Source organism: Paenilisteria riparia FSL S10-1204, assembly GCF_000525995.1.
Taxonomy (GTDB): domain Bacteria; phylum Bacillota; class Bacilli; order Lactobacillales; family Listeriaceae; genus Listeria_A; species Listeria_A riparia.
On the sequence record NZ_AODL01000012.1, the window covers coordinates 1 to 57,671 of the forward strand.

Here is a 57,671-nt window from a genome sequence, read left to right on the forward strand (position 1 = left end):
ATGTATTATATACTCATGGAGGCGATCACAATGCTGATAAAAAGCTTTCCTCGGATTTGCTTCGAGGACACACAGATACCATTATTTTGAAGTTATTAATGAGCGGCGATAAATACGGTTACGATATTTTAAAGTTGATTCAGACAAATTCAAACGGGGAATATGAACTGAAGGAAGCAACGATGTATTCGAGTTTGAAGCGTTTAGAAAAAGAGGACTACATTACCTCTTATTGGGGCGATGCAACGCAAGGCGGTCGTCGAAAATACTACAAGTTAACAGAAAAAGGCGAAGAATTGTACGCTGAAAATAAGAAGCAATGGGAGTCTGCTAAGCGCATTCTCGACCAGTTGCTATAAGGAAAGAGGTTAAAAGTGATGAAAGAGAAGTTGACTCTACACATTGATGAAGTGTTCGCCGGATACGAGCTAACGGATGAAATACATGAATTGAAAGAAGAACTGGTCCACGATTTACAAGAGAAGTTCAATGATTTGAAAGAGCAAGGTTACGAAGACGAAGAAGCGTATGAAATGACCATCCATTCACTAGGCGATGTTTCCGAGATTATCGAAAGCATCGGCGGGCAAAAGCTAGAAGATACCACTCCAATGGAATTCGGGACTGGTGGTATGAAAGGCATGCATGTTCATGACGGCAAATTCAAAAACAGTACACTACAGGGTGCTGATTTCACAGGCTCGAACTTGACGGGCAGTAGCTTTGAAGGTAGCAATATGAATGCCGCGCGTTTCGATGGCTCTGATTTACGCGAAGCCAAACTAACAAATGCGACATTGAAAAATGCTAGTTTCACGAATAGTACGCTGGATAATGTGAACTTTAAATATTCGAATTTGTCGGGTATTAATTTCGACCATCAAACAATTTCTGAAGGTACGTTTGATTACGCGAATGTTACCGATGCCTCGTTCGAAGACGTTGATTTTCACGGCGTTAGCTTCAAAGGAATTTACGCGAAAAAAAGCGATGGACTGCCAAGCTTCAAAGGCTCTAGCTTATCCAATACGAATTTTTCAATCGTTACACTAAAAGGCGCGAATTTCAGTTACGCGAACTTGAGCAACTGTACATTCAATGCTTCTGAGCTCACTGGAGCCTCATTTGAAGGTGCTGATTTAACATTTGCGGAGCTGAAAAAATCAGCAATACGCAAATCCAATTTCAAAAATGCGATTATGGATCAAGCGGATTTCACGCATTCTGATCTATCTGGCGTGAACTTCGACGGCGAGATTTTCCGTGGCACGAACTTCAGAGGTACGGGACTTATCGACGCTTCCTTCCAAAACGCGATTTTTGAAAATGTTTCTTTCAAAGGCAGTTATGTAAAACGAGCAAATTTCGACGGCGCCATCATGGACGCTGCGTCTTATGAAAGTCTAAAAAGTAATCGAAAAGCCGACTTAAGCGGCATTATCCTATCGTAAAAGGAGTGAAAAATCATGCTAGAAACTGTGATTTCAGTAAATAATCTCGAGAAATCTTATAAAAACGTAGATGTCTTGAAAAAAATCAATTTTACCGTTAAAAAAGGATCGATTTTCGCGCTGTTGGGATCCAATGGCGCGGGAAAAACCACAACAATTCGTATTTTGACGACGCTAATCAAGCCAGATCGTGGCGATGCGCAAGTTTGTAGTGCGGATGTGGTGAAACAAGGAAATAAAGTACGCGAAGCAATTAGCTTAACAGGCCAATCCGTAGCAGTGGACGATATTTTGACAGGCCGTGAAAATTTGCGATTAATCGCGAAATTACGCCATTTACCGAACGCGAAAGAAGTTGCAGACGAGTTGTTGGAACGATTTAATCTAACGGATGCAGCGGATCGGGCACTTGCGACCTACTCTGGTGGAATGAGACGCAGGCTTGATCTAGCCATGAGCTTAGTTGGAACACCGAGTGTTATTTTTTTAGATGAACCGACGACTGGGCTGGATCCACAAAGTCGGATGGCGATGTGGAAAATTATTCGTGAGCTTGCGGATGGTGGGACAACGGTATTTTTAACGACACAATATTTAGAAGAAGCAGAACAATTAGCGGACCAAATCGCGATACTAAATGAAGGCACAATCGTTGCAGATGGCACGGTCGCAGAATTGAAACAGCTATTGCCGAATGGGCATTTAGAGTTACGCTTTGCAGAACTGGATGAGGCAAAACAAGCCGAAGTCGCATTAGCAGCTTACACACCAGTTTTGGATGAGGCGGCACAAATTGTAACGGTAACAATGGACGGCACGGTGAAACAAATGATGGCGATTTTAGGAGAACTTGAAGGCGCTAACATACCTGTGTTGGAATTTTCGCAAAAATCACCGACATTAGAAGACGTATTTCTTAAAATTGTGGAACACGGAAAGGAAGGATTATGATGCGGAACAAGTGGAGTGATATGGTAGTCATGCTTGGGCGTAATATGCGTCATGCTTTTCGGAGTGTGGACACAATTATTACAACCATCGCGATGCCATTAATGATGATGTTATTGTTTGTGTATGTATTTGGCGGCTCGATTGATACAGGTTCAGAAGATTATATTAATTATGTCGTACCGGGAATTATGTTTCTATGTATTGCTCTTGGAACGACTTACACAGCGGTTCGGCTCAACAATGACGTCACAAAAGGTATTATTGACCGCTTTCATTCAATGCCAATCGCAAAATCTTCTATTTTGACAGGACATGTCGTAACTTCAATCGTGTTTAACTTAATTTCCACATTATTCATCGTGCTAATCGCATTTATACTCGGATTCCGACCAGAAGCAGGATTTGTCGGCTGGCTCGTTATCATCTTGATCTTACTATTATTTACGCTAGCGATGACATGGATTGCCGTTGTCTCAGGCCTACTTGCAAAATCAGCAGAAGGCTCTGGAACGTTCAGCTACCTCGTATTGATGCTATTATTCGTCAGCTCAGCGTTCACACCGACCGATTCGATGAACAATGTCGTTCGTGCATTTGCAGAAAACCAACCAATGACGCCAATTATCGAAAGTGTCCGCTCACTTCTTGTGGGCAACGTAAATACAGGCGATGTTTGGACAGCAATCGCTTGGTGCGCAGGGATTTTCCTAGTCGCATGGGTTGCTGCGATACAAATTTATAAACACCGCACAGCATAAAAATAAACAAGGCAACCGTCGTAATTTGGATGGTTACCTTGTTTATTTTAGTTTTGTTGTAAAGAACGTTCTAGCTCTAGTCGCTGAATTTTCATCGTCGCCGTACGAGGCATTTCCTCATATTTCATAATAATCGGCTCATTTAGATGCGGCATATCAGAGACCTTTTTCCACCACAAGTCCCAGTTCATTTCTTTACTTTCATTTACCGCGATGATTGGCTGCGGACTACCGTTCTCCCCACGAATAATAACAACTTCATCTAAAAATGTCAGCTCATCAAGAATCGCATCCTCGATAGCAAGTGTACTTTCGATTTTATCGACCAAATCCACTTGGCGGTCAAGCAACGATAGTACGCCAAATCGGCTTTTCACACCGTAATCGCCACTGTCCCACCAAGCCCCATACACATTTTCCTCAAAACGAGGCGTCTCTTTGTAGTACGTCAACGCCCGACCTTTCGAGAACATTTGAATATTACCGCTTACACCAGCTTTGACAGGCGTCCCATTTTGATCCACAATTCGAGCTTTCGTCAGCCGAGGCATCCCGATTCCCATCGCCCGCGCATTCGTATTTTTCAGTGAAGATTTTGTATGGAAGCGCATAATCATCGGCCCGCATTCACTTTGCCCATACACCTGCAAAAACACAGGTTTCCCGTGCTCCGAACAACGCAAAAACGTCGCCATCGTTTCCTTGTTTATCGCATCAAACGTCGAATGATAATACTTCAAACTTTGAAAAACTTCCGGTTTATCCCTAGCGAGCGAGGCCCATTGCACAAAATGATTCGGATGCGTTTCCAAAACCATTGGCTTATAATCCATCAAAACCTTCGTAACATTCTCCCGACTCGGATTGGCAATTGGCAGCAACGGAAAACCTTTCGCCATCAACGACGAAATCCCAATATTAAAACGAGAATGTACAGGCGAAATATGAAAAGCAACAAGCCCACGCTTACGAATCAAGCTCAGAATATTCTTTTGCCATTTCGTCCGCCATCCCATTGAATTCGCCGAGTGAGCGATTAACTTAGGCACACCAGTCGTTCCAGAAGTGTGCGTCATGTAAGAAATCGTATCTAAAGGTAACTTATCTTGAGCGCAAGGCTGTTCAAAAGCAGTCGCAAGAATTTCCTCAACAGCAATCAATTTCTGCTTAGACATGTTCTGAAGAATCTGAGCTTTATGCGCCGTATCTCCATCAAAAATCATCCAAGGATCATCCAGCCGAGAAACAAGAATATCCATCGTTTCAGCAGGAAGATGCGGCGAAATCATAATCGGAACCGCGCAAGATAAGAAACAGCAACAGCCAAGAGATACGTGTCGAATTTCGCAGACTTATAAATAATCACTTTCTCACCCTTTTTAACCCCAAGAGTATGAATTTGCGAAGCCTTCGTGATTAGTGCATCCTTGGCCCCGAGATATGTAGTTTGCAATTGCAGCTCAGGAAAAGCAGTCAACGGCTCATCAAAGTAAATAGCCTGCGTCGGAAATTTCTCAGCAGCCTCGGCGAAATTAGAATAAAGATTTAGCGGTTTGTATTTGTTAAACATGGGTGGATGGTCAACTCCTTTTTAGTTGTGATGGGGTTATTATAGCATTTTGGAAGCGGGATTTACAGGGGTTAGTGAAAAAGTGTGCAAAAATATTTTGGGAAATAGAGGATAATATTTCATTTTTAAATCAGTTTATACATGCGTGAAATCAAACGGTATATTATACTAAAGATACATAAACAAAAAATCAAAGCATTACTAGGAGAGATGATATGACTTCAGAACTGATACAGATAAAAAAAATTTAAAAAAAGCTTCTATCCGAGAAATAAATGCAACATACTTTAACAACTATCCAATAGTGTATATTCTGTATACAAATGCCAAAAAAGAAACGGCATATATAGGGCAAACAGTGCACTTACAAAGAAGAATGCAAAAGCACCTAAGTGATGCTTCAAGAAAAAAACTCGATACAGCTTTATTTATTGGCAATGAGAAGTTTAATCAATCTGCGACTTACAATATAGAAACGAACTTAATTAACTTTTTTATTGCAGATAAAAAATACGAGTTGCAAAACAAAAGTCAAACTATGGATAGCAAAATGCATGACTACTACAATAAAGAATACTATGATCAAACTTTTTTCAAGCATATATGGGAAGAATTAAGGCAACATAAAGTTGTAAGGGAATCTTTGGAAGAGCTGCGGAATAAAGATGTTTTTAAGTTATCACCATATAAAGAACTATCGGCAGAACAAATGGATTTGAAATATCATATAATTGATTACTGCAAAAAGCACATTAATGATGGCCAACACAGTATTTTCTTTATTGAAGGAGATGCTGGTACAGGAAAAAGCGTAGTTTTGAGCTCTACTTTTAATACCATTCAAGATTTTTCATACGACAAATCTTCCAAACTATATGGTACTAAAAACTACCTGTTAGTTAATCACCAAGAAATGCTTAAAACATATAAGGAAATTTCAGAAAGTCTCCCAAATTTAAAAAAGAAGAGCTTTATGAAGCCAACAAGTTTTATAAACCAGCAAACGAAATCGAACGCATCTGTTGCAGATATTGTATTTGTAGACGAGGCCCATCTATTACTTTCAAAAAAAGATAGCTATAATAACTTCAAACAAGATAATCATCTAGAAGAGATTATTAAACAAAGTAAAATCACGATAGTCGTTTTTGATAGAAGACAAGTGCTTAAATTAAAAAGTTACTGGGACTCGAAGATGTTGGATAGTATAAAAAAAAGGCTTGCACAGCGAAGTATTTATGCTGACGAATCAATTTCGAATTCAAGCTGAAGAGCGTGTATTGAATTGGATAGATGCATTTTCAAACAAGAAAGTACTAGATCTACCAGATAATAAAAAGGATAGTTTTGAATTAAAAAATTTTTTTCAGATGCAGATAAAATGTATCAAGAAATTAGAAAGAAAAACGAAGAATATGGTCTGTCTCGGCTTGTTGCGACTTTTGATTATATGCATAAAAAAGATGGTCAAGATTATTTTATTGAAGAGGGAAATTTCAAACTACCATGGAACAGAACACATTATAAAAATACATGGGCTGAACAGGAATCTACAATTGATGAAGTTGGTTCCATTTATACGATTCAGGGCTTCGACTTAAATTATGTAGGTGTGATACTAGGCCCCTCTGTTTCATACAACTTTGAGAAACAAGAGTTAGAGATTATAACAACAAAATACGAAGACCTAGAAGCATTCAGAGGACGAGATGATATTTCTAAGGATAAAATGAGTGAAATAAAACAACAGATTATCTTAAATTCTATTAATGTCTTAATGAAACGAGGAATTAATGGTCTATATATCTATGCTAGTGACCCTAAGCTACAGCAAAAATTGATGTCGTTATATTAATAGTATTAGGAGGTTTTCAAATTGAATCAGAGTATGGACAAGATTAATAAATTCAGGGATGAGCGTGATTGGAGACAATTTCATAATCCAAAAGATTTATCAATTTCAATTTCATTGGAGGCTGCTGAATTACTAGAGAACTTTCAATGGAGAACTAGCGAGGAAGTTTTAGCAGGAGATATGGAAAATGTGAAAGAGGAACTTGCAGATATTTTGATATATTCATTTATGCTAGCTTCGGATTTAGGCTTAGATATAGATGAAATTATTGCAGAAAAGTTACTGAAAAATAATTTGAAATACCCAATCTCAACCAGTAAAGGGAGCAATAAAAAGTATACTGATTTCTAAAGAATAAAGCACTGAGTTTGGCGGAAATCTCAGTGCTTGTTCTTCATATCCTCCTCGGCAACCTAAACACCAACACAAAACAAACCACCAACAACGCAATATTCACGTACATACTCATCTGCAAGCTATCGGAAAACGCGTTAGCCTGCGAATGTGCGGTGGTATTATCTAATGTTCTAAAAAATACTGATCCAACAACGGCAATCCCGAATGATGAACCGATACGTTGCGCCGTGTTAAACATCCCACTCGCACCGCCACGTTCAGGACCGACGACCGTTGAAAGTGTAAAACTGTTAAGTGGCGCAATAATCAAACCACTCCCAATTCCCGCTGTAAATAACGGCAAGGACATCCACCATGCGGAAAATACGCCATCATGTAGATGAAAAACGAGTGAAACGCCAGATAATCCGATAATGACTAACACAACGCCGAGATGTAGTAACTTCCGCCCGATTTTCATGATAAAACGATTACTATTCGCTGCTGCAAGGACACTCCCAATCGCGAATGGCGTAATCGCAAGGCCTGACGAAATCGCGGATTGACCAAAACCTGTTTGCCATGTCACGGATAAAATAAAGAAAATACTCGTAAATGCCGCAAAATAAACAAGTGATAATACCATTCCAGATACAAATGGCTGATTTTTAAGCAAGTTTGGTGAAATTAACGGCTGCTTTCCTTTTTTTGCTTGGCGTGCACTCCACCAATATAACAAAAGAAAAACAGGAATAGATGAAGCCATCCAAATATAATCAACTAGTCTAAAACCGTTGGAACCACGTGAAATCACAGGGTAAAGCAACATCATCAAAGCTAGCGTTAATCCCAAAACACCAGGAATATCAAAGCGTACTTTCTCTTTCGGAGCCTGATGTTTAGGCAAGTAAAGCATTGCTAAAACAAGTGTCACCAGAACAATTGGTACATTCACAAAAAACACTGCGCGCCAACCGTTATCAGCACCAAATAGTTCGATTAATAAACCACCGGCTAATGGTCCAATTGCTGTCCCAACACCAATAACAGACCCTAAAATTCCGAAAATTTTGCCGAGATGTTTGCCACTATACATGTCCATTATTACCGCATTGATTTGTGGAAAGAATAAGCCGGCGCCAAGGCCTTGTATCACCCGAGAAATAATTAGGCTTTCCTCAGATTGCGCGTATCCGGCCGTAATACTCATGATTAAAAATAGCAAAATCCCGAAAATATAAAGATTCTTCCGACCGAAGCGATCGCCTAGCCTTCCAGCCAAGATAAGCACAACACCAAATGCAAGTGCATACCCAGAAATAATCCACTCAATGGACTGGCTAGTAGCATGAAGCGCAACAGTTATATCAGGTAGCGCGACATTTACAATTGTAGTGTCAAGTAATGAAATGAAAGCACCAAGCATGATTGAAATTAGTGCTAATGTTTTTCGTCTGTTTGTTTTTTCCATTTTCCAGCCCCCTCTGTATACAGTTTATTTCCTCCAATTCAGATTTTAAACTGTCCTTCGTTAGTATATGCTATAATCCGCGAGAAATCCATTTTGTAATCGATGAATTTGTGGAGCCGCAATGACGTGAATGTGTGTAAGCATTGCAAAAAGAAGGTAGAGTTGTTATAATGAGATTGAAAAAGAGAGTCATGTTGGTAGCATGACTCTCCTAACAAGATCATGTCAAGAATGGTCGGCTATTTATTTGTTAAATAAACTATCTCTCATAGCCTTGCACGCCAAAGAGTAGTTTATTTTTTTCGATCATTTTTCACGTAAGTTAACAGGGCAAGGGTGTATATCCCAAAAGCAAGCATAATTTCTATTGCCGTCCCAACTTCCATTTTATCACCTCCAATCTCGCTGACTGGGGTGCAAACAATCATAGGCGTCACCCCACTTTCATTCGGAGGTTAGCCAACTACTCATAACATTTACTTGTTAGTATCCATTCTATATGAAAATGTGGTTAAAAACAACTCCCAATGTATTGTTTTTGACACAAAGAAAGGGATGCATCCCAAATCGGCGGTGCACCTCTTTATTATTATTCTCCTAAATCCACGTTATGATAGACTTTCTGCACATCTTCTAAATCTTCTAGTGCATCAAGCATTTTCTCGAATTTCACTAAGTCTTCTTCGCCTAAAGTTACTTCATTCTGTGGAATCATTTCGATTTCGGCAACGGTGAATTCTTCAATACCCGCTGTTTTCAATGCTTCTTGTACGCTATGGAAATCCTCTGGTTCTGCGTAAACAATCGCTTGACCATCTTCGTCTAGCACATCACGAACGTCAATGTCTGCTTCCATCAATAATTCCAATAGTTCATCTGCATCTTTATCGGCAATCCCGAAAATCGCTGTATTATCAAACATATAAGCAACGGAGCCGCTCACGCCCATGTTTCCGCCGTTTTTGCTGTAGGCCGCGCGAACGTCTGATGCAGTGCGGTTAACGTTATTTGTTAAAGCATCTACAATGACCATCGAGCCGTTTGGACCAAAGCCTTCGTAACGTAGTTCGGAATAGTTTTCATCGCCTGTACCTTTTGCTTTTTCGATAGCGCGGTCGATGATGTGTTTTGGTACGTTGTATGTTTTGGCGCGCTCAATAACGAAGCGCAGTTTTTGATTAGAATGTGGGTCTGGATCGCCTTGTTTTGCGGCTACATAGATTTCAACCCCGAACTTTGCGTAAATACGACTGTTATTTGCGTCTTTTGATGCTTTCTTTTCTTTAATATTTGCCCATTTGCGGCCCATATTACCACTCTCTTTCTGATTAGGAGTTCCTTTACTTGTTTCATTATAAATGTATTAGGACGATTTGTTAAGTCTGATGTGAAATTCTTGCAAAAAAACACCAGCCTTCAATTTCCAAAAACTAAAAAATAAAACTGGTTCAAAAGAACTATTTTTTTAATTGCCTAGTATATATAAAGCGCAAAAATTTCACAAATAAAACATAAAAACGGCTAATTGTGGCGAAAATGTGACAAATGTGTACGTGATGTCATGAAAAGGTGAATAATGTTACTAAATCATCATTTTGTGTTTTAGCTCTAGTTTTTAAAATTGTTTAGGTGTAAACTAGCGATATTGAAATGATGAATAAGCGTAGATTCTTTTATTCATGCGGTGTTTGTGTAATATTGATTTAGCTTTGACATGTTTTGGAGAGGGCTTTTTTCATTGGAAGGGGAATCAAGATGAAAAGGTTTTTTAGTCTTTTCGCTGTTCTTCTCTTGATACTACAAATGATTTTACCGCAAATGGTTTTAGCACAAACAACTACGGATACAAAAGAGATAAACGGCGCTGTATTAGTGAATATTATTGTGAATAAAAACACAGATGCGACAAGTAACTATACGATTAGTGGGCAGATGGTAAATCATTCGGATAAAGCGAAGACTGGAACAGTGACGGTTTCTGATAATGTGAAGGTCTCAGCGATTCAGGATGCTGTCGTGCTGGATGCCCAACAACATGTCATTGGCAAATATGATGTGGCAAATAATGCGATTACGTTCCCTATTCCTGAGAATTCGGATACGGTATTTACCCTTCACGTAAATGGTAAATATGTTGGTGATCTTGCGAAGGATCACGTGACTTTTTCGGATGGGGTGCATGTAATTTCAAAGGATGTTGGTAAAATCGTTGAGCCTCAACAAGACGAAATAACGGCAACGGTGCCAGCAAGTCAAACGCAACCTGAGAATGTTACTATTCCAAAACGCGATACGGTTGTAAAAAAAGTGAAGGAAAATAGTCCGCGTAACCTGAAAGATATTTTTGCAGAGCTTGGTTATCCAAGTGAGGAAAGCTCGATTTTGTCGGATATGAAAGTGACGTACAAAGATAAGAATGGTAATGTGATAACAGAGCCAACTGTGAATGATAAAATTGAATTTGCGTTTGACTGGCACATCCCCAATGATGTAGGTGAGTTAGTGAATGCTGGGGATTATTACATATTTGAATTACCTGACAATATAAAAATTCCTAAAAATATGACAATTGAACTTGGCGAATTTGGAACAGCGACGGTAGACACGAATGGGACAGTGATAATTACATTCACCGATGAAGTAAAAAATAATTCAGATGTAAATGGAACGCTTCATTTTGATGCTGGATTTAATGAGAACGTGATTGATGGACCAGGCGATATGTCAATCAAGGTTCCAGACGAAGTTAATTTGCCGAGCACAGAAGTTCCGATTAAGCCTTTTGGTGCGGCGATGATTGATAAGAGTGGCCATTTTGATAAGGTGCAAAATCCGGACCGTATCATTTGGAATGTGGACATTAATAAAGGCTTGAAGACAGTGAATAATGCAAAAGTAACAGAGGCATTTCCTGCTGGTTTGACGTATGAGTCTGTGAAAGTATACCAAATTGGCGTTGACTTACACGGAAAAGTTATTCCTAATAGCGAAAAGCTTATAACGACTGGCTACACGACGGATGCGAACGGAAATGTTACGTTTACCGAACCAATTGATGAAGCATATCGATTGGAATATATAACAAAAATAAATAATGATAAAAAGCCGTTTGCAGGTGGTACGGTTACTTTTAAGAATAATGTGACTTTGACTAGTGATAATTTAGATGATTTAGCAACTTCAGCAACTGTGAGTGCTAAATATGGGAAAGTTGTTGCAAAAGCAGCAACGAATTATGACTCGAAAGATCAAACCTTCAGTTGGACGATAAAATATAATTACGGTGAGAAGCACATTAGCAAAGATGACGCGGTGATCACAGACACTTTTGGCTCGGATAAAATGATTTTGGTAAGTGATTCTGTGCAACTGTACAATATGACATTTGATTCTAGTGGCAAGGAAATCAAAGGTGCGGCGCTAGTTAAAGGCACGGATTATGAACTTCTTCCTACGGCAAACGGTTTTGAAATTCACTTTTTGCATGATGTGAATGGTGCTGTAAAAATCGATTATAAAACGGGCATTTCAGGCACATTAACCGAAAATATTAACATTTCGAACAAAGTTGATATTTCTACGGGACAAAATAGTAATGGTTTAGGAACGATGTATCAACAAAGCCTAGTGAAAAAACTTGCTGATGTGAACTATGATACGAAGACGGCTTCGTGGGTTATCGATGTTAATAAAAATCATTATTTTATGAAAAACTGGGCAATGACTGATGCTTTGAGTCATGGCTTGACGCTAATTCCGGATTCTTTGAAGGTATACGATGTGAACCAAAAACACGAACTTGTAGAGGGAACAGACTATACTTTTGCATATGACAAGGATACAAATATTTTTAAAATGGAGTTCTTGAATAGTTACAAAGATGGTACGGAAAATCAATTCCGAATTTCCTATGATACGAAATACGACATGAATGTGTTACGTGGCAACGACTCCGAGTTGAGTTTCAAAAATGATGTCTCGGCCACTTGGATAGATCAAAATGGAGACCCGAAAACGAGTAAGGACTATGTGATTTTCAAACCAAATGATCCAACGAAATACAATGGTTTCAAAAATGGCTCTTATAACGCGCAAACGAAGTTGATTACATGGGCTATTGGTGTGAACTATGATGATATTGATTTGAAAAATGCAAAAGTAGTAGATCCGATTCTTGGAAATCAGCAATTTGTTTCAGGTTCTGTGAAGATTTACCATTATACGATTCATCATGATGGCTCCATTGTTAAAGGGGAAGAAATTAGTGATTATTCTGATTTCGTGATTGATGAGCCTTCAAATAAGAACGAGGATACGTTGACGGTCAATTTCCCAGATGGCAAAGCAGCGATGTACTTGATTGAGTTCGACACGAGCGTGAAGGGGCAACTTGTTTCGGCGAACTACAAGAACGATGCAGTTTTCCAAAACGATACGTATCCCAATCAGACGCTAAGCGCGGATGTATCTGTGACGAACGGTGGTAAATTTGCGGTGAAATCAGGGATGCAGGATGATGACGGGTATGTGAATTGGTCGGTGACGGTGAATCCGAGCTTGTCGCAGTTGGATGATGTTGTTATGACGGACCACCCATCTACGAATCAGTCGATTGATTTGGATTCGCTAGTTATTTATGGCACGACGGTGAATGCTGACGGGACGCTTGTTGTGAACAAGAATGTGAAGTTGACGAAAGATGTGGACTACACGGCGACGCTCACGACGGATAATGAGACTGGCCAGCAGGAATTGAAAGTGACTTTTGCGAAACAATTGAATACCGCATTCGTGGTGCAGTACCGCACGATGGTGCTCATGACGGGTGACAAGGATAAAGTATCGAACAATGTTAAAATTACAGGGAATCATGAGGAAGAAGTGACTGGTGGCAGTGAAACATCACTAGACGTTGTTGTGTCGAACGGTGGCGGGACGGCGGTTGGAACGAAAGGCAGCATTACTTTCCAAAAAGTCGACCCGAACGATACGATACTACATGGCGCTAAATTTCAGCTTTTAGACAAGAATAACCGCGTCGTAGTACGAGAAGGAACGATAGGTCAAGACGGTAAGCTGACTTTTGGTAATTTGCCGTATGGTACGTATTACTTAAAAGAGGTGAAGGCCCCAGAAGGATTCTCGGTCAGCGATGAGTTAGTAAAAGGTAAAAAAGTAACGATTTCTAAAGACACAACGGATGCTAAAATTGCTGAAAAAATCGTGAACGCGGCGAATAAAGTAACATTTATGAAGCAAAATGAAGCGCATGATGCACTTTCAGGAGCCATTTTCAAATTACAATGGCAAGTTGGCAATGAATGGCTAGAAATTCGCGGAGATGAAACGTTTGAAACGGATTCGGACGGCAGACTTGTCATCGAAGGATTGCTTCCAGCGAATTATCGTTTAGTGGAAACGGTCGCGCCACACGGTTACGTTTTAAATACAGAACCTATTCCGTTCTCAGTAGTGCAAGACAGCAACGGTCAAATTGCAGATGTGGATGTCGTTCCATTTGTGAACTACAAAGGAAGTTTTGAATTTGAAAAACAAGATGATGCAGGAAATGCGCTAAGCGATGCAGCCTTCATTTTGCAAGACCAAACAGGAAAAACAGTTGCTACACTAGCATCCAATTCAGATGGAAAAGTAAGTGCCACGGACTTAGCGCCAGGCGATTACACGATTACGGAAGTTAAAGCACCGACTGGCTACATCCTAAACACGAAACCGATTCATTTTACAATTGCGAATCAGGCAAACGGCAAACCAGCCACAGAAATGCTCGATAATTTTACGAACTATAAAGGGCACGCCTCTCTTAAGAAAACCGGAGAAGATGGCGCAGCTCTGTCAGGCGCTGTATTCCAAGTGACAGACCAAGAAGGCAATATGATACGCGAGAATTTGATAACTAATTCAGATGCGTCGTTGATGTCACTGATTTGGCCCCAGGAACGTACCAGTTTATCGAAACTGCTGCACCGACAGGCTATTTAATTAACGAAACGCCAGTAAAATTCACAATCGCAGACAATGCAAACGGCGAACCAGTAAAAGTCCAAACGCAATTGACGGATTATCAAGGTTCTGTAGTTTTGAAAAAAGTAAATGATAGTGGGCAAACACTCGAAGGAGCGGCATTTGATTTACTAAGCGAAGATGGTACGGTCATTTCAAACTTAGTAACAGACGCAGACGGAAAAATTAGCGCCAGTGGCCTCGCGCCAGGCAATTACTACTTCACAGAAACAGCCGCGCCAGTAGGATATAAACTAGACAGCACGCCAATTCCGTTTACAATCCTCACAACAGCAGTAGACAAACCGGAATTAATTGAGCTCGAATTCACCAACAAGAAATTACCGCCACAAATCCTACCACCAAAACCAGTCGAACCCGAAAAACCAAATCACCCCAGAAAAACCGACAAAACCAGTGACACCAACGCCAAAACCACTCGAAGTAAGACCAGGGGAACAAACAATGCAACCAAAACCAATACCAAAAGCAGAAGTAACGCCAAAACCAGTAATCAAACCCGAAACCAAATTACCGCAAACCGGCGATAACAACGCGGAAACAGTTTTGTTTACACTTCTCGGCACAGCAATGATAGCAGCGTGGTTCAGGTTGTCTCGAAAACAATAAGCATAAATCCGCGCAATTTTTAACCAGTTGCGCGGATTTTTCCGTATTCGATGGAGTTCCAAGTCGGAATGTACTATAATAAGAGTATAAAACCGAATGGAGGAAATTAAATATGGCTGATTTGCCAAAATGTCCAGAATGCAATTCCGAATACACGTACGAAGATAGAGGTCTATTTATTTGCCCAGAATGTGGTCACGAGTGGTCTGCTGATGCTGCAGAGGCAAGCGATGACGTGAAAGTTGTCCGCGATTCTAACGGTAACGTACTGACGGATGGCGATTCTATTACAGTAATTAAAGATTTAAAAGTAAAAGGCAGTTCATCGGTTGTCAAAATCGGAACAAAAGTAAAAAACATCCGTTTAGTAGACGGCGACCATGACATCGACTGCAAAATTGATGGTTTCGGACCAATGAAGTTAAAATCAGAGTTTGTTAAGAAACTGTAGAAAAAATATATTTTCAAACAACGCTGAAAGCTTGCTGAAGCAAGCTTTTTTTATATGAAAGGAGTGGAAAAAATGAGATATATAAAATCACAAATGAAACAATTAGTGCGTGAAAACGAGAGATTGCAACATAAATTACAATCGTTGATGACAGAGCATGATTTAGAGAAGACTTTTGCATTGAAAGCTTTGTACCATGCGGATGTAGCTGATGGTGGGAAGTATCAAGAAGATTATCAAGCATTAGATGATTTATGATAATTTTTTTTGTTGTAAAGTATTGTTGTAGTGGGCTTTTAGCTGTTTTTTAGGTTTTTCCGGTAGCTTATGATGTGACGCATCAGGAATTTGGTGATATGATGATACTTTAAGAGCTTTGGAATGTATCAATTGCAAAGTTTTTAACAATCATGAATTTCTAAGCGAAAGGAAGCGAACAAGGGATGCGGAAAACAACTTCGATTCCACTATATGCATTACTTGTTGTTCTGATCCACATAGTTGCGGTCGTGTTATTACTCATCTATGTCCAGACAACACCAGCATTATTTGCAAGTGCGATTCTTGCATATTCTTATGGGGCAAGGCATGCCTTTGATGCGGACCACATTGTGGCAATTGACAATACGGTGCGTAAATTAGTAAGTAGAAAGACAGACGGAAACGGTGTCGGATTTTTCTTCTCCATGGGACATTCAACGGTAGTCATTTTAATGATTTTCGTGCTTATATGGGTGACTGGGAAATTAACGGGAAAATGGGCTTTTATTACAGATTATGGCCCAGCAATTGGCACGGTTGTAGCGGGTACTTTCCTGATTTTAATTGCAATTTCGAATATCATTTCATTGCGAAAATTAATGGCGGCAGAGCGAAACGGAACTGGCATGGACGACGCATTGGCGTCCCGCGGGTTTATTGTTCGTCTCGTGGAACCGCTCAATAAGTTCGTAACAAAGAGTTGGCATATTTATCCGATTGGCTTTTTGTTTGGTCTTGGCTTTGATACAGCGACAGAGATTGGTCTAATCACACTAAGCGTTCAGTCAAGCGCGACTGTTCCAGCACTTGGCTTATTATGCTTACCCTTATCATTTTTGGCTGGTATGTGCTTATTTGATACATTAGATAGTATCATTATGAGTCAAACATATGGTTGGGCGTATGACAACCATAAACGTCGCTATCGTTATAATGTTATTGTCACAGTGATTTCAGTCGTTTCGGCGGTTGTTGTCGGTGGCACGATATTAATGCAGTTCTTGCTAAGCTATACAAATTTGAACGGAGCGGTTGTGCATTTCATTAATGGTATTGATTTCAATGGTTTTGGAATTACATTGATGTTATCATTCTTATTAATATGGCTTTGTGCAATGCTGGTTTATCGACGTCAAAAAAGATTATAGCGCGAAAACCCCGACTCTACTATTAGAATCGGGGTTTTTACTAAAAAAATATAAAATAATCGTATTTTTTACTAACTATTCCTAGCAAATTGGTCACATAAGCTCTATAATAAAGCTAGTAAATACTTATAAAAGGTGATAAAATGGCGACGATGACTGATATTGCGAAGCTAGCAGGTGTTTCGATAGCAACTGTTTCGCGCGTGTTAAACTACGATGAAACGCTCTCGGCTTCCGGTGAGACGCGGCGGAAGATTTTTGAAATTGCGGAGAGTTTGGATTATACGAAACATAAGCAAAAAGCAACGAAAAAAACAGGTAAAATAGCAATTGTGCAGTGGAATACGGAAGAGGAAGAATTAAATGATATATACTATATGTCAATTAGGATAGGTGCAGAGAACCGGGCGCGGGAACACGGGATTGAGATATCGACATTATACGAACTAGACAAAATCGCGCAGACTACAATTGATGGTATTCTAGCGATTGGAAAGTTTACAATGGAGCAAGTAGAGCAATTAAAGGAGATTCATCCGCATATTTGTTTTGTTGATACGGATTATCGTTTGAATAAGTATGATTCTGTGGTGATTGATTTTGTACAGTCGACGCGCGAGGTCATCGATTATTTTATTGCGGGTGGGCATACGAATATTGGTTTTATCGGTGCTGAGGAGCGTAGTGAAATTGATGGCAGCATGAATGATCCGCGTTCGGTGGCTTATGCAGAGTACATGAAAGAACGCCGGTTGTATGCCAAGCAAAATATGTTTGTCGTTGGGGGCCGTTTCGATGTACCTTCTGGCTATGAGCAAATGAAGCAAGCGATTGAGCAGTTAGGCAATGAACTTCCAACCGCGTTTTTTGTTGCGAATGATCCGATGGCGATTGGTTGTTTACGTGCACTCTCGGAAGCTAGAATTGCTGTTCCAGAACGTGTGAGTATTGTAGGATTTAATGATATTAGCGTGTCACAGTACGTGTCTCCTGCGCTGAGTACGATTCGCGTTTACACCGAGTTTATGGGTGAGGAAGGGATGGATATGCTGATTGAACGCATGAATGGCCGGAAACACGCGAAACGAACGATATTAGAGACGGACTTAATTCTCAGAGAAAGTTCCAAATAGATTAGTGAAACCTTGATAATACATCAGGGTTTTTATTTTTAGTAAATATATAGTAAAAATGATTGACTTTTAACTAAAAAATTGTTATTCTGATGATGAAACAAAACGAAGGAATTCACAAACTAACAAATGTTAGCGATTACAAAAATGGAGGGGTAAAAAATGAAGAAGCGTTTTGTAATACTTTTAATGGTCAGTATGGCTGTTATGCTAGTCGTATCAGGATGTGGAGGAGGAAGCTCAGATAATGTGAATGAAAATAAAAAGGAACTGACTGCTTGGGCTTGGAATGTGAATGTTAAGGCTTTGGAAGGTGCAGCGAAAGAATACGAGAAAGATAACCCAGGCTTCAAACTAAAAGTCGTAGAAATGAGTAACACGGATGCGTATCAAAAAATCACAACGGGCTTACAAGCTGGTGGTAAAGGCTTACCGGACATTTTGCTAATTGAAGATGATCAGGTGCAAGGGTATTTAGACAACTTCCCGAAAGGCTTTATTAACTTGTCTGATAAAGGTTTTGACGATGAAAAAAGTAAATTCCCAGAGTATAAAGTAAGTCTTTTAAGTAAAAATGATAAAATTTACGGATTCCCATTTGATGCCGGACCAGCAGGCGTTTTCTATCGCACAGATATTTTTAAAGAAGCAGGGATTGATCCGAAATCGATTCAGACATGGGATGATTACATTGCAGCAGGTAAAACAATTAAAGCAAAAACAGGTAAAGATATGATTGGTATGGATTACAACAACGATGATGGGCAATACCGCATTATGCTAAACACGCTCGGCACGTTCTATTTTGATGACAAGGGCGATATCGCATTTACTTCTGATGCGTCCGAAAAAGCAATGAGCATGGTACAAAAAATCAAAGATGCGGGCATTTCGAAAAATACGTCTGGCTGGGACCCTTGGGTTAGCGCCTTGGCGAACGGGGAAGTAGTGACAGCACCAACTGGCGCATGGTTCTCTGGCTCGTTAATTCAACAAGCACCAGACTTAGCCGGAAAATGGAGCGTATTCCCGATTCCTGCTTTTAAAGAAGGTGGCAATCATGCAGCAAATAATGGCGGGAGTAACTTCATGATTCCATCAGCAAGCGAGAAATCAGATGAAGCATACAAGTTCTTGAAATATTTCAGCACGTCGAACGACATACAAGAGCTAGCAATGAGTGAGGGCGGCCTATTCCCATCGTTGAATACTGTTTATGCAACCGATACGTTCAAAAATGCGGGTGATTATTTCACACAAGAAAATATTTGGAAGTTATTCGCGAATCAAATGGATGATATTAAGCCAGCGAACTACACAGGAAATTACTCGATTGCAAAAGATGAAGCGGTAAAAGCACAATCTAAAGTTTTGGAAGGTGAAAATGTTAAGAAAGCGCTTCAAGAAGCGAAGAAAAGTTTAGCTAACCGAATCCAACAGTAAAACATCTAACAAGGTGAGGGTGGAAAACAAGGCTTTATTTTTCTGCCTTCCCTGTTCTTGAAAGGAGAATGGATATTTTGAGTAGAAGTAAGACTTTTCCATATGTATTTATTTTACCATCGGTGTTACTGTTTGTTGTGTTTATTCTGTATCCGATTATTTCGTCACTTGTGCTGAGTTTCCAGACGAGCAATGGTGGGGAGACTTCATTTGCTGGGCTTGCGAATTATGAGCGATTGTTGCATGATGAAATCTTTTGGAAAGCTTTGAAGAATACGTTTATTATCTTTATTTTTCAAGTGCCAATTATGCTGTTTTTAGGGCTTGTTTTGGCGACGGTGTTGAATAATAAGTTATTGAAATGGAAAGGCTTTTTCCGGGTTGGTTTTTATTTGCCGGCGGTGACTTCGCTTGTTGCATATTCTTTGCTATTTTCGATTATGTTGCAGGATTCTGGGCTGGTTAATAATTTATTGTCGTACATAGGGATTGGACCGATTCCTTGGCTTTCTTCGGCGAGTTGGTCGAAGGTGTCGATTATTTTGGCGATGATTTGGCGTTGGACGGGCTATAACATGGTCATTTATTTGGCGGCGTTGCAAAATATACCGGAAGATACGTATGAAGCGGCGGATATGGATGGCGCTGGGAAGATACGGCAGTTTTTCAGCATCACGATTCCGCAGTTAAAACCAGTGATTTTGTTTACTGCAATCTTGTCGACGATTGGTACATTGCAACTGTTTGACGAACCATTTAACTTAACAAAAGGTGGGCCGGCGGATTCGACGATGACGCTTGGCTTGTATATTTATCAAAATGGATTTAAATATTTTGACTTCAGTTATGCGTCGGCAGTGGCTTATGTAGTCGTGATTATCGTTGCCGTGCTGTCGTTCTTACAATTCAAATTTACGGGAGCTGATAAAAAATGAGTGAGAGAATGTTAGGCAGGACGATCGGTAGATATGTGTTGCTCTCGATTTTTATGGTTATTTCGATTTTTCCGTTTTATTGGATGTTGATTGGCGCGACGAACCATTCGAGTAAAATGTTTTCGAAACCAATTACGTTGTTGCCAGGGAAAGAATTTATTACGAATCTGGTGAATTTGAATGATAATATCGGAATTTACCGGGTGTTATTTAATTCTTTACTAGTGTCAGGTGCTTATGTGATTTTGGCATTGGCGATTTGCACGGCAGCGGCTTATGTGCTTGCAAAATTCCGATTTCGTGGGGCAAATTTGATTTTCTTATTGTTCATGTTATCGATGATGATACCTTCGCAGGCGACCGTGATACCGTTATTTAAGTTAATGTCGAATTTTGAGTTGTTAAATACGTATTTTGCGTTGATTGTACCACAATTATGCTACCCTTTCGCGATCTTTTTAATGCGGCAAAACTTTATGGCGTTTCCGAGTGAACTGTTGGAGTCGGCGAGGTTGGACGGAGCAGGAGAGTATCGGATTTTCTTTCAAATTGTGTTGCCATCTATGAAACCAGCGCTTGCTGCAACGTCGATTTTCTTGTTTATGACGCAGTGGAATAACTTTATGTGGCCACTTGTTGTGACGACTTCGAGTGAGATGTATACATTCCCAGTGGCGCTTTCAAGCTTGATGGGCGTGTCGTTTACGGATTATGGGCAAGTGATGACGGGGATTACTTTTGCGACGATCCCGATTATTATTTTCTTCTTGATGTTGCAAAAACACTTTATTTCAGGAATGCTGGGCAGTGCGCTCAAGTAAAATGGGGAGGTTATTGGAATGTTGCGTGAACAGCAAAATTTTTATTATGGTGGAGATTATAACCCGGAGCAGTGGGATGAGTCGATTTGGCTAGAGGATATGCGTTTGATGAAGAAGGCGGGCGTGAATTATGTGAGTGTGAATATTTTTAGTTGGGCGAAGTTGCAGCCGAATGAGGAGACGTACGATTTCACGACGCTCGATAAAATTATGAATATGCTTGCGGAAAATGGGATTGGTGCGGACTTGGCGACGGGAACGGCGGCGCCTCCTGCTTGGATTGCGCGGAAATATCCGGATTCGTTGCCGGTGGACGCGGACGGAGTGCGATTGTTGCCTGGATCTAGGCAGCATTATTGTCCGAATAGTGAGGATTATTCGCGGCTGGCGGCAGCTTTGACGCGAAAAGTGGCGGAGCGATACCATGATCATCCGGCACTTGTGATGTGGCATATTAATAATGAATACGGATGCCATATTGGCGAGTGTTATTGCGGGAAGTGCCAGACGGAGTTTCAGGTTTGGTTGAAGAGGAAATATGAGACGATAGAGCAATTGAATGTGAGCTGGTCGACGGATTTTTGGAGTCAGCGTTATTATGCATGGGAAGAGGTTTTCTTGCCAGGAAAAACGCCAACGTATGCGAATCCGAATCAGCAGGTAGATTTTAAGCGATTTATGAGCGATTCTTTGCTTGGTTTGTATAAAATGGAGCGGGATATTATACGGGAATTTTCGGTGGACATTCCGATTATGACAAATTTGATGGGGCTACATAAGCCGATTGATGGCTTTAAATGGGGTGCAGAGATGGATTTGGTGTCGTGGGACGCGTATCCTGATCCGCATGATGAGCTTCCGTATGCGCAGTTCATGGCGCATGATTTGACTCGGAGTTTGAAGAAAAAGCCGTTTTTGCTTATGGAACAAGCGGCGAGTGCGGTGAATTGGCGTAGCCAGAATGGGGCGAAAACACCTGGAATCATGCGGCTTTGGAGTTATGAGTCGGTAGCGCATGGTGCGGACGGAATCATGTTTTTCCAATGGCGGGCATCACAAGGTGGCGCGGAGAAGTTTCATAGTGGGATGGTGCCACATTCTGGTGATGAAGAAAGCCGGAATTTCAAAGAAGTTGCGGAGTTAGGGCAGGAATTGAAACGGCTAGATGAACTTGTTGGTTCAGAATTCGATGCGCAAGTGGCGATTGTTTTTGACTGGGAGAATTGGTGGGCTTTAGAACTTGATTCGAAACCGTCTGATTTAGTGACTTATATGCGTCAATTATTGGCTTATTATAAAGTACTACATCGCTTGAATGTTCGGGTGGATTTTGTGCATCCGGATGAGGACTTGTCAGGTTATAAACTTGTGTTTGCGCCGGCGAGTTATCAAGTGTCGCGAGAGTTTGCGGATAAAGTCGCGAGTTATGTGGAACAGGGCGGACATTTTGTCGCGAATTTCTTCAGTGGGATTGTGGATGAGAATGAGCGCGTTTACTTGGGCGGCTATCCAGGAGCTTACCGCGATGTACTCGGCGTTTATGTGGAAGAGTTTGCACCGATGAAACGCGGAACGACGCATCAAATCCAGACGGTGTACGGCGATGTGGACATTGCGATTTGGGAAGAAGTGATTCATTTGCGTGGCGCGAAAGCTATTGCGTCGTTTAAAGATGGTTATGTGGCGGGAATGCCTGCGGTGACGGTAAATCAGCATGGCGCTGGGACGGCGTATTATGTTGGGACGCAACCTGACACGGCGTATTTAGAGCAGTTGTTACGTGATTGCTTGGATGCTGCGGATATTGCGCCTCCTTTTACAGTGCCAGTAGGTGTTGAAGTTACAGCTCGTCGGAAGGGCGAGACGACGTACTATTTCTTCTTAAATCATACAGACAAGACGCAGGTTTTTGACATTGGCGGGACATTCGCAGAGCTGATAAATAGCGAAAACATCTCGAATTTCATGACACTACCAGCTCATGATGTGAAAATTTTAAAAAAGTGAACGGAGGTCTCGTAAAAGATGGGTATTAGTTATGATGAGGCGCGACGGATATTTCATTTGCGCGGTAAGGATGTTAGTTATGTGTTGGGCGTAGTTCGTGACGGTTATTTGGCGCATCTGTATTATGGAAAAAAATTGCGAGAGTATCGAGGTTCCAATGATTTGACGTTCATTAAACGTGATTTCTCGCCTAGTGTGGAGATAGGCGATGAGACGTTTTCTTTAGATTCGCTACCGCAAGAATATCCGCAATATGGCAATACTGATTTTCGAAAACCAGCCTACCAATTGAAGGGACCTGATGGTACGACGATTTCTGATTTACGCTATGAATCGCATCGCATCTATTCAGGGAAGGGGATGCTAGATGGGTTGCCGACAACGTATGGAAGTGATGTGGATACGCTTGAAATCACGATGGTTGATGAGGTTCTGGAGTTACAGGTTGTTTTGCAATACGCCGTGTTTACAAAATACAGTATCATCACTAGATCAGCCCGCTTCGTAAATAAAGGTGACAATACATTGCAAATTTTGAAAGCTGCGAGTGCCAGTGTTGCTTTTAAAGATAGCGAGTATGATCTTCTAACTTTGCCTGGCGCTTGGGGAAACGAACGCCAAATAGAACGAGGTCCCATACGTCGCGGAATACAAGGCGTTGAAAGCCTTCGAGGTGCCAGCAGTCATCAACAAAATCCCTTCATTGCCTTGCTCCGAAAAACGACAACCGAAGAACAAGGCGATGTTTACGGCTTCCATTTTGTTTACAGTGGCAATTTCGAAGCAACCGTTGAAGTGGACCAGTTTGCAACAACACGCGTCAATTTTGGAATACATTCTTTCAATTTCAATTGGCAATTAAAGCAAGGCGAAACATTCCAAACCCCCGAAGTGGTCATGGTTTATTCCAACAATGGCCTTGGCGACATGTCCAGACAATTGCACCATTTCTACCAAAATCACTTACTGCGAGGCGCTTACCGCGACAAAGAACGTCCAATTCTAGTCAATAATTGGGAAGCGACTTATTTTGACTTCACCGAAAAAAAGATTCTCGACATCGCAAAAATAGGAAGCAAACTTGGCATGGAACTTCTAGTTTTAGATGATGGCTGGTTTGGCAAGCGAAATTCTGATAAGTCTTCATTAGGTGACTGGTTTCTCAACAAAGAAAAATTGCCACATGGTTTGAGGAAGCTAGCAGAAAAAATAAATAAACTCGAGATGGCGTTTGGTCTTTGGTTTGAGCCAGAAATGGTTTCAGTAGACAGCGATTTATATCGTGCCCATCCTGATTGGTGTCTGCACGTTCCGGAAAGAAGGCGCTCAGAAAGTAGAAACCAGCTGGTCCTTGATTTTTCACGCGAAGACGTCCGTTTGGCCATAGTGAATCAAATGACAGCGATTCTAAAAGAAATCCCAATAAAATATGTGAAATGGGACATGAATCGCCATTTGACAGAAATAGGTTCTGCTTATTTTCCAAAAGAACAACAGCAAGAAATCGCGCATCGTCATATTTTGGGCGTATACGATGTTATGAATCGAATAACCACCGCATTTCCAGACATTCTGTTCGAAAGCTGCTCAGGTGGAGGCGGTCGCTTTGATCCAGGTATGTTATATTACATGCCACAAACATGGACCAGCGATAACACAGACGCAATCTCTCGCCTGAAAATCCAATACGGAACGAGCCTAGTCTATCCAATAGTAACCACAGGGGCCCATGTCTCTGTCGCCCCAAATCATCAAGTCAAACGGCACACATCGCTAGACATCCGTGGCAACGTAGCAATGTCCGGAAACCTAGGCTATGAACTAGATTTAACAAAGCTCACCGACACCGAAAAAGAAACCATTAAACAACAAATCCAAACATATAAAGAAATCCGCCCGCTTATCCAATTCGGCGATTTTTACCGTCTAAAAAGCCCATTTGAAGGCAATGAGGCAGCTTGGATGTTCGTCAATAAAACAAAAACCGAAGCTATCGTATTTTATTTCCAAGTTCTTGCTGTTCCCGCAAAACCATTACAGGCTATCAAGCTAGCAGGGTTAAATAAAGATGCTCAGTACAGAATAAATACAACCGAGCAAGTTTTTGGCGGAGATGAATTAATGTATAGTGGATTACAAATACCAACAACACTAAAAGGCGATTTCCAAACATTCCGATGGCACCTTACTATAAAAAAATAAAGATTGCAGGTTAACTCCTTAAAAGATACGGGTATACAGTGTATAGAAAGAGTGTTTAACTGAAATAAAAAGGAGTGGGTTAAGAATGGGATTTTCAGAGGCATTTAAAGCTTTTTGGGGGAACTATGCGAACTTCAGCGGTAGAGCTAGTCGTTCAGAATATTGGTATGCTTGGTTAGCCATTTGGTTGATTTTCTTAATACTAGGGATTTTCAGTTATGTTAGTGAATTCATTTATTATGTGGATGGGCTATTGGGACTAATTGTACTACTGCCAATGATTAGTCTAGGCGTTCGTCGCTTACATGATACAGACAAGAGTGGTTGGTTTATTTTAATGGCATTAATTCCACTTGTTGGTTGGATTATCATGCTAGTTTTTTACTGTACAGCGGGAGACAGAGGCACCAATCGTTTTGGCGAAGATCCATTAGCTAAGTGAGTATCGAAAAACGTTTGAAATTCCTAAATCAGGAGACTCAAACGTTTTTTTGTATGGTTGAATTGGCAATCATTTGCTCGTAATTCGTAATTTTGTAGTCCAGTTCATTATTAACTTCCATTAGGCGTTGCAATTGCTCTTGAATAAACGCCTGATGGATTTGCAATAACTCGAGTCGTTGCGCCGCAGTGTGGTCGCCTTCTGAAAATAGTTCTGCGTATTTCCGAATTTGTGCGATAGGCATTTGCGTTGCTTTCAGACGAATCACGAAGCGCAACCACTTAAGGTGTTCCTCTTTATAATAACGCTCACCGCCTGCTTTACGAAAAGGCGTAATGATTTTTTCCTGCTCATAATAGCGTAGTGTATAAGTGCTCAAACCCACAATTTTCGCTGTTTCGCCAATTGAATACATAGAAATCACTCCTAATTGCTTGACTTAGAGTTCACTATAAGTCGTATAATGACGACTATACCATAAATAAACGGCGGAAGCCATTGGAGGAAATGAGATGAAATACACAGTAATAACAGGAGCAAGTTCAGGAATTGGTTACGAAACCGCATTGGCATTCGCAACAAGAGGCAAAAATTTAGTCATTGTGGCGCGAAGACAGGCAGAATTAGAAGAACTTAAAAACGCAGCGCTAACAATCAACCCAGAATTAGACATCAAAATTAAAACGACAGATTTAACGGTTACAGAAAATGTATACGAACTCTATGAAAGCCTAAAGGAATTAAAGTTAGAGACATGGATCAACAATGCAGGGTTTGGTAATTTTGATCTTATTGGCGAGCAGAAACTGACTAAAATCGAATCGATGCTACACTTAAATATCGAAGCGCTGACAATCCTTTCCTCTTTGTTCGTTCGTGATTATGCGGATGTAGAAGGAACACAATTAATCAATATTTCATCACGCGGAGGCTACAACATCATTTCCAACGCTGTAACCTATTGTGCAACCAAGTTCTACGTTAGTGCTTTCACAGAAGGTCTAGCACAAGAACTAATAACAACAGGTGCCAAAATGCGCGCTAAAGTACTGGCTCCATCAGCCACAGAAACCGAGTTCGCCCAAAGAGCAACCGATACAGACTCGTTTGATTATGAAAAAGGCGTGGCCAAGTTCCATACGAGCAAAGAAATGGCGGGATTCCTATTAGACTTATATGACAATGAAAAAATTGTTGGACTAGTAAATGGTCGCGACTTCACATTCGAACTACAAGACCCACAGTTCACATATGTCAATACAACGCGTTTCGTTAAATAAAGTGACAAAGCGAGTCATCTCAGGCTCGCTTTTTATTTGTACAGCGAAATCAATAATTCTTCAATCTTCTGCATGTCGACTTGTTCTGGCAATGCGGTTTCTTTTGCCGCACGGTCAAATTCTGATTGCAATACAGCAACGCACTCAAAAATCTCATTAAAAGTCATTTCTCCAGAGCGAATCGCCATCAGCAAATCATGTTCCGTGCGCCGTTTTGTAATAACCCCTTTACCTTCTAAAATATCCCGTCCGGTTACGAGCATTCTCACCAAATGCATAGCATGCTTATATAATTGTGGCAATTCCTTTTGAAAGTTATCCTTCCGAGTCGTATCAAATGTCCGTACGATTCCTTGCAAATCTTTATATATACTATTAAACTCACGCAATGGATATCCTTGAAGGCTCAAATCCATGACAATTTCGTTATTTTCCAGTCGTAAATTTAATCCGGTAGAACCTAAATCCGAATATTTATCACCGAGCTGCCCAATCTGGCTGTTTAATCGTTCCAAGACCAGTGCTTCTTTCTCAACACTCGCATCATCATTTCTAACTAAAGCATTCTGCAGTCGTTTTAATTGTGCTTTTGCATAGTTGCCAAATGTTTTCTCAACTCGCTTGGAAAGAAATAAATCTATATTATCACGCACAATTCGTCCAGCATCCGAGCAGACAAGAATCTCCTCTTCGTCTACGCCGAGTAGTTCAAGGACATTCGGATTCGATTGTGCACACAACTTTATAAACTTCTTAGCACCAAAAATCACAGTATCTGTCTTTTTCTCTTCGAACTGCTCGAAAGTCTGCAATCCTAATAAATAATGCTCATCTTCCAACAAAAATCCGCGCAGATCTAAATCACTTGTCGTGATGTTTGTTCCATAACCGTGAGACCCACTAGCCACTAAATAAGCTATATTTTCTAAATCAGTATTCGCTCTCAAAAAATCATATTCAGAAGACATAATAGCGGTCTTATATTTATCCATTTTACGCACATCCTTCACTTGTTCACTTGCAAACATTATACCAAAAGAAGCCACACGAAAATACTTTTTCTCCAAAGTAAAAATAGCTTGACTTTAAAAGCGAATCGAGGTATTTTAAGTATAACCAATTCCTACTTAATAAGTAAGAATTATAAAAATGATGACGAAGAAAAGGGGAGAAAGTATGAAAAAAGGTTTATTATTTATTTTCACATTAACAATGGTATTAGTTCTCGCCGCTTGCGGTGGTTCTGGGAGTTCCTCTGATAAAGCAAGTGGCTCGAAAGACAATAATTCAATTATCATCGGTGTTCCTGGCGATCCAGAAGTGGTTAACCCACTATATTCAAGCGATCGCGTGAGCTTAACGATTCAACAAGCACTTTATGCTCCGTTATTTTGGGAGTACGATGGTAAACCTGCCCTTGCGGATAAATTAGACATCTCATCTGACAACCTAACATATACGGTAACATTAAAAGATGGCTTGACTTGGCACGATGGCAAACCATTAACTGCGGACGATGTAGTATTTAGCGTCAATTCTATCATTGAATGAAAAACAAAACAGTCCATTTCGTGGCAACTGGGTATTCGGTGATAAACCCGTCAAAGCAGAAGCTGAAAATGCAACGACTGTAAAATTCACATTGCCACAAGTTGCACCAGCATTTGAAAACACACTAAAAACATTCTACCCAATTCCAAAACATATTTTTGATGGCGTTGCAGATATCGGAAAAAGCGATAAAAACAATGCACCAGTTGGCTCGGGTCCATACAAATTCGTCAACTATAAATCGGGTGAATACTACTCTTTAGAGAAGTTTGATAACTATTTCGACGGTAAACCGAAACTTGATAAAGTAACATATCGAATCACAAAAGACCAGAATGCTGCGAATCTAGCATTGCAAAATGGTGAAATCAACTTAAAAGCTATCCAGCCAGCTGAACGTAATAAAGTTGAAAAAGCAAGTGAGGTTAACATCATTACGTACCCAGAAAATCGTTTGAGCTATATCGCATTTAACCAAAACGTTGCAGCACTAAAATCAAAAGACTTGCGCCAAGCTATCTCATTAACGCTTGACCGTAAAGACTTAATCGATGCAGCTTACGGATCAGAAGAATATGCAAAACCAGCGAGTTCATTCTTAACAGAGAATACAAAATTCTTCACGGATAAAGTAGAAACATACAATCAAGACCTAACAAAAGCTAAAAAATTACTAGCGAAAAGTGGCTACAAAAATTCTGATAAACTAAATATTATTTATCTGAACAACAGTAAAGCACAAGAAAGCATTGCCTTATATGTGCAAGAACAATTAAAATCAATCGGCGTATCACTGGAATTGAAACCTACAGACCCAACCGCGATGAGCAATATTACACTTGATCGTAAGAGTGATGCATACTCATTAATGTTAGGGGGGTACATCATGGGTAACGATCCAGATGCTTACAAAACACTCTACATGTCAGGTGAACCTTATAACTATATGAACTATAGTAACCCAGCGCTAGACAAACTATGGAACGAAGGCGCAGTTACTGCAGATGAAACAAAACGTCAAGGCATTTATGAACAAATCCAAACAACGATTGCGGACGACGCAGTTATTTACCCAATTTCATACGATAATGCTGTATTAGCTATCGGTAAGCAATACGAAGGAACAAAAGAAGCAACGCCACAACCAGTAACCATGTTCCGCGACTTGTCTAAACTATATCTTAAATAAGATTAGTGAATGAAAAGGGTAATTCAGAGCCAAAAACTTGTTTCTTGTTGATGAATAGCCTAATCTATATATATTAGAGCCCCAAACTGGTAGGGATTTATTCTCTACTGGTGTGGGCTTTTCCGTTGTTTAACCATACTTTTTTGTTAGGGGCTTTGCTTCATGATACAAACAATCTTTAAACGTTTACTACAAACTATTCCGATGCTTTTTATTATTTCACTAGTCTCGTTTGCTTTAGTGCAATTAGCTCCAGGGGACCCGATTACTTCTTTTGTCACGCCCAATATGAATCCTGATGATGTCGAGCGAATAAGGCAAAGTCTTGGACTGGATCAACCAATTTATGTGCAGTATTTCAAATGGCTTGCTAACGTATTGCAGGGAAACTTTGGCTATTCTCTGATTAATAATCAGCCTGTTTTAGGTCAAATTATTGAACGGTTGCCAGCTACGATTGGTTTGATGGGAACAGCGTTATTTTTCACGTTATTGTTGTCTATTCCGTTAGGTCTTGTTGCGGCTGCCTATGAAAATACGAGATTAGATCGTGTACTTAATGCAGTTTCTTATATTGGTATCTCCATTCCAATTTTTTGGTTTGCGATGATTTTAATTGATGTATTCTCTGTTCAATTAGGCTGGCTTCCTAGTCTTGGGATGCGAACGATTGGTGTAGAGTCATTCTGGGATGTTGTGAAGCATGCGATTTTACCTGTCACGGCATTAACTTTCCAAGGATGTGCTTCTTATTACCGGTATGTTCGTTCCAATACGATTAATCAGCTAAAAGAAGAATATGTTTTATTCGGCTATGCTAAGGGTTTATCTAAGGCTCAAATTATGCGACACCATGTTTTAAAAAAATTCATTATTACCAGTTATTACGCTACTGGGTATGTACTTACCACAAATTATTACAGGTGCCTTTATCACGGAGAGTGTATTTTCTTGGCCAGGAATGGGCTCGCTTGGAATCAATGCGATTTTTCAATTGGACTATCCAATGATTATGGCGATTACGATGTTCTCAGCATTACTTCTTATTATTGGGAACTTACTAGCGGATATCGCCTATACAATTATTGATCCACGTATAAGGGAGGTTAGCTAATCATGATGAAAGCAGATATTTCCAAATTCACCAAACCTAAAAATGTACAACCTCCTGAAAAAGTCCAATTGCCTAGGGAAAGGACGTTCTGGCATTTCTTGTTAAGTCAAAAACGAGGTATATTCGCTATAGCGGTTCTGCTTATACTGGCTTTGGCGTGTGGTTTTGCATTTTTGTCTCCATACGATCCGAATGCCCTGTCGATTCAAGATAAGTTATTGCCGCCAAGCTCTTCTCACTGGTTCGGTACAGACGACCATGGCCGGGATTATTTTACGCGTGTGCTTTATGGTGGCCGTGTCTCGCTTACTGTTGGATTCTTCGCAATGCTTATCGCGTTAGTTGTTGGAACGATAGCAGGTACAGTCAGTGGCTATTTCGGTGGATTCGTAGATAGTTTGTTAATGCGATTCTTAGATATATTTATGTCTATTCCATCGTTTTTCTTATTAATGATTTTGAATGCTTATTTGAAACCAGGTATTGGTAATATTATTTTGATTATTGGCTTGCTATCATGGATGGATGTCGCTAGAATTGTTCGTGCGGAGACGCTATCACTGAAAGAACGGGAATTTATCCTTTACTCTAAATCGAGTGGCGCGAGCGTCTGGCATATTATTACACGACATATTATCCCGAATGCAATGCCTTCGATTGTGGTTGCGGCATCGCTAAATATTGCAGCAGCAATTCTGACGGAATCCGCGCTAAGTTTCTTGGGGCTGGGTGTGCAACAACCGAATTCGTCTTGGGGAAGTATGCTGAATAACGCGCAGGGATATATCGGTGATGCAACTTATCTTGCCTTATTCCCAGGAGCCTTCATCCTGCTCACGATTCTTTCTTTTAACGTCCTTGGAGATGTGTTCCGAAAAGGGTTAGAGCCGCGCGATATTCACAAATAATTAAGTCTATGTACACCCTTGAAAACGCCGAGCTCGGCGTTTTCAAGGGTGTTTTATATATTATTTTACCTTCAATTCGATAACATCTGCGCGCATTTCGTTGACGGCTTGTTCGATGATTTTAATCTCGCTTGCCAACTCACTTAAATTATCAATCGTTTTTTGGTAACGCTCTTCTCGTTCATCGTTCTTGCGCATCATCCATACAAGCAATGCTACAAAAAGGATACCGAATGTTATTTCGGTTGCGTTAGCCACTAAGTTCTCTAGTCCCGTAATAATCACTTCCAAACTAAAATAGTTTTTCTTTCCCATCTTCATCATACCTCCCGTTAAGTATGATACGTGCTCTTTTTTAATGTGCCATGACTGGTTTTGCTTTTGACTGCTCTGCATAGTAGGCTATCAAAAATCCTTCCAATGCAGCTTTTTTCAGTCGGTAATAGTGCGACTCGCTCCATCCAATGCTCATGTATACCTCAATATTTGTTCGTTTCTTCTCTGATACATATTTGGTTAAAAGGACCTCCCGTTGGTCCCTATTTAGCTTATTGATGGCATTTGTTATTTGCTTAATTTCGATATAATTAGTGGATTCGGCGATTCTTTTGGTTAACTTGAGTTGGTTCTCCTCGGTGCGCCTCGGCATGCTTCTTTTTGGTAGGCTCAGCAGTAAGGTGTTGTACTTGAATAATAAACGTTCGGCTTCTTTGCACTTGTTCATTCATTATGCTCCCCCTAAGACTGTTTTATTTCTGTTAAAATGCTGTTATATAATTGTTGCCTCTCTTGTTCATCCCATGATGCGAGTTGTTTCTTGGAGTACGTAGAAAAATAGCTAATTAGCGCAACTTGAGTTCGTACTTCACTTGCGAGCTCATCGTTGTCCTCTAATTTCGCCTGTTCTTTTCTCAGATTCTTGATTTTACGACAGATGAAGCATTTGTTGTCACATTGGTGAAACGTAATTGCTTGCTCGTTATGAAAATCAACCAGCCGCGAGAATAGAACGTTGATTTCTTTTTGCCTTTTCTTGTTCATGTGCTTCTCTCCTTATCCTGTTTTTTTAGGAGTATCTTTACTATAAACCCCTCCGAAATTGAAGTCAAGAGAAAAACGAACATTTGTTCTATTCGGTGTTTTCATTTGGCTATAGGGCTTGGATAAAGCGGCCTCTTTTTTTAAAATTTGGGAGTTTTTTAAGTTTGTTTGTGCTATAATGAAATGATGAATGTGCAAAAACTAACAAATGAATGGAGATACTAGCATGGCTTTTGTGGAAATGAAAGAGGTTTATAAAAGGTACCACCTAGGTGAGAAAGTTGTAACCGCAAATGACGGTGTAACTTTTCAAATTGAACAGGGAGAATTTGTGATTATTGTAGGGCCATCAGGGGCTGGAAAGTCGACGGTTTTGAATATTTTAGGTGGTATGGATATGAGCGACGAGGGTCATATTTATATCGATGGTGTGGATATCGGTGCTTATAATGCCAAGCAATTGACAGGGTATCGGCGGCAGGAAGTAGGTTTTGTGTTTCAATTTTATAATTTAGTGCCGAGTTTAACGGCGAAAGAAAATGTGGAATTAGCTACCCAAATTTCGCCGAAAGCGCTTGATGCGGGTGAGGTTTTGAAACAAGTTGGGTTAGAAGAGCGGATGGACAATTTCCCAGCGCAGTTATCGGGTGGGGAACAGCAACGTGTGGCGATTGCAAGGGCTTTAGCGAAACAGCCGAAATTATTGCTTTGTGATGAGCCAACTGGTGCCCTCGATTATAATACGGGGAAATCGGTGTTGAAATTGTTGCAAGATACGTGTCGAAATACTGGTACAACAGTTATTGTTATTACGCATAATACAGCGATTACACCAATTGCTGATCGAATAATCGAAATCAATAACGCGAAAGTTCGCGATGTCAAAATCCAAGCCGATCCTGTATCGATCGATAGCCTTGAGTGGTAAGGAGACATCATATGAAAAAAGCACTTTGGAAAGATATCTGGCGTGAAATCGCAAAATCTAAAGGACGCTTCATCTCGATTTTTCTACTAATCGCACTTGGTGTTGCTTTCTTTGTAGGATTAAAAGCAACAGGCCCTGACATGATTAATACAACAGACAAATATTATAAATCGCAAAATTTAATGGATTTGCAAGTCCAGTCGACGTATGGCTTAAATAAAGACGATATTGCGATTTTAAACGCTATTTCTGGCGTTAAAAACGTACAACCTGGCTATACATCTGATGTGATGTTGAAAGATTCACTTTTAATTACGAAAGTATTCTCGTTACCTAAAAATGATATTATTAATAAATATACTGTTGAAAAGGGTCGTTTACCAAGCAAAAATGACGAAATTGCACTTGATTCGGTGAATAAATCTTCTCAGAAATACAAAATAGGAGACACTGTAACGTTTGTAAATAGTGATGGCAGTGCAATGAAAGGCAAGTTTCACACGACTACTTTTACCGTGGTTGGTTTTGTTTCGACGGCTCAGTACATCGAGAAAGGAACACGCGGAACGTCCACGATTGGTAATGGTCGAGCTGATATTTTTGCAGTAGTTCCTGAGGCTAATTTTAATTCAAAGTATTATTCGACCGCTTTCATGACTTTTAAAAACACAGCGAATGAAGAAGCATACAGCGACGGTTACGATTCTGCGCTAGAACGGAATACCTCATCGGTGGAAAAAGCGCTGAAAGATCAGCCAGAAGCGAGATTAGAAGCTATTCGTACGGATGGCGAGGTAAAAATCAAAGAAGGCAGGCGGGAAATCGCGGATGGCCAGGCGGAACTTGACGCTAACGAGCAGAAATTAAATGATGCGCGTGCTAAGATAGACCGAGGCTGGTCCGAATATAATCAAGGGAAACGCGAATTAGAAAGTAAATTAGCGGATGGTCAGGCAGAAATCACGAAAAACGAAGCCAAACTTGCCAAAGCCAAACAAGAGTTAGAAGCAGCTGAACGTAAAATTACGGATGGTCAGGCGCAAATAGAAGATGCAAAGGAGCAGCTAGAGGCCGCACAAACAGAGCTTGAAGATGGTCAGATGACGTTGGATGAGAATAAGGCGCAATTAGCGATGGTGCAACGTATATACGACTCTGTGCGCGATTATACGCTAGGGGATATTCCGGTTGCAGATATTGACGAAGAAACGAAACAAGAAATCCTGAATAATGTCGATATGCTGGACCCTGAGTTAGGTACGTATATTCGAGATTATTTTGCTGGAACGCTTTCGGAAGCGCAATTAAATCGTTTGAAGGCGGAGGCTAGTAAACAACTAAGTGAAGCGAATAAGATGGTGTCAGAGGCACAGCAAGAAATTAACCGCAACCGCCAATTACTGGCTGACAAACAGAGTCAGCTCGCTGAAAAAGAATACGAGTTGGAGCAAGGCAAAGAGAAGCTGGAGCGGGGCAAGCAAGAATATGCTAATGGACGCGTGCAGCTTGATAAAGCTAAGCAAAAATTAGCAGACGCGAAAACGACAGGTTATGCCAAATTAGCAGATGCGAAGGCGAAATTAGATGCAGCGGAAGTCACATATGCCGATAACTTGGCTACATTTAATCAAGAAAAAGCCAAAGCACTAACTAAAATTGCGGATGCTAAAAAAGACCTACAAATCGCGCAAGAGAAACTAGATAACCTTGCATTACCAAGATATTTTATTAGTGACCGGACGGATAATCCTGGCTACACGGAATATAAGGATAATGCCGATCGGATTGCTTCTTTATCGACAGCTTTTCCTGTGTTTTTCTTCTTGATAGCTGCACTTGTTTGTTTGACGACGATGACACGGATGATTGAGGAGCAAAGGACACAGACGGGGACATTGAAGGCACTTGGCTATAGCAATGCAGATATCATTATGAAGTTCCTTGTGTATGGTTCACTTGCGAGTGTTGCCGGGACAGCGATTGGTCTTGCGATTGGATTCCGAGTGTTTCCACAAATTATTTTTGTGGCATACGGGTCGTTGTATAATTTGCCGGCATTGAATATTTCATTTTATTGGAGTTATAGCCTGATTTCGCTGGCTGTGGCGCTGTTCTGTACGACTTTGACGGCGTTCGTTTCTTGTCGGGCGGAGTTGCGTGAAAATGCGGCGTCCTTAATGCGACCGAAGGCACCGAAAAACGGAAAACGTATTTTGCTAGAACGGGTTGGCTTCATTTGGAATCGGATGAATTTTACGAGTAAGGTGACGGCGCGCAATATTTTCCGTTATAAGCAGCGGATGCTAATGACAATCCTTGGTGTTGCGGGGTGTACAGCGCTTCTAGTGACGGGATACGGGTTGAAAGATTCGATTGGTGACATTGCGCCACTGCAATATGGTCAGATTATGAAATATGACGCAGTGGTCGTTCTCGATAGCAATGCGACTAAGACGCCGCTTCAAGACTACAATGACACCATCGAAAATACATCCAATGTGAAAAGCGCAGCTGATGTCTCGCAAAAAAATATGACAGTGGTTGAAAAAGGTGTGGCGAATCAAGGTGCAACGCTAATTACACCGAAGGCAACAGATAATTTTAATGACTATGTCGTGTTACGCGATCGCAAAAGTCATGATCCAGTACCGCTTACAAATAAAGGTGCAGTCATCTCCGAGAAGCTTGCTAAATTGTATAGTGTCAAAGCAGGTGATTCGTTGACGATTCGCGATGGTGACAACAATAGTTATAAAATCAAAGTCACGGGCATCACAGAGACCTACGCGTTGCACTACATTTACGTGACGCCAGACTATTATAAACAAGTTTTTAATAACGCACCAGAGTACAACACCCAACTTCTTCAACTCAAAAAAATAGATACGAAATGGGAAGACAGTTTTGCAGAAAAATTGTTGAAAAATCCCGCGGTGCTGGCCGTCACATTTACTGATACTGCGAGCAATGCGTTTGGAAGCACGATGGATAGTTTAGACGTTGTCATTATCGTCCTCATTATTTCAGCGGCAGCTCTGGCCTTCATTGTTTTATACAATTTAACGAATATCAATGTTTCCGAGCGAATTCGCGAATTATCAACCATTAAAGTGCTCGGGTTTTATCCGAAAGAAGTCACGATGTATGTCTATCGGGAAAACATTATTTTGAGTATGATGGGTATACTTGTAGGCTTTGTCCTGGGGATATTCTTGCACGGGTTCGTAACATCGACGGCTGAGGTAGATATGTTGATGTTCAGTCCAACGATTCATATAATGAGTTTTGTTTATGCGGCGTTGCTGACGCTATTATTTTCAACGCTTGTCATGATTGTAATGCATATGAAATTAAAACGTGTTGACATGATTGAAGCGTTAAAATCAGTAGAATAAAAAAAGCCCGGCTTTGGAACTCAGAGCCGGGTTTTTCTGTACTATTTTTAGTCTTCTTTTTTATTAAACCAGTGTTTTTTAGCGCTTTTTTGTGCTTCTTGTTCTGCTTGTCGAGCTTCATTGATTTCGTGAGCAACTAGGCCTTTATCCATACGGACAACGCGACCGCCAAGTTGTTCATTTACTAAATCATTGATGAATTCATTGTTATCTTCTTCGGCGATTAAAATAACGCCTGTTTGGTTTTCAGGGATTGTTTCGAGTGTTTTCTCAAAGACGCTCATGGCATCGCGAATTTCTTTCGCATCTTGCGTAGAACCGATAATTGCACCAGTCATCCAACCAAGTAATACACCTAGTGGACCACCTAGAATACCGACTAGCATACCAATTAGGCTGCCTTTCATATTCTTGTCTGCACCCGTGAAATCAAGGAAGTCTTTTGCGTCTATCTTATTGTTGGGATTGTGGACAACAACGGCCATTTGTTCCCCATGAATCTTTCTTTCCGCATGGAGTGTTTTAATCTCTGAAAATGCCTGATAGGACTTACTTTCTGTTTCGAAATTCATGATAAGTACTGTTTGATTTGTCTGTTTGCTCATGTCGAATAGCCTCCTAAATTTTTCTATGAATTATCAGCAATGAATGCCTTAGTTCTAGTATACCTATAAAAGCTTACAAAATAAAATATTAACCGCTATTTCGAGGAATTAATCGCGCGTTTTGTGTTAAAATGAAGAGGGAATGAAGAAATATCACGTAATTTTGGAGGAGATAGGATGTTAAAAGGTTGGGAAGGTATTAATATTGCTGTAAGTAATCCGGAACAATTCGTGCGTTTTTATAGTGAACAGCTAGGTGTGCCGCTTGTATTTGAAGGACATGGCGAATATAATGGTGCCAAATTGGCTTTTTCAAGAAATGATCCTGGAATTATTGTTTGGAATAAGGCGAATAATGATGTATCCACACAGGGGCCTACGGAATTTGTTTTTAGAGCAGATGACCTGGACAAAACGTATGAGCAGTTGAAGTTCAATGGTGTAGCAATCCAGCCACCGTTCATGGCAGATTGGGGTGGAAAAGAGTTGCGTTGTGCTGATCCAGAGGGAAATAGCATACTGATTCTTGACGCTGAATATTAAATTAGTAAAAGTACGGTTGGCATTACTTGCTAGCCGTTTTTTAGGTTGATTGGTCGCGACTTACATAGTATGATAGTATCAAGAAATAAAGTGGAAAATGGTGAGCTATTTGAATAACAAGCGAAATTATCATGTGAAATTTTTGGCGGAAAAAGATGTGGCATTAGCGGAAGCGGTGTGCGCTAATTGTGAAGATTATTTTCTAATGGAGCAAGGTACGCCTGCAACTTCTCAGAACGCGCAAGGAATCATTACTGACTTACCAAAAGGTAAAACGAAGCGTGACAAGTTCGTCATGGCCGTGTTAGATGAGGCAGATAAGCCAATCGGTCTAATTGATGTTGTTGCAGATTTCCCTAAAAAAGGACAATGGATTATTGGACTACTCATGCTAATTCCAGAAGAAAGAGGAAGTGGATTTGGCAAGGTCTTATACCAAGTAATTAAAGATTGGGCGCTAGACGGTGGAGCGGATTCATTGCGTATCGGCGTTTTAGAAGAAAACAAAGAAGCAATAGGATTCTGGAGCCACCTAGGATTCAAAGAAATAGAAGAGCAACAACACACATATGGAGAAAAGGAACACACCGTACACGTGATGGTTCAAGAGATAGCCTAAGAAAAAGACACTTAGCCATGATGTGCACCCAAAAATCGAACGGTTGGGTTGCATATCGCTTGGCAGTGTTTTTTTTATAATTAAGGGGTTAAAAATTAATAAACCTTCGATAAAAGATGATTTCGACACATAATGTTATAAAAAATTTACAAACTTCCTAATGTGTGTTAAGATAGAGATATAAAATGGAGGTGCACAGAAATGACATCAAATATGGAGAACAACGAGCTTGTAAACGAAACTGCAACTAAATTTGCTTACGAACACAGCTGGGTAGCCTTGAACGATGAGATGATCACAGAGAAATTACGCGAATCCCAGCAAGACTTTGCAATGGGAAAGAGTTTATCATGGGAAGAAGTGAAAAGAAAGGCAGCCGCACTAGTAGCTAAAGCTAAAGCGCAGACTGCATTTGAACAGGAATAAGTATGGCGAGAGGCATTACAATTAAGTTTTCCAGACATGCAAGTTTGGATTACGATCGTATCTCACTGTACTTGACGGAAGATGTATACCAATTTCAGGCCGAGCAGAATTTTAGCAAAGCAATAGAGGCGTTATTACACAACCTGACCGCATTTCCTAGAATGGGTGGTGTGTATGATAATGGCAGGTGCTTATCAAGAGAGTATCGCAGAATTAATATGGACAGGTATAGTGTTTTCTACGTTTATTTAGAGGATAAGGCTATAGTTGAAATACACCGAATTTTAGCAGGAATGGTGGATCATACTATTTTTATTAAGGACGAAATGCAGACTTACGATGTATAAAACGATGGAGCATGTTGATAGTGCCTCTCTTTTTAATTGATAGCTAATTGGCGAATCGAGTTACCGTTAATTAGCTTTGTTTCAATGATGGTATGTTTTGCAATATCATGTTGTTGTGCAATTAGTTGAAATAGTAATTCTGTGGCGGTTTTTCCTAGTCGCTTCGTTGGAATATCAATCGCGGTTAGTGGAGGCGTTAAGAATGTTGATACGACGCGGTCATTATAGCCAATAACAGATAGATCCTGAGGAATATGAAGCCCTAAATCAGCGGCTACTTTGTAGATACTGAGTGCTTTCAAATCATCCGTTGCAAAAATCGCGGTTGGTCGTTCAGGAAGTGTCAGTAAGCGATTTGTCGCATTGTAGGCATCCTCAGCCGAATAGCCACTATCTATAATCCAATCGCGACGAATGTCTAAATGGTGTTCAAACAATGAACTGCGGTACCCAGCAAGTCGGTCAATTGAGACATGATAGTTTAGTGGTGCGTGCAGACAAGCAATATGCTTGTGACCTTGTTGAATTAGTAATTTTGTTAGTTCGTAGGAGTCCTTGAAATTGTCTGTGTCCACAGAATACACATTGGTGTAATCACCATCTATTTTTCCTGTAACAACAATTGGTATATTGAAAGAATCTAGCTTTTCGAAAAAGGATTCGTCTGCAGGAGAGCTCAACATAATGATACCCTTAATCATTTTCTCTTTAATCTTAGCGATGCATTTCTCGAGTTCATCGGCTGTATTGCGGGATGTTTGCAAAATTAAATCGAAATTGTGATCTTCCGCGATGGCTGAAATAGAGTGGATAATTTCCGAAAAGAAAGGATTTCCAGCTGTCGTCTTCGTTGGCCGATTTGAAATGACCATAATTGCATCGAATCCCGCACTGGTAAGAGCACGTGCGAGTTTACTTGGTCGGTATTCTAATGCTTCAATTGCTTCGAGAACTCGTTTTTTTGAATCGGGTGAAATATTTGCTTGATTATTTAATACCCGTGATACGGTGGATTTAGAGACTCCAGCGAGACGAGCTATATCATAAATAGTGGCTCCCATTAGCTTTGTCCTCCTCGTTATATGATGGTGAGACCGTTCCCATCACTTTTTGTTTCTAAATTCTATTTTACTCAATTGTGGTAAAGTTGTCCAATAGAAAACGAAAATGGATGGGATTGTTTATATGAATAGACATGTAGCTGAAATAAGAAATTAGTTTGGAAAATACTATTGACAGAAAGCGCTTTCTGTAATATAATTTTTCATGGGAGCGGTACCATAGAAAGGAGGACAAAATGGACATTATTACGAAGCGTGTAGTGAGTATATATGAAAATGAAAGCGTTATATCTATTGCTAGTGATATCCAACACAGAATAGAACAAGCGAAAAGGAAGGTGAAAGCCCGCAAGCAAGGTTGGGACAATAAAGATGTTGTCTTGATTACATATGGTGATCAATTTTTTGCAGGGAAGGAACCCACGTTAGCTACACTTAAAGAGATGTATGATAAGTATTTGTATGATATGTTTGAAGTTGTTCACATTCTACCGTTTTATCCATATTCGTCGGATGATGGTTTTTCAGTGATTGATTATAAAAAGGTTGACCCAAAACTTGGCGATTGGAAAGACGTAAAGAAATTAACAGAATCAACGAGGTTGATGTTCGACTATGTTTGTAATCATATTTCCGCGCAAAGTGATTGGTTCAAGGAATACTTGAAAGGGAATCCGGAATACGATAACTTCTTTGTAGAAATGTCACCAAATACTGATTTATCAGCGGTTACAAGGCCTCGTGCTACACCAGTTTTGACGGAGTTTACGCTTGCTGATGGGCAGAAGAAGCACATTTGGACAACATTTAGTGAGGATCAGATTGATTTGAATTTTAGTAATCCGCAAGTGTTACTTCGAATGATTGATGTGCTCGCATTTTATTTAGAAGAGGGTGCGGAATATGTAAGGCTTGATGCGGTTGGATTCATGTGGAAAGAGCCAGGAACGTCCTGTATTCACTTGGAGAAAACGCATGAAATTGTGAAACTTTTCCGTGATGTTTTAGATGAGATTGCGCCAGGGACGGTGATGATTACAGAGACGAATGTGCCGCATAAGGATAATATTACGTACTTTGGAAATGGAAAAGATGAGGCGCACATGGTGTATCAGTTCCCTTTGCCACCGCTTGTTTTACAGGCGATACATACGGGAAATGGTGAAGCTCTTTCTGGCTGGGCGAATGAGTTAGAATTGCCAGGTGATGATGTAACATTCTTTAACTTCCTTGCTTCACATGATGGGATTGGCTTAAACCCAATTCGTGGGATTGTGCCGGAAAATGATATTTTGGCTTTGGTGAAAGATTTAGAAGAGGAAGGCGCATTGGTTTCGTATAAGCAGAATCCAGACGGAACGGAGAGCCCATATGAAATTAATGTGACATATATGGATGCGTTGAATAAGTTGGCGGATTCAGATGACTTACGATTGCAGCGGTTCTTATTAGCGCATTCGATCTTGTTGGTGATCCCAGGAGTCCCCGCAATTTATGTACAAAGTATTTTAGGGGCGCGCAATGATTTCAATGGAGTTGCCAAGACGGGGCATAATCGGTCTATCAATCGCAAAAAGTACCCTCTGACCGATATCGAAGCGGGAATTGCAGATAGTGAAACATTGATGTACCGAGTTTTTGAAGGTATTAAAGAGTTGGTGCAGTTGCGCAAGTTAGAGAAGTTATTCCATCCGAATGTAGCGATGGAAGTCGTGGATTATGGTGCAGCAGTTTTTGCAGTGAAGCGATATGATGAGGCTGGGGATTATGTATTAGCTTTGCATAATCTGTCAGATCAGGTTGTTTCATGTAATGTGGAGGATTCGTGGGATATGATGACGAATCAGCATATTTCTGGGAGCGCTCCAATGACGCTAGCTCCTTATGCGTTTCGTTGGCTAAAAAACAAAAACTAGGAGGATTTTAAGATGAAAAAGAGAGGTTTAGTTTTACTTGTTGTTGTTTTAATGTTGAGTGCTGTGTTGGCAGCGTGTGGCGGTTCGTCGGGAAGTTCGGATAATAAGCAAGTGACAATCGAATTCATGCATTCCTCGGTAGAAAAAGAGCGTTTGGACGTTATTAAAGAATTAATAGCGAAAATTTGAAAAAGAAAATCCAAATATTAAGGTAAAACAAGTACCGGTTGAAGAAGATGCGTTCAATACAAAAGTGGTGACATTAGCGCGTTCTGGAAAGTTACCTGCTGTTTTGGAAGTAAGTCAAGATTTTGCAAAAGTAATGGTTAAAGATAAATTGATTGATGAAGATGCGGTAAAAGATGTTATTCAAAAAGTTGGTGAAGATAGTTATTATGAGGGTGCGCTGAATTTGACGCGTTCTGAAGATGGTAAAAGTTATATCGGTGTTCCGCTTAGTGGCTGGGTGCAAGGTATTTGGTATAACAAGAAAGCTTTAGCTACGGCGAATTTTGAAGAACCTAAGAACTGGAACGATATTTTAAAAATCGCAAAACATTTCACAAATAAAGCGAATAAAAAATATGGTATTGCTATTCCAACAGCAGAAGGTGCGATGGCTGAGCAAGCATTTTCACAATTTGCGCTATCAAACAAAGCCAATGTGTTGGATGAAAAGGGCAATATAACAATCGATACGAAAGAAATGAATCAAGCGTTAACGTTTTATCAAGACTTGTCTAAATACACAATGCCAGGTTCTAATGATGTAACGGAAATTAAAGATGCGTTCATGAATGGCACTGTTCCAATGGCGATTTACTCGACATACATTTTACCAGCAGTATTCACAGATGGCGATCCAAGCAATGTCGGTTTTATTATTCCGGAAGAGAAAGAAAAAGCGGTATACGGAACGGTTTCAGCGCTTACTTTATCAGATGGGCTAGATGATTCACAAAAAGCAGCTGGTAAGAAACTAGTTGAATTTCTATCGCAACCGGAAAACCAAACGAAATGGGTACTTATGTCTCCAGGTGGTGCGCAACCAGTTAATAAAGGCGTACTTGAAAACGAAAATTACAAAAACAATGAAGTCGTAAAAGCATTTGGTAATTTATCAAATGAAATCGCAGAATCATTCAATGATATTCAAGTTTTCGGACTTGTCGATGGTAAGAACTTCACGAAAATGGGTGACATCACAAGTTCCGGGGTTATTGGAAAAATGGTGAATGATGTAACGGTTGGCGGAAAGGATGTTGACACAGAGCTCAAGAAAGCGCAAAGTACGGCAGAATCCAATAACTAGGAGGCTACTATGAAAACAAAAACATATAAACGTTCGGATGCGAAAATGGCGCTAGCTTTGCTATCGCCTAGTATCCTCTTGCTACTCGTATTGGTAGCATATCCGATGATTTCGAATATCCAAATTAGTTTCCTTGAGTTGCCGCTCAACCCTAACATGGATTCTACGTTTATCGGTTTGCAGAACTATATTGATATTTTAAAAGATCCGGAATTTTATAAATCACTAGCGCGTACTTTTGGCTATACGTTCTTAGTGGTCGCTGGTAGCACGGTGATGGGACTCTTGGTTGCGATTTTCTTCAACCGGGAGTTTCGTTTCCGCAAAACGGCGCGTTCGTTGATTATTTTATCTTATGTGACGCCGTCGATTTCACTTATTTTTGCTTGGAAATACATGTTTAATAATAGTTATGGATTTATTAATTTTATCGGTGGCGATGTGTTGCACTTGTGGAAAGATGCGCCGCTTTGGTTTGATAATCCTGTTTCTAGCTTTATTTTAGTTGTGTTGTTCGCGATTTGGCGTTATTTCCCATATGCGTTTATTTCCTTCTTGGCAATATTGCAAACGGTGGATAAATCGCTTTATGAGGCGGCTGACATGGATGGGGCAACAGTTTGGGATAAGTTCAAAATTGTGACGTTGCCAGCGATTATGCCAGTTCTAGCGACTGTTGTGACGCTGCGTGCGATTTGGATGTTCTACATGTTTACGGACGTATATTTGCTGACGAATAAAGTAAATATTTTAGGAATTTATTTATACCAAACGGCCTTTGCTTTCAACGATTTAGGTAAGGCTTCGGCGATTTCGGTAATCCTATTTGTGATTATCTTTGTAGTCATCATGATTACGAGAAAGCGGGTGAATTTAAATGGCAGTAAGTAGTAAAAAAACAAAGCGAACAAAGAAGATTGTTTTTTATGTAGGTTTAGTATTGTTTCTTGTTTTCACATTGTTTCCATTCTTGATTATGCTTATGACATCGTTTAAGAGCCCAAAAGAGGCAATATCGGCGCCACCAACGTTTTTTCCGAAAGATTGGACGTTCCAGCACTATATCGATATTTTCAATCCAGATATTTTCCCATTCTTGACGTACTTTAAGAACAGTTTTATTGTGTCGCTTGTGGCGTCAGGGATTGCGGTTATTTTAGGGATTTTAGGTGCTTATGCGTTGTCAAAATTGCGTTTCCGGGCGCGGACAACTATTAATGCGAGTTTTTATACGGTATATATGTTCTCGGGAATTTTGCTAATTGTGCCGTTGTTTAAAATTATTTCGAGTGTCGGGCTGTATGATACGAGAACAGCGCTGATTATTACGATGGTTGTGCAGACATTGCCGACTGCGATTTTCATGTTGATTAGTTATTTTGATACGATTCCAGTGGATATTGAGGAAGCGGCGATGATGGATGGCTTGAATCGGATGCAAATTATTATGCGTATTATTGTGCCGCTAGCTATTTCGGGAATTATTTCAGTATTTGTATATTGCTTTATGGTCGCTTGGAATGATTATCTGTTTGCGTCGATTTTCTTGTCGGATTCGGACTTGTTCACACTACCGATTGGCTTAAATACGCTGTTTAGTACACCTGATTATATTTGGGGCCGAATGATGGCAGCGTCTCTTGTGACGGCATTGCCAGTTGTTATTATGTACGCTTTGTCGGAACGGTTTATTAAGGGAAATCTTACTGACGGCGGCGTTAAAGGATAGGCGAGCACGGGCGAGAAGCATTTATCTTCGTCGTTAAAGGCTGTGCTCCGATGCTCACGTACCTTAGTACGCTCCGCTTCGGTGCTCGCCTTTTCCTAGAAGCTAAACGCTTCTCGCCCGTGCTGGCGGGTTTGGAGGCACGGATTGATTAAATTAAGTTAGAAGGAGAATTTGGATATGAAGAAGTTGGTTGCTTTGGAGCCGCGGGTTGCGGGGTTAGTGGAGTATGAGGATAGAGCGGTTGCTCGGGATGAGGCGAAGATTAAGGTTGTGTTTGCGTCGCCGAAACATGGGACGGAAGTTGTTGATTTTCGTGGTGTGAGCCCGTTTATTGATGAGGAGTTTAATGAGGAGTGGAATATGTTTATGCCGCGTGCGGAAGGTGCTGCGCGTGGGATTGTGTTCGGTGAGTTTCAGCTTGGGAACATGGTTGTCGGTGAGATTGTTGAAATCGGCGCGGATGTGACGGAGTATGCGATTGGAGATATGGTTTGTACGTATGGGCCGATTATGGAGACGGTGATTGTGAAGGCTGTGGGTAATTATAAGCTTCGGAAAATGCCAGAGGGTGCGAGCTGGAAAAATGCGGTTTGCTATGATCCGGCGCAGTTTGCGATGAGTGGTGTTCGTGAGGCGCATGTGCGTGCGGGTGACTATGTTGTCGTTGTTGGACTTGGGGCGATTGGTCAAATTGCGATTCAACTGGCGAAAAAGGCTGGTGCGAGTATCGTGATTGGTGTTGATCCGCTAGAACATCGACGGGAAATTGCGCTTCGTCATGGTGCGGATGCTTGTTTTAGCCCTATTGGTACGGATGTTGGATATGAAGTGAAGAAATTGACGGGTAAGCTTGGCGCGGATTCGATTATTGAGACGAGTGGGAACGGGCAAGCTTTGGAGGCTGCGTTGCGCGGGATTGCGTATGGCGGTATTATTTCGTACGTTGCGTTTGCGAAGCCGTTTCCGGAAGGTTTTAATTTAGGACGGGAAGCGCATTTTAACAATGCTAAAATTGTGTTTGCGCGTGCTTCTAGTGAGCCGAATCCGGATTATCCACGTTGGAATCGGAAGCGTATTGAGGAGACTTGCTGGGAACTTTTGATGAATGGGTATTTGGATTGTGAAGATTTGATCGACCCGATTGTGAATTTATCGGAAAGTGCGGACGCGTATATGAAATATGTGGATCAGCAACCGGATTTGAGTATTAAGATGGGAATTGAACTTTAAAGGAGACGCGACGTATCATGAAAATTGGAACGCAAAATCAGGCATTTTTTCCGGAAGCGATTATGGAGAAATTTGTTTATATCAAAGAAATGGGTTTTGAAGGATTTGAAATTGACGGGAAACTGTTGGTGGATAATGTGGCGGAAGTGAAAGCTGCAATTGCTGCGACGGGAATTCCTGTAACGACGGCTTGTGGTGGTTATGATGGTTGGATTGGGGACTTTATTGAGGAGCGTCGTTTGAATGGTTTGCAGGAAATTAAGGCGATTTTAGAGGCGTTGCAAGCTGTTGACGGGAAGGGGATTGTGGTTCCTGCGGCTTGGGGAATGTTCACGTATCGCTTGCCTCCAATGGTTTCACCGCGTTCTCAAGATGGTGATTTTAAGGCTGTTAGTGAGTCGCTTGTTTATTTGGATAAGATTGCTGGTGAGACGGGGACGACGATTTTCTTGGAGCCGTTGAATCGGTATCAGGATCACATGATTAATTTACTTGGGGATGCGCGCCGCTATATTGAAGTCAATGATTTGAAACATGTGAAAATTATTGCAGACTTTTATCATATGAATATTGAGGAAGACGGGATTTCGGAGGCATTGCATGCGAACCGTGACTTGGTGGAGCATGTGCATGTGGCAGATAATCATCGTTATCAGCCGGGAAGTGGTTCGCTTGATTTCAAGAAGCATTTCGATCAGTTGAAGGCGGATGGCTACGACGGGTTCTTGACGTTTGAGTGCCGTGTTCGTGCGGAAAATCCGGAAAAAGCGTACCAAGATGCGCTAGAACATTTGAAAACTTGTAGGTAAGTAAGGATGCCGCTGCCTTCGAAAATGGGTTTTGGAGGCAGTGTTTAAGGGGGCGTAGGACGTGAAGAAAGTGGCGATTATTGGTGCTGGGCAGGTGGCCGAGAAGGTGCATGCGGCGTATTATTTGACGCGGACGGCAGATTTGGAATTGGTCGCAGTTGTTGATCCAGACGAGAAACGAGGAGCGGATTTTGCGACGCAGAATGGGTTTGCGCGGAGTTATGTGGATGCGGGGACGATGTTTGCAACGGAAAAACCGGATTTGGTGAGTATTTGTACGCCGAATCGTTTTCATTTTGATAACGTGATGACGGCACTTAGGCATGGTGCGGCAGTCATGTGTGAGAAGCCTCCTGCGATGACGGCGAATGAGGCGAGGATGATGCGTGATTTTGCGGCTGAGAAGGGTTTGACGCTTGCTTATGATTTTCATCACCGTTTTGCGACGGACATGACGGAGGTAAAGCGGGCTTATCTGGATGGCGTACTTGGTGAAGTGTATGTGACAAAAGCGAAGGCATTGCGCCGTTCTGGCGTTCCTGGATGGGGATCATTTACGAATAAGGCGTTACAGGGCGGGGGACCGCTGATTGATATTGGCATTCATATGCTGGATGCTGCGATGTACGTCCTCGATTTTCCGAAGGTCAAGAAAGTGACTGCCAAAATGTTTCAAAAAATTGGGACAAAGAAGTCGGAAGGAACATTTGGAACGTGGGACCCTACGAAATATGATGTGGAGGACGCGGTTTTTGCTTTTATTGAGTTTGAAAATGGTGGGTTGTTAGAATTGGAAACGTCTTTTGTTTTGCAAATGAAGGATAAAGCGGTTTTGAATGTGGAATTTTTCGGTGATGAGGCGGGTGCTACGTTGTTTCCTGCGGAGGTTTACACGGATCAAGCTGGGGAATTGGTGACGCTTTTGAAACGGGATGTGGCGGACGAGGAACGGCATGTGAAAAGCATGGAAGCGTTTGTGAATCGGGCGTTAGGTGCGGATGTAATGGTAGCGGATGCTGAGCAAGGCTACCAAATACAACGATTGATTGAGGCGATTTACGAATCGGCAGAAAAAGGTGAGAGTGTATATTTATGAGTAAAATTAGTGTGTTACGAGAAACGAAAATAGACGCGCATTATTTTAATATGTATGCAAGTTTGATGACGACGGGAAATGGTTACTTAGGCATTCGCGCGTCGTTTGAGGAGGATTATCCGGAACAAACGCGCGGTATGTTTGTGGCGGGAATTTACAATAAGGCGCAAGAGCAAGTGAGTTCTGATTTAGTGAATTTGCCTGATGTGACAAAGTTTTGGATAGAGATAGACGGTGTTATTTTTTCGATGTTTAGTGGGCAAGTTAGTGAATTCAGACGGGAACTTGATTTGGCAACGGGTGAATTGTCGCGGGAACTTGTTTGGAAGCATCCGAATGGAAAGCAATTTGGGCTTTGTTTTAAACGATTTGTTAGTAAGAAAAAATTACATATGGTGTATTCAAAAGTAGCTGTAACGTGTTTGTCGGACGATGCGACGGTGCGGATTCGGACGGGCATAGACGGGCAGCAGACAAACTTTGGGACGCAGCATTTGGTGGAAGATTCTTTGCGAGTTTTCAGTGAAACGTGGATGCAGGGGGAATATACAACGACGCAAAGTAAGCAACGTATTGCGGTGACATCGATGGTTAGTCAACCTGGTTCTTTTGTGGCGAAAAATAGACAGTTGCATGTGACGGTAAATCAGGAGTTACCAAAGGAGCAGCCGTTTTCTGTAGAAAAAGTAAGCGTTATCGCGACGAGCTTGGAAGCGGAAAATCCGGCTGAGTTTGGATTACTGCAAATACGTGAGGCGAAAAGTTATGACGAGGCATTGATTGAATCGCAAAATGCTTGGGAGAAATTTTGGCGAGATTATCGGGTGACGGTGTCTTCCAAAAATGATTTTGACCAGTTGGCGCTTGATTTTGCAGCGTATCATTTGGAAGTGATGACGCCAAGTCATGATGAGCGGTTTAGTGTTGGTGCTAAAGGGCTTACGGGTGAGGGATATAAAGGTCATGTTTTTTGGGACACGGAGATTTTTATTGCGCCGTTTCATTTGTATAATCATCCTGAAAAAGCTCGGAAGTTGTTGCGGTACCGGTATTTGCATTTGGAACAAGCGCGGGACAAGGCAGCGAAAAATGGGTATCAAGGTGCGCTGTTCCCTTGGGAGAGTGCGTTTAGCGGTGAGGAAGAGACGCCTGAGTTTGCAGCGATTAATGTGCGGACTGGAAAACGTCAAAAGGTGGCTTCGGCAATTGCGGAACATCATATTGTGGCGGATGTTGCGCATGCTGTTGTGAGTTACTATGAGGCAAGTCAGGATGAGCTTTTCATGGAGAATGAGGGCTTGAAAATTTTGCAGGATACCGCGCGTTTTTGGTTAAGTCGGGCTGTATTAAGGGACGGGAAATATGTTATATTAGATGTAATCGGTCCGGATGAATATACAGAACATGTGGATAATAATGCGTATACGAACTACTTGGCGCATGAAAATGTGTACCAGACGTTGCGCTTTATGTCGAAATATGGACAAAAACATACGGCGTTTTATGATTTGTGTGAGGCGTTTTTACGCAAAATTTACTTGCCACAACCGAATGCTGATAAGCTGATACCGCAGGACGATACATTTCTTAGTAAGCCGGAAATTGATTTGGCGGTGTACAAGGAGAAGCAAGGGTCTCAGGCGATTTTGCTGGATTATTCGCGTGCGGAAGTGAACGAGATGCAGATTTTGAAGCAGGCAGATGTTGTGATGTTGCTTTATTTGATGCCCAATTTATTCTCGCAAGATATTGTGTCGCATAATTTGGATTATTACGAGCAGCATACCATTCATGATTCTTCGCTCAGCAAGGCGATTCACGCGATTGTGGCGAATCGGGTTGGACAGCAGGATTTGGCGTATCGTTTTTTTGAAGAGGCATGTCGAATTGATTTGGAAGCTACTTCTGGTGGAACGGATGAAGGTGTTCATGCGGCGTCACTTGGTGCGATTTGGCTTTCTACGGTGTTCGGTTTTGGTGGTATTGCGATTATGGACGGCGAGCTGCATTTGAATCCTCGTTTACCTGCGGAATGGGAACGCTTAGATTTTTCTTTTGTGTGGCACGGGGAGCGTTTGGAAATCACGCTAGAACAAGAACATATTGCGATTCGTAAACAATCAACAGCACCGATTTCGATTCATGTTTTTGGGAAAGAATACTGTATGACGGCTGGACTAGAAATTTAAATTTTGGAAGGAAGAGAGTAGACATGAAAATTGTCATTGCCCCGGATTCATATAAGGAAAGTTTGACAGCCCAGGAGGTTGCAAAGGCAATACAGACAGGATTCGCGACTGCTTTTCCAGACGCGGATTATCGCCTTTTGCCTGTAGGTGATGGTGGCGAAGGGACGATTCCAATTTTGGCGCAAGCATCGAACGGCGTGATGGAAGAGGTTCAGGTGACGGGACCTTTTGGTGAACCTGTGACGGCAAAAATGGCATTTAGCGCGGATCGAACGCGTGCTTTTATTGAAATGGCCGAGGCGTGTGGTCTACACTTAGTGCCTTTAGAAAAACGTAATCCACTCGCAGTGAGCACGGTGGGTGTCGGTGAATTGATGCGACATGCGTTGGATATCGGCGTCCATGAAATGATTATTGGTGTTGGTGGAAGCGCCTCGCATGATGGTGGAATTGGCATGGCTTCGGCGCTTGGAGCTCATTTTTATAATCTTCGTGGGGAAGCAGTACCGGCACTAGGTGAAAATTTAGGCGATATTAGTTCAGTGTCATTGCTAGATATGGACGCGCGGCTTGCCAAGACAACGATTCGGATTGCTGCCGATGTGGAGAATCCGCTTTGTGGTGAGAACGGTGCCGCAGCAATTTTCGGTCCGCAAAAGGGTTTGCCAAATGCGAAGATTGCGAGTATCGATAATTCGATGCGCGGTTTCTATTCGATTTTCAAACAAGATGTACGGGAGTTACCAGGAAGTGGTGCTGGCGGCGGTATGGGTGCTGGCCTAATGCTATTTGCAGGTGCTAAATTTGAGCCGGGTATCGAGCTTGTTTTGCGTGAGTTACGAATGAAGGAAGTGTGTGCTGACGCGGATATCATTGTTGTTGGCGAAGGACGCATGGACGGTCAGACAATCTTTGGCAAAGCGCCGATTGGTGTGGCTAATTGCGCACCGGAAAACGCGACGGTTATCGGTATTTGTGGTAGTATTGGAGATGGAATTGACGCGGTTTATTCGAAAATTGATGCTGTTTTTCCGACGATTGCAACGGCGGGGACACTGGCTGAAATTTTGCCGAAAACGCGTGAAAATATTGAACGGACTGCTCGAAATGTGGCGGTCTTGCTGAAAGGGAGAGTACGGTGAAACAGTTAGAAGCAGTAATTTTTGACTTAGATGGTGTCATCACAGATAGCGCACATTTTCATTATTTAGCATGGAAACAACTAGCGGCGGACATAAATATCAAGATTGATGAGGCATTTAATGAGACGCTAAAAGGAATTAGTCGCATGGATTCGCTCGATCTAATCTTAGCAAAAGGCGGACGAGAACAAGATTTTACACTTGCCGAAAAAGAAGAACTGGCTGCAAAGAAAAACGCGCATTATGTGGAACTTCTAAAAGACTTGTCTCCAGCTGATATCTTGCCTGGCATCGCTTCATTACTAGAAGCAATTCGCACAGCAGGCCTAAAAATTGCACTGGCTTCCGTTTCTAAAAACGCACCAATGGTTCTGGCAGCATTAGGTTTAACGGACAGCTTCGACTATTTGGCAGATGCAGCGAAAATCACACATTCAAAACCAGACCCAGAAATCTTCTTAGTTGCGGCGGCAGGCCTTGGAGTTGCACCTGAAAATGCAGTGGGAATTGAAGATGCGCAAGCTGGTGTAGAAGCTATTAAATCAGCAGGAATGAAAGCAATTGGTGTTGGAACAGGACTTATTGGAGCAGATGAACTTGTAAGTGACACATCCGAATTGACGCTAGCTATCATCCAAAAAGTATTCCAACTCTAGCTCAGCGTGTTGGCAAACAATGAGGTTTGGAGGGATGGACGGGTTTTAAATTTAAAACATAGTTTTAATCGTTACCTAAATCATAAGATTATTGTTATAGTAAATATGAAAAAAGAAGGTATGTGCGAACATGACCTGCCTTCAGTAGCGTCTTAAGAAGACGACTCTTGTTGTATTAGTAACCATCAAGCTCGGTCAAACGATTGGTGGTTATTTTTTGTGGGCATTTTCTCATTTGAATAATAGCTAAAAAATTTACTGGATAGACTTGTCAGCTTCTTTTCGGCAATCGAAAATCATTTTCGAAATACCTGTAACCGCTTGCACGACTATTAGTATATCCTTATAATAAAAATAACAAACGAGAAAGGTATAATAATTCCCAAAAGTGGCTATTTATATTGAATGAAATTGGAAAAATAGAAATATTTAATCATATTTTTGTTTTTAAAAACAATAAAAAGGAGAGTTTAAGCATGAAAAAAGTTATATCCATCAGTTGTATAGTTGCAGTTCTAATGCTTTTGGCTAGTTGTGGCGGAGGCGGCGATTCCTCAAGTTCAGCAGTGGAATTTTATACCGATAAGGGCGGTGAAAATGTTGGGATTATGAATTCCATGTCCGACCAAATTAAAAAAGATGGTGGTGTAGGGTACAAAACAGTTGGTTACACGGAAGTAACAGCTTATGAAACGGCGATTCAGCAATCGCTTGATAGCGACAAAGCACCGGGTTTGTTCACATGGTGGAGTGGCGATAAACTGAAAAAACTGGTAGACAATGATTTAGTAGTTGACCTAACGAAAGAATGGAAAGACTATTATGAAAAAGAAGGCGTGAACCCAGGACTTGCCGACGCTTTCACCATTAATGGCAAAGTTTATGCAGCACCCTACAGTGTTCTTTATAACGGCATTTTATACAATAAACACCTTTTCGATAAATATAATTTAGAAGTACCTAAAACATGGGACGAGTTCATCAAAGTTTGCGATACCTTAAAAGCAAATAAAGTCGAACCAATTGGCTTGAAAAACGATCCGTGGGCAAGCTTCCTCTGGTTCCAAACACTTACCGCCAGCTATGATCCGGACCTTTACGTCGGTTTAACAAAAGGGGATATTAAATATACTGATCCTGAAATGAAGAAAGTCATGAAAATCTGGCAAAAGATGATTAAAAAAAGGTTACTTCGGCGATCCGGTCGATCCAGCATCTCAAGCAAAAATGTTCTCATCTGATAAGAGTGCCATGATTTATGAGCCAACCGTGACATCCACTAATTTGAAAAAAGACTACAATATGGAACCCGGCAAAGACTTCGACGTATTTGTTGCACCATCAATGACAGCTAATCAAAAACAAGTTATTTTCTACGAAGCGGCTCCAATCGTTGTGTCAAAAAATAGTAAACAAAGTGCAGAAGCTAAAAAAGTACTACAAAGCTTCTACAAAAAAGATGTGCAGCAAATTTTTGTTGATGAGGCAGGCATTATTAATACCAATCAAACAAAATCGGATGACCCTGTTAACGGCGGTTTTGTAAAAGAAGCAGCGGATACTAGTAAATATACAGTAATGATTCGTTACTACGAAGCAACACCTATTGATATTGTGAATGTGGCTACCGACGAATTGTGGAAGTTCTTCTACAACCCGACAGATGCCATGATTGACGATACATTAAACACAATTCAAAAAGCAGCAGATAGCGCATTTAAATAATGTAAAAGCAAGGGGGAGTATTAATACTGTTCACCTCTTGCTTTAGAATGAGTTTACTAGAAGGGTGTGACCTGTATGAGTCTGCAAGCAAAGCCGAACGTAAGAAGAGGAGCTGGTTTAAAAACCTATCTATATATTGCGCCAGCCGTGCTCTTTGTCTTTTGTTTTTGTATTTTATCGATTTTGTTCACGTTGGTTATTAGTTTCACGAATTGGAGCGGTTTAGGGGATTTTGAATTTGTCGGTTTTAGTAATTATGTTGCGGTTTTTCAAGATAAGAATTTCCTATTGTCTTGCATTAATACGTTGGTTTGGGTAGCTGCGGGCTTGATTATTCCTGTTGTCTTGCCACTGCTTTTCGCCATCGCTATTACAAAAAGTTCATTTTCAACGTTATTCAAAAACCTGTTTTATTTTCCGAATGCGGTTTCAGGTGTTATTGTTGGCTTAATTATGACGAGTTTGTTATCGATGTATGGTTTGCCACAACTTCTTGGGATGATGGGTTTTGAGAATTTGGATAAGAACTGGTTGAATATACCGTATGTCAATACTGGTGTGATGATTGGAGCCGGGATTTGGCAAGGTATTGGGATGAACATGTTGCTCTTCATTATTGGTTTGGTGAATATGCCGACAGAACCGATTGAGGCGGCGAAATTAGAAGGTGCTTCTGGACTTACGTTGTATACGAAAATTATTTTGCCGTTGTTGAAGCCGACGATTATTGTTGTTGTTCTCATGTCACTTGTGAACAGCTTCAAGACGTTTGACAGTATTTGGGTAATGACTGGTGGTGGGCCATACCGAACTTCGGAAACATTGGCGGTTACGATGTACAAAGAGTCGTTTTCCAATAGTCATCTAGGGATGGGTTCAGCTATTGCTGTCATGCTATCCGTGATTATATTAGTTATTTCGATTGTCTACTTAAGAAAGACGTTCACTAGAGAAGGGGGTCAATAATGATGGTAGAAGCAAAACATGCTGGCGTTGGGAAATGGGTCATCAATACTATCCTAATTATCTTGGCAATTATATGGATTTTCCCATTCCTTTACGTTATTGTTAACGCTGTGAAAAGTTCTGCAGAATATAGTACAGGGAACTTCTGGGACTTGCCAAAATCATTCTCGATTTCAGAAAACTGGCAGTACTTGACGCAGCAAATACAACTCGGCTCGGGCTTTATCAACAGTATGATTTACGGCGCGCTTGGTGGAGCTCTTGGGATTATCATGGCCGCATTGGCGGCGTACGCGATTGAAACACTGAAAATTAAGCATGGTTTGCTATGGTTTTTCGTGATTTATAGTGGGACTATTTTTCCGTTTCAAGTGTATTTAATTCCGATTTTTAAAGCGTATAATAAGGTTGGGTTGTATGATACGCGATTTGGGATGATTTTGATTTATGCAGCACTCATTATTCCGTTTAGCGTGTTTGTATTGCGGAACTTTTTGATGGGTGTCTCCAAAGAAATGTTAGAAAGCGCAAGGATTGATGGCGCTTCTGATTTCTATATTTTCCGCAAAATTTATATGCCAATGGCTCGTGCGCCGCTTGCTGCTGTGTTTTTGTTCCAGTTTACTTGGATTTGGAGCGATTTGCTGTTTGGGATGACGTTAACGAAATCTGAGTCGGCACGCCCAGTAATGGCATCGGTTTCATTGCTTGGTGGAGCTACGATTCAGAAAGTACCACCGATTCTACTAGCAGCCATCATCGTATCGATACCGACCATCATTTTATTCGTACTGTCACACAGAAATTTGGAAAAAGGCTTTATCGTCACTACAAAATAAGGAGTGTTTTGAAAAATGGGTTTATCAAAAAAATGGACATTGTACTTACTGCACCATTCACACACAGACATTGGCTACACGGAGCGTCAAGAAAAGTTGAAACGGTATCATGTGGACTTTATTCAGCAAGCCATCGATATTTTAACGGATATTGAAAATGGCAAACATCCGGAGTGGGAAGGTTTTCGGTGGGTATGCGAGAATTATTGGCAAGTGGAGAACTTCCTTGCGAACAGTAGTCCTGATAATATTGCGTGCTTTGAGCGCTACGTTCAGGCGGGACTTATTGATATTTCGCTCAATTATTTGAATATGACGGAGCTGGCGGATAATGATTTGCTAAATTACAAATTAGCACAAGGTAGAAGTTATGCAGATCGGTTGGCTGTACCGCTTGATTCAGCGATGACGGCTGATATTAATGGTTATTCTTGGGGTTATGCGGATGCGCTGGCTAAGAATGGGATTGAGAATTTATTCAGTTGTATTCATACGCATCACGGGATGTACCCACTTGGCAAAAAGCATAATGGCTTCTGGTGGGAAGGGCCAAGTGGCGAACGCGTGTTGACGTGGGTGTCGGATCATTATCATATGGGAAATGAGCTATGTCTAGTGCCGGAACACGGGATTACGTATTTATTGGAGGATCGCTATAATCCGGATGCGGAAGTGGCTGATTTTAAAATTGCAGAGGAGCGGATTTATAAATATATTGAGAACTTGGATAATGATGCAGAGTATGACTATCATTTTGTGCCGGTGATGATTTCTGGGATGAGTACGGATAATGGTGCGCCGAATGGACGTATTTTGGAGCGCGTGAAGGCTTGGAATGAGTTACATGGCGATGAAATCGAAATCGAGATGATTACGTTGAACCACTTTTTTGAAATTTTGCGGGAACAAGTGAATGAGCTACCGGTTTATCGTGGTGATTGGAATGATTGGTGGGCTGACGGAATTGGCTCGACGCCTGCAGTTGTGAAGCATTACAAAGATGCCCAACGAAAATTCCATCTTGGGAAACAGTTGGCGCCTGATGCTGTTGCGGCGGATAAGGCATACATGGATGACGTGGCGTATGAGTTGACGTTATACGCAGAGCATACGTGGGGCTATTCTTCCTCTGTAACGGAACCTTGGGAGACGCTCGTTAATGACTT

Annotated in this window: 50 protein-coding genes and 5 pseudogenes (1 of these 55 running past the window's edge); 44 read left to right on the plus strand and 11 right to left on the minus strand. The window is 41.1% G+C overall.

What is annotated here, in order from left to right; translation table 11 throughout:
- Window positions 1-56 precede the first annotated feature (56 nt).
- Genes PRIP_RS09090 through PRIP_RS09105 form a run of 4 tightly spaced genes read left to right on the plus strand, consistent with a single transcriptional unit; the run spans window position 57 to window position 3,160 of the window.
- A complete protein-coding gene (locus PRIP_RS09090) occupies window positions 57-359 on the plus strand; it encodes a PadR family transcriptional regulator (protein ID WP_036100952.1) in 303 nt (100 codons plus the stop codon).
- Between the two features lie 18 nt (window positions 360-377).
- On the plus strand, window positions 378-1,451 hold the full coding sequence (locus PRIP_RS16295) for a pentapeptide repeat-containing protein (RefSeq protein ID WP_052008840.1): 1,074 nt from the start codon (window positions 378-380) through the stop codon (window positions 1,449-1,451).
- Window positions 1,452-1,466: 15 nt separating this feature from the next.
- Complete coding sequence (locus tag PRIP_RS09100) at window positions 1,467-2,402, plus strand: daunorubicin resistance protein DrrA family ABC transporter ATP-binding protein (RefSeq protein ID WP_036100914.1); 936 nt, start codon at window positions 1,467-1,469, stop codon at window positions 2,400-2,402.
- Window positions 2,399-3,160, plus strand: coding sequence for an ABC transporter permease (locus PRIP_RS09105; protein WP_036084359.1), 762 nt, complete (start codon window positions 2,399-2,401; stop codon window positions 3,158-3,160). Before PRIP_RS09100 ends, PRIP_RS09105 begins: the two co-directional genes overlap by 4 nt.
- A 47-nt stretch (window positions 3,161-3,207) precedes the next feature.
- Here the strand turns inward: PRIP_RS09105 and PRIP_RS09110 are convergent.
- A pseudogene (locus PRIP_RS09110) lies at window positions 3,208-4,730 on the minus strand (AMP-binding protein).
- A 358-nt stretch (window positions 4,731-5,088) separates the two neighbouring features.
- Here PRIP_RS09110 and PRIP_RS09115 point away from each other — a divergent pair.
- Both PRIP_RS09115 and PRIP_RS09120 read left to right on the plus strand, forming a co-directional pair.
- Window positions 5,089-6,585, plus strand: a pseudogene (locus PRIP_RS09115) (DNA/RNA helicase domain-containing protein).
- Between the two features lie 21 nt (window positions 6,586-6,606).
- On the plus strand, window positions 6,607-6,936 hold the full coding sequence (locus PRIP_RS09120; protein ID WP_221636738.1) for a nucleotide pyrophosphohydrolase: 330 nt from the start codon (window positions 6,607-6,609) through the stop codon (window positions 6,934-6,936).
- A gap of 43 nt (window positions 6,937-6,979) precedes the next feature.
- Here the strand turns inward: PRIP_RS09120 and PRIP_RS09125 are convergent, their stop codons facing one another.
- The 3 genes from PRIP_RS09125 to PRIP_RS09130 form a co-directional block, all read right to left on the minus strand.
- A complete protein-coding gene (locus PRIP_RS09125; RefSeq protein WP_036100915.1) occupies window positions 6,980-8,392 on the minus strand; it encodes an MFS transporter in 1,413 nt (470 codons plus the stop codon).
- Window positions 8,393-8,685: 293 nt separating this feature from the next.
- Window positions 8,686-8,778 (minus strand): putative holin-like toxin, encoded by a 93-nt coding sequence (locus PRIP_RS16995; RefSeq protein ID WP_159101534.1) that lies wholly within the window; start codon window positions 8,776-8,778, stop codon window positions 8,686-8,688.
- A 203-nt stretch (window positions 8,779-8,981) separates the two neighbouring features.
- Window positions 8,982-9,701 carry a YebC/PmpR family DNA-binding transcriptional regulator gene (locus tag PRIP_RS09130; RefSeq protein ID WP_036084351.1) on the minus strand — a complete coding sequence of 240 codons (720 nt, stop codon included), beginning with the start codon at window positions 9,699-9,701 and terminating at the stop codon, window positions 8,982-8,984.
- 446 nt (window positions 9,702-10,147) lie between these two features.
- On the opposite strand from PRIP_RS09130, the gene PRIP_RS16300 reads away from it, so the two are divergent.
- The 13 genes from PRIP_RS16300 (at window position 10,148) to PRIP_RS09185 (ending at window position 25,889) form a co-directional block, all read left to right on the plus strand.
- Complete coding sequence (locus PRIP_RS16300; RefSeq protein WP_052008841.1) at window positions 10,148-14,395, plus strand: collagen binding domain-containing protein; 4,248 nt, start codon at window positions 10,148-10,150, stop codon at window positions 14,393-14,395.
- A complete protein-coding gene (locus tag PRIP_RS17170) occupies window positions 14,341-14,967 on the plus strand; it encodes an MSCRAMM family protein (RefSeq protein WP_052008842.1) in 627 nt (208 codons plus the stop codon). Before PRIP_RS16300 ends, PRIP_RS17170 begins: the two co-directional genes overlap by 55 nt.
- Window positions 14,930-15,046 (plus strand): LPXTG cell wall anchor domain-containing protein, encoded by a 117-nt coding sequence (locus tag PRIP_RS18250; protein WP_420912116.1) that lies wholly within the window; start codon window positions 14,930-14,932, stop codon window positions 15,044-15,046. The genes PRIP_RS17170 and PRIP_RS18250 overlap by 38 nt, the downstream gene beginning before the upstream one ends.
- Window positions 15,047-15,158: 112 nt before the next feature.
- A complete protein-coding gene (locus PRIP_RS09140; protein ID WP_036078022.1) occupies window positions 15,159-15,497 on the plus strand; it encodes a zinc ribbon domain-containing protein YjdM in 339 nt (112 codons plus the stop codon).
- Window positions 15,498-15,569: 72 nt separating this feature from the next.
- Complete coding sequence (locus PRIP_RS09145; RefSeq protein ID WP_036100916.1) at window positions 15,570-15,755, plus strand: hypothetical protein; 186 nt, start codon at window positions 15,570-15,572, stop codon at window positions 15,753-15,755.
- A gap of 185 nt (window positions 15,756-15,940) precedes the next feature.
- A complete protein-coding gene (locus PRIP_RS09150) occupies window positions 15,941-16,906 on the plus strand; it encodes a HoxN/HupN/NixA family nickel/cobalt transporter (protein WP_036100917.1) in 966 nt (321 codons plus the stop codon).
- Window positions 16,907-17,049: 143 nt separating this feature from the next.
- Window positions 17,050-18,039 carry a LacI family DNA-binding transcriptional regulator gene (locus tag PRIP_RS09155; protein WP_036100918.1) on the plus strand — a complete coding sequence of 330 codons (990 nt, stop codon included), beginning with the start codon at window positions 17,050-17,052 and terminating at the stop codon, window positions 18,037-18,039.
- Between the two features lie 162 nt (window positions 18,040-18,201).
- Entirely contained in the window at window positions 18,202-19,482 is a 1,281-nt protein-coding gene (locus tag PRIP_RS09160; RefSeq protein WP_036100919.1) for an ABC transporter substrate-binding protein, read from the plus strand.
- Window positions 19,483-19,559: 77 nt separating this feature from the next.
- Window positions 19,560-20,417, plus strand: coding sequence for a carbohydrate ABC transporter permease (locus PRIP_RS09165; protein ID WP_149023802.1), 858 nt, complete (start codon window positions 19,560-19,562; stop codon window positions 20,415-20,417).
- Window positions 20,414-21,238 carry a carbohydrate ABC transporter permease gene (locus tag PRIP_RS09170; RefSeq protein WP_052008843.1) on the plus strand — a complete coding sequence of 275 codons (825 nt, stop codon included), beginning with the start codon at window positions 20,414-20,416 and terminating at the stop codon, window positions 21,236-21,238. The genes PRIP_RS09165 and PRIP_RS09170 overlap by 4 nt, the downstream gene beginning before the upstream one ends.
- An 18-nt stretch (window positions 21,239-21,256) precedes the next feature.
- Window positions 21,257-23,245: a beta-galactosidase gene (locus PRIP_RS09175; protein WP_173400780.1), complete on the plus strand. Its 1,989-nt coding sequence runs from the start codon at window positions 21,257-21,259 to the stop codon at window positions 23,243-23,245.
- Window positions 23,246-23,263: 18 nt separating this feature from the next.
- The gene (locus PRIP_RS09180) at window positions 23,264-25,447 is read left to right on the plus strand and encodes an alpha-galactosidase (RefSeq protein WP_036100921.1); all 2,184 of its coding nucleotides are present in this window, start codon (window positions 23,264-23,266) and stop codon (window positions 25,445-25,447) included.
- 85 nt (window positions 25,448-25,532) lie between these two features.
- Entirely contained in the window at window positions 25,533-25,889 is a 357-nt protein-coding gene (locus tag PRIP_RS09185; protein ID WP_036100922.1) for a DUF805 domain-containing protein, read from the plus strand.
- Between the two features lie 37 nt (window positions 25,890-25,926).
- Here the strand turns inward: PRIP_RS09185 and PRIP_RS09190 are convergent, their stop codons facing one another.
- A complete protein-coding gene (locus PRIP_RS09190; protein ID WP_036100923.1) occupies window positions 25,927-26,304 on the minus strand; it encodes a MerR family transcriptional regulator in 378 nt (125 codons plus the stop codon).
- Window positions 26,305-26,401: 97 nt separating this feature from the next.
- On the opposite strand from PRIP_RS09190, the gene PRIP_RS09195 reads away from it, so the two are divergent.
- Window positions 26,402-27,169 carry an SDR family NAD(P)-dependent oxidoreductase gene (locus PRIP_RS09195; RefSeq protein WP_036100924.1) on the plus strand — a complete coding sequence of 256 codons (768 nt, stop codon included), beginning with the start codon at window positions 26,402-26,404 and terminating at the stop codon, window positions 27,167-27,169.
- A 32-nt stretch (window positions 27,170-27,201) separates the two neighbouring features.
- Here the strand turns inward: PRIP_RS09195 and PRIP_RS09200 are convergent, their stop codons facing one another.
- Window positions 27,202-28,161, minus strand: a complete 960-nt coding sequence (locus PRIP_RS09200; protein WP_036100957.1) for a DNA polymerase beta superfamily protein — start codon at window positions 28,159-28,161, stop codon at window positions 27,202-27,204.
- Between the two features lie 184 nt (window positions 28,162-28,345).
- Between PRIP_RS09200 and PRIP_RS09205 the strand changes: the two are divergent.
- The 3 genes and pseudogenes from PRIP_RS09205 (at window position 28,346) to PRIP_RS09215 (ending at window position 31,931) form a co-directional block, all read left to right on the plus strand.
- A pseudogene (locus PRIP_RS09205) lies at window positions 28,346-29,909 on the plus strand (ABC transporter substrate-binding protein).
- A 162-nt stretch (window positions 29,910-30,071) separates the two neighbouring features.
- Window positions 30,072-31,023: pseudogene (locus PRIP_RS09210) on the plus strand (ABC transporter permease).
- Window positions 31,024-31,028: 5 nt separating this feature from the next.
- Window positions 31,029-31,931 (plus strand): ABC transporter permease, encoded by a 903-nt coding sequence (locus PRIP_RS09215; RefSeq protein ID WP_077912971.1) that lies wholly within the window; start codon window positions 31,029-31,031, stop codon window positions 31,929-31,931.
- 60 nt (window positions 31,932-31,991) lie between these two features.
- On the opposite strand, the gene PRIP_RS09220 is transcribed toward PRIP_RS09215, so the two are convergent.
- The 3 genes from PRIP_RS09220 to PRIP_RS09230 are packed head-to-tail and all read right to left on the minus strand — an operon-like array spanning window position 31,992 to window position 32,972.
- Window positions 31,992-32,246, minus strand: a complete 255-nt coding sequence (locus PRIP_RS09220; protein ID WP_052008844.1) for a BhlA/UviB family holin-like peptide — start codon at window positions 32,244-32,246, stop codon at window positions 31,992-31,994.
- 40 nt (window positions 32,247-32,286) lie between these two features.
- The gene (locus tag PRIP_RS09225) at window positions 32,287-32,655 is read right to left on the minus strand and encodes an ArpU family phage packaging/lysis transcriptional regulator (protein ID WP_036100925.1); all 369 of its coding nucleotides are present in this window, start codon (window positions 32,653-32,655) and stop codon (window positions 32,287-32,289) included.
- Window positions 32,656-32,669: 14 nt separating this feature from the next.
- Window positions 32,670-32,972, minus strand: coding sequence for a hypothetical protein (locus tag PRIP_RS09230; protein WP_036100926.1), 303 nt, complete (start codon window positions 32,970-32,972; stop codon window positions 32,670-32,672).
- Window positions 32,973-33,198: 226 nt separating this feature from the next.
- On the opposite strand from PRIP_RS09230, the gene PRIP_RS09235 reads away from it, so the two are divergent.
- Window positions 33,199-33,900 (plus strand): ABC transporter ATP-binding protein, encoded by a 702-nt coding sequence (locus tag PRIP_RS09235; protein ID WP_036100927.1) that lies wholly within the window; start codon window positions 33,199-33,201, stop codon window positions 33,898-33,900.
- A gap of 11 nt (window positions 33,901-33,911) precedes the next feature.
- Complete coding sequence (locus tag PRIP_RS09240; RefSeq protein WP_036100928.1) at window positions 33,912-37,295, plus strand: ABC transporter permease; 3,384 nt, start codon at window positions 33,912-33,914, stop codon at window positions 37,293-37,295.
- A 47-nt stretch (window positions 37,296-37,342) separates the two neighbouring features.
- Here the strand turns inward: PRIP_RS09240 and PRIP_RS09245 are convergent, their stop codons facing one another.
- Window positions 37,343-37,900: a DUF1269 domain-containing protein gene (locus PRIP_RS09245; protein ID WP_036100929.1), complete on the minus strand. Its 558-nt coding sequence runs from the start codon at window positions 37,898-37,900 to the stop codon at window positions 37,343-37,345.
- 177 nt (window positions 37,901-38,077) lie between these two features.
- On the opposite strand from PRIP_RS09245, the gene PRIP_RS09250 reads away from it, so the two are divergent.
- The 4 genes from PRIP_RS09250 (at window position 38,078) to PRIP_RS09265 (ending at window position 39,835) form a co-directional block, all read left to right on the plus strand.
- Window positions 38,078-38,443, plus strand: a complete 366-nt coding sequence (locus PRIP_RS09250; RefSeq protein WP_036100930.1) for a VOC family protein — start codon at window positions 38,078-38,080, stop codon at window positions 38,441-38,443.
- Between the two features lie 97 nt (window positions 38,444-38,540).
- Complete coding sequence (locus PRIP_RS09255; RefSeq protein ID WP_036100931.1) at window positions 38,541-39,062, plus strand: GNAT family N-acetyltransferase; 522 nt, start codon at window positions 38,541-38,543, stop codon at window positions 39,060-39,062.
- Between the two features lie 201 nt (window positions 39,063-39,263).
- Window positions 39,264-39,488, plus strand: coding sequence for a hypothetical protein (locus PRIP_RS09260; protein ID WP_036100932.1), 225 nt, complete (start codon window positions 39,264-39,266; stop codon window positions 39,486-39,488).
- 2 nt (window positions 39,489-39,490) lie between these two features.
- Complete coding sequence (locus PRIP_RS09265; protein WP_036100933.1) at window positions 39,491-39,835, plus strand: type II toxin-antitoxin system RelE/ParE family toxin; 345 nt, start codon at window positions 39,491-39,493, stop codon at window positions 39,833-39,835.
- Between the two features lie 32 nt (window positions 39,836-39,867).
- On the opposite strand, the gene PRIP_RS09270 is transcribed toward PRIP_RS09265, so the two are convergent.
- Window positions 39,868-40,896 carry a LacI family DNA-binding transcriptional regulator gene (locus PRIP_RS09270; protein ID WP_036100934.1) on the minus strand — a complete coding sequence of 343 codons (1,029 nt, stop codon included), beginning with the start codon at window positions 40,894-40,896 and terminating at the stop codon, window positions 39,868-39,870.
- A gap of 236 nt (window positions 40,897-41,132) precedes the next feature.
- On the opposite strand from PRIP_RS09270, the gene PRIP_RS09275 reads away from it, so the two are divergent.
- From PRIP_RS09275 to PRIP_RS09340, 15 genes and pseudogenes are all read left to right on the plus strand, one after another.
- Complete coding sequence (locus PRIP_RS09275; protein WP_036100935.1) at window positions 41,133-42,812, plus strand: alpha-amylase family glycosyl hydrolase; 1,680 nt, start codon at window positions 41,133-41,135, stop codon at window positions 42,810-42,812.
- A gap of 12 nt (window positions 42,813-42,824) precedes the next feature.
- Window positions 42,825-44,124: pseudogene (locus PRIP_RS09280) on the plus strand (ABC transporter substrate-binding protein).
- Between the two features lie 9 nt (window positions 44,125-44,133).
- The gene (locus tag PRIP_RS09285; protein ID WP_036100936.1) at window positions 44,134-45,015 is read left to right on the plus strand and encodes a carbohydrate ABC transporter permease; all 882 of its coding nucleotides are present in this window, start codon (window positions 44,134-44,136) and stop codon (window positions 45,013-45,015) included.
- Entirely contained in the window at window positions 45,002-45,853 is an 852-nt protein-coding gene (locus PRIP_RS09290; RefSeq protein WP_036100937.1) for a carbohydrate ABC transporter permease, read from the plus strand. Before PRIP_RS09285 ends, PRIP_RS09290 begins: the two co-directional genes overlap by 14 nt.
- A gap of 177 nt (window positions 45,854-46,030) precedes the next feature.
- Entirely contained in the window at window positions 46,031-47,083 is a 1,053-nt protein-coding gene (locus PRIP_RS09295; protein WP_036100938.1) for a zinc-dependent alcohol dehydrogenase, read from the plus strand.
- Between the two features lie 17 nt (window positions 47,084-47,100).
- Window positions 47,101-47,892 carry a sugar phosphate isomerase/epimerase family protein gene (locus tag PRIP_RS09300; RefSeq protein ID WP_036100939.1) on the plus strand — a complete coding sequence of 264 codons (792 nt, stop codon included), beginning with the start codon at window positions 47,101-47,103 and terminating at the stop codon, window positions 47,890-47,892.
- A gap of 61 nt (window positions 47,893-47,953) precedes the next feature.
- On the plus strand, window positions 47,954-48,988 hold the full coding sequence (locus PRIP_RS09305) for a Gfo/Idh/MocA family protein (protein ID WP_036100940.1): 1,035 nt from the start codon (window positions 47,954-47,956) through the stop codon (window positions 48,986-48,988).
- A 5-nt stretch (window positions 48,989-48,993) separates the two neighbouring features.
- Window positions 48,994-51,177 carry a glycoside hydrolase family 65 protein gene (locus PRIP_RS09310; protein WP_420912117.1) on the plus strand — a complete coding sequence of 728 codons (2,184 nt, stop codon included), beginning with the start codon at window positions 48,994-48,996 and terminating at the stop codon, window positions 51,175-51,177.
- Between the two features lie 23 nt (window positions 51,178-51,200).
- Entirely contained in the window at window positions 51,201-52,319 is a 1,119-nt protein-coding gene (locus PRIP_RS09315) for a glycerate kinase (protein WP_036100942.1), read from the plus strand.
- Window positions 52,316-52,975, plus strand: coding sequence for a beta-phosphoglucomutase (gene pgmB, locus PRIP_RS09320; RefSeq protein ID WP_036100943.1), 660 nt, complete (start codon window positions 52,316-52,318; stop codon window positions 52,973-52,975). The genes PRIP_RS09315 and pgmB overlap by 4 nt, the downstream gene beginning before the upstream one ends.
- Window positions 52,976-53,451: 476 nt before the next feature.
- Window positions 53,452-54,216, plus strand: a complete 765-nt coding sequence (locus PRIP_RS17685) for an ABC transporter substrate-binding protein (RefSeq protein ID WP_241434144.1) — start codon at window positions 53,452-53,454, stop codon at window positions 54,214-54,216.
- The gene (locus tag PRIP_RS17690; protein ID WP_241434145.1) at window positions 54,203-54,700 is read left to right on the plus strand and encodes a type 2 periplasmic-binding domain-containing protein; all 498 of its coding nucleotides are present in this window, start codon (window positions 54,203-54,205) and stop codon (window positions 54,698-54,700) included. Before PRIP_RS17685 ends, PRIP_RS17690 begins: the two co-directional genes overlap by 14 nt.
- A 75-nt stretch (window positions 54,701-54,775) precedes the next feature.
- Window positions 54,776-55,666, plus strand: a complete 891-nt coding sequence (locus PRIP_RS09330; RefSeq protein ID WP_036100944.1) for a carbohydrate ABC transporter permease — start codon at window positions 54,776-54,778, stop codon at window positions 55,664-55,666.
- A complete protein-coding gene (locus tag PRIP_RS09335; protein ID WP_241434146.1) occupies window positions 55,666-56,505 on the plus strand; it encodes a carbohydrate ABC transporter permease in 840 nt (279 codons plus the stop codon). The genes PRIP_RS09330 and PRIP_RS09335 overlap by 1 nt, the downstream gene beginning before the upstream one ends.
- A gap of 15 nt (window positions 56,506-56,520) precedes the next feature.
- Window positions 56,521-57,671, plus strand: the start of a protein-coding gene (locus tag PRIP_RS09340) for a glycoside hydrolase family 38 N-terminal domain-containing protein (RefSeq protein ID WP_036100946.1). The gene runs 1,279 nt beyond the window's last position; the window shows 1,151 of its 2,430 coding nt (coding positions 1-1,151); the start codon lies at window positions 56,521-56,523; its stop codon lies beyond the right edge, outside the window.

Excerpts from the sequence above, each read along its gene's own strand:
- PRIP_RS16295 (WP_052008840.1), top strand. The coding sequence starts at position 378 with ATGAAAGAGAAGTTGACTCTACACATTGATGAAGTGTTCGCCGGATAC.
- PRIP_RS09100 (WP_036100914.1), top strand. The coding sequence starts at position 1,467 with ATGCTAGAAACTGTGATTTCAGTAAATAATCTCGAGAAATCTTATAAA.
- PRIP_RS09105 (WP_036084359.1), top strand. The coding sequence starts at position 2,399 with ATGATGCGGAACAAGTGGAGTGATATGGTAGTCATGCTTGGGCGTAAT.
- PRIP_RS09125 (WP_036100915.1), bottom strand. The coding sequence starts at position 8,392 with ATGGAAAAAACAAACAGACGAAAAACATTAGCACTAATTTCAATCATG.
- PRIP_RS16995 (WP_159101534.1), bottom strand. The coding sequence starts at position 8,778 with ATGGAAGTTGGGACGGCAATAGAAATTATGCTTGCTTTTGGGATATAC.
- PRIP_RS09130 (WP_036084351.1), bottom strand. The coding sequence starts at position 9,701 with ATGGGCCGCAAATGGGCAAATATTAAAGAAAAGAAAGCATCAAAAGAC.
- PRIP_RS16300 (WP_052008841.1), top strand. The coding sequence starts at position 10,148 with ATGAAAAGGTTTTTTAGTCTTTTCGCTGTTCTTCTCTTGATACTACAA.
- PRIP_RS09140 (WP_036078022.1), top strand. The coding sequence starts at position 15,159 with ATGGCTGATTTGCCAAAATGTCCAGAATGCAATTCCGAATACACGTAC.
- PRIP_RS09145 (WP_036100916.1), top strand. The coding sequence starts at position 15,570 with ATGAGATATATAAAATCACAAATGAAACAATTAGTGCGTGAAAACGAG.
- PRIP_RS09150 (WP_036100917.1), top strand. The coding sequence starts at position 15,941 with ATGCGGAAAACAACTTCGATTCCACTATATGCATTACTTGTTGTTCTG.
- PRIP_RS09155 (WP_036100918.1), top strand. The coding sequence starts at position 17,050 with ATGGCGACGATGACTGATATTGCGAAGCTAGCAGGTGTTTCGATAGCA.
- PRIP_RS09160 (WP_036100919.1), top strand. The coding sequence starts at position 18,202 with ATGAAGAAGCGTTTTGTAATACTTTTAATGGTCAGTATGGCTGTTATG.
- PRIP_RS09170 (WP_052008843.1), top strand. The coding sequence starts at position 20,414 with ATGAGTGAGAGAATGTTAGGCAGGACGATCGGTAGATATGTGTTGCTC.
- PRIP_RS09175 (WP_173400780.1), top strand. The coding sequence starts at position 21,257 with ATGTTGCGTGAACAGCAAAATTTTTATTATGGTGGAGATTATAACCCG.
- PRIP_RS09180 (WP_036100921.1), top strand. The coding sequence starts at position 23,264 with ATGGGTATTAGTTATGATGAGGCGCGACGGATATTTCATTTGCGCGGT.
- PRIP_RS09185 (WP_036100922.1), top strand. The coding sequence starts at position 25,533 with ATGGGATTTTCAGAGGCATTTAAAGCTTTTTGGGGGAACTATGCGAAC.
- PRIP_RS09190 (WP_036100923.1), bottom strand. The coding sequence starts at position 26,304 with ATGTATTCAATTGGCGAAACAGCGAAAATTGTGGGTTTGAGCACTTAT.
- PRIP_RS09195 (WP_036100924.1), top strand. The coding sequence starts at position 26,402 with ATGAAATACACAGTAATAACAGGAGCAAGTTCAGGAATTGGTTACGAA.
- PRIP_RS09200 (WP_036100957.1), bottom strand. The coding sequence starts at position 28,161 with ATGGATAAATATAAGACCGCTATTATGTCTTCTGAATATGATTTTTTG.
- PRIP_RS09215 (WP_077912971.1), top strand. The coding sequence starts at position 31,029 with ATGAAAGCAGATATTTCCAAATTCACCAAACCTAAAAATGTACAACCT.
- PRIP_RS09220 (WP_052008844.1), bottom strand. The coding sequence starts at position 32,246 with ATGGGAAAGAAAAACTATTTTAGTTTGGAAGTGATTATTACGGGACTA.
- PRIP_RS09225 (WP_036100925.1), bottom strand. The coding sequence starts at position 32,655 with ATGAACAAGTGCAAAGAAGCCGAACGTTTATTATTCAAGTACAACACC.
- PRIP_RS09230 (WP_036100926.1), bottom strand. The coding sequence starts at position 32,972 with ATGAACAAGAAAAGGCAAAAAGAAATCAACGTTCTATTCTCGCGGCTG.
- PRIP_RS09235 (WP_036100927.1), top strand. The coding sequence starts at position 33,199 with ATGGCTTTTGTGGAAATGAAAGAGGTTTATAAAAGGTACCACCTAGGT.
- PRIP_RS09240 (WP_036100928.1), top strand. The coding sequence starts at position 33,912 with ATGAAAAAAGCACTTTGGAAAGATATCTGGCGTGAAATCGCAAAATCT.
- PRIP_RS09245 (WP_036100929.1), bottom strand. The coding sequence starts at position 37,900 with ATGAGCAAACAGACAAATCAAACAGTACTTATCATGAATTTCGAAACA.
- PRIP_RS09250 (WP_036100930.1), top strand. The coding sequence starts at position 38,078 with ATGTTAAAAGGTTGGGAAGGTATTAATATTGCTGTAAGTAATCCGGAA.
- PRIP_RS09255 (WP_036100931.1), top strand. The coding sequence starts at position 38,541 with ATGGTGAGCTATTTGAATAACAAGCGAAATTATCATGTGAAATTTTTG.
- PRIP_RS09260 (WP_036100932.1), top strand. The coding sequence starts at position 39,264 with ATGACATCAAATATGGAGAACAACGAGCTTGTAAACGAAACTGCAACT.
- PRIP_RS09265 (WP_036100933.1), top strand. The coding sequence starts at position 39,491 with ATGGCGAGAGGCATTACAATTAAGTTTTCCAGACATGCAAGTTTGGAT.
- PRIP_RS09270 (WP_036100934.1), bottom strand. The coding sequence starts at position 40,896 with ATGGGAGCCACTATTTATGATATAGCTCGTCTCGCTGGAGTCTCTAAA.
- PRIP_RS09275 (WP_036100935.1), top strand. The coding sequence starts at position 41,133 with ATGGACATTATTACGAAGCGTGTAGTGAGTATATATGAAAATGAAAGC.
- PRIP_RS09285 (WP_036100936.1), top strand. The coding sequence starts at position 44,134 with ATGAAAACAAAAACATATAAACGTTCGGATGCGAAAATGGCGCTAGCT.
- PRIP_RS09290 (WP_036100937.1), top strand. The coding sequence starts at position 45,002 with ATGGCAGTAAGTAGTAAAAAAACAAAGCGAACAAAGAAGATTGTTTTT.
- PRIP_RS09295 (WP_036100938.1), top strand. The coding sequence starts at position 46,031 with ATGAAGAAGTTGGTTGCTTTGGAGCCGCGGGTTGCGGGGTTAGTGGAG.
- PRIP_RS09300 (WP_036100939.1), top strand. The coding sequence starts at position 47,101 with ATGAAAATTGGAACGCAAAATCAGGCATTTTTTCCGGAAGCGATTATG.
- PRIP_RS09315 (WP_036100942.1), top strand. The coding sequence starts at position 51,201 with ATGAAAATTGTCATTGCCCCGGATTCATATAAGGAAAGTTTGACAGCC.
- PRIP_RS17685 (WP_241434144.1), top strand. The coding sequence starts at position 53,452 with ATGAAAAAAGTTATATCCATCAGTTGTATAGTTGCAGTTCTAATGCTT.
- PRIP_RS17690 (WP_241434145.1), top strand. The coding sequence starts at position 54,203 with ATGTTCTCATCTGATAAGAGTGCCATGATTTATGAGCCAACCGTGACA.
- PRIP_RS09330 (WP_036100944.1), top strand. The coding sequence starts at position 54,776 with ATGAGTCTGCAAGCAAAGCCGAACGTAAGAAGAGGAGCTGGTTTAAAA.
- PRIP_RS09335 (WP_241434146.1), top strand. The coding sequence starts at position 55,666 with ATGATGGTAGAAGCAAAACATGCTGGCGTTGGGAAATGGGTCATCAAT.